Source organism: Aquimarina agarivorans, assembly GCF_000218485.1.
GTDB classification, from domain to species: domain Bacteria; phylum Bacteroidota; class Bacteroidia; order Flavobacteriales; family Flavobacteriaceae; genus Aquimarina; species Aquimarina agarivorans.
Window position 1 is genome coordinate 1 of the sequence record NZ_AFPB01000162.1, and the last position, 57,671, is coordinate 57,671.

At 32.2% G+C, this 57,671-nt stretch carries 52 protein-coding genes and 2 pseudogenes (1 of these 54 running past the window's edge); 13 read left to right on the top strand and 41 right to left on the bottom strand.

Features of this window, described 5'->3' with window-relative positions:
- Positions 1 to 443: pseudogene (locus GMC_RS19880) on the top strand (TonB-dependent receptor); the annotation flags it as partial.
- Between the two features lie 194 nt (positions 444 to 637).
- Here the strand turns inward: GMC_RS19880 and GMC_RS0112385 are convergent.
- The 4 genes from GMC_RS0112385 to msrB (GMC_RS0112400) are packed head-to-tail and all read right to left on the bottom strand — an operon-like array spanning position 638 to position 2,627.
- Positions 638 to 1,207: a uracil-DNA glycosylase family protein gene (locus tag GMC_RS0112385; protein WP_029489754.1), complete on the bottom strand. Its 570-nt coding sequence runs from the start codon at positions 1,205 to 1,207 to the stop codon at positions 638 to 640.
- On the bottom strand, positions 1,204 to 1,749 hold the full coding sequence (locus GMC_RS20795; RefSeq protein WP_138940627.1) for a hypothetical protein: 546 nt from the start codon (positions 1,747 to 1,749) through the stop codon (positions 1,204 to 1,206). Before GMC_RS20795 ends, GMC_RS0112385 begins: the two co-directional genes overlap by 4 nt.
- 5 nt (positions 1,750 to 1,754) lie before the next feature.
- A complete protein-coding gene (gene msrB, locus GMC_RS0112395) occupies positions 1,755 to 2,147 on the bottom strand; it encodes a peptide-methionine (R)-S-oxide reductase MsrB (RefSeq protein ID WP_010522439.1) in 393 nt (130 codons plus the stop codon).
- 3 nt (positions 2,148 to 2,150) lie between these two features.
- Positions 2,151 to 2,627, bottom strand: a complete 477-nt coding sequence (gene msrB, locus GMC_RS0112400; protein ID WP_010522440.1) for a peptide-methionine (R)-S-oxide reductase MsrB — start codon at positions 2,625 to 2,627, stop codon at positions 2,151 to 2,153.
- 186 nt (positions 2,628 to 2,813) lie between these two features.
- Between msrB (GMC_RS0112400) and GMC_RS0112405 the strand changes: the two genes are divergently transcribed.
- From GMC_RS0112405 to GMC_RS0112420, 4 genes are all read left to right on the top strand, one after another.
- Positions 2,814 to 3,644 (top strand): M48 family metallopeptidase, encoded by an 831-nt coding sequence (locus GMC_RS0112405; RefSeq protein WP_010522441.1) that lies wholly within the window; start codon positions 2,814 to 2,816, stop codon positions 3,642 to 3,644.
- Positions 3,645 to 4,420: 776 nt separating this feature from the next.
- The gene (locus GMC_RS0112410) at positions 4,421 to 7,087 is read left to right on the top strand and encodes a T9SS type A sorting domain-containing protein (protein ID WP_010522442.1); all 2,667 of its coding nucleotides are present in this window, start codon (positions 4,421 to 4,423) and stop codon (positions 7,085 to 7,087) included.
- A gap of 521 nt (positions 7,088 to 7,608) precedes the next feature.
- Complete coding sequence (locus GMC_RS0112415) at positions 7,609 to 8,502, top strand: DUF1338 domain-containing protein (protein ID WP_040472538.1); 894 nt, start codon at positions 7,609 to 7,611, stop codon at positions 8,500 to 8,502.
- Between the two features lie 43 nt (positions 8,503 to 8,545).
- On the top strand, positions 8,546 to 9,613 hold the full coding sequence (locus GMC_RS0112420) for a saccharopine dehydrogenase family protein (RefSeq protein WP_010522444.1): 1,068 nt from the start codon (positions 8,546 to 8,548) through the stop codon (positions 9,611 to 9,613).
- A 12-nt stretch (positions 9,614 to 9,625) separates the two neighbouring features.
- Here GMC_RS0112420 and GMC_RS0112425 read toward each other — a convergent pair whose 3' ends face one another.
- From GMC_RS0112425 to thrS, 18 genes are all read right to left on the bottom strand, one after another.
- Positions 9,626 to 10,255: a methyltransferase domain-containing protein gene (locus GMC_RS0112425; RefSeq protein WP_040472542.1), complete on the bottom strand. Its 630-nt coding sequence runs from the start codon at positions 10,253 to 10,255 to the stop codon at positions 9,626 to 9,628.
- Positions 10,256 to 10,369: 114 nt separating this feature from the next.
- Positions 10,370 to 11,296 carry a DUF349 domain-containing protein gene (locus GMC_RS20800; protein ID WP_157998168.1) on the bottom strand — a complete coding sequence of 309 codons (927 nt, stop codon included), beginning with the start codon at positions 11,294 to 11,296 and terminating at the stop codon, positions 10,370 to 10,372.
- On the bottom strand, positions 11,271 to 12,305 hold the full coding sequence (locus GMC_RS20805) for a DUF349 domain-containing protein (RefSeq protein WP_050813315.1): 1,035 nt from the start codon (positions 12,303 to 12,305) through the stop codon (positions 11,271 to 11,273). Before GMC_RS20805 ends, GMC_RS20800 begins: the two co-directional genes overlap by 26 nt.
- Positions 12,306 to 12,388: 83 nt before the next feature.
- Positions 12,389 to 13,120 (bottom strand): shikimate dehydrogenase family protein, encoded by a 732-nt coding sequence (locus GMC_RS0112435; RefSeq protein ID WP_010522446.1) that lies wholly within the window; start codon positions 13,118 to 13,120, stop codon positions 12,389 to 12,391.
- A 255-nt stretch (positions 13,121 to 13,375) separates the two neighbouring features.
- Complete coding sequence (locus GMC_RS0112440; protein ID WP_010522447.1) at positions 13,376 to 14,392, bottom strand: DUF368 domain-containing protein; 1,017 nt, start codon at positions 14,390 to 14,392, stop codon at positions 13,376 to 13,378.
- A gap of 15 nt (positions 14,393 to 14,407) precedes the next feature.
- Complete coding sequence (locus tag GMC_RS0112445) at positions 14,408 to 15,325, bottom strand: DUF368 domain-containing protein (protein ID WP_010522448.1); 918 nt, start codon at positions 15,323 to 15,325, stop codon at positions 14,408 to 14,410.
- A gap of 84 nt (positions 15,326 to 15,409) precedes the next feature.
- Entirely contained in the window at positions 15,410 to 16,189 is a 780-nt protein-coding gene (locus tag GMC_RS0112450; protein ID WP_010522449.1) for an MOSC domain-containing protein, read from the bottom strand.
- A 79-nt stretch (positions 16,190 to 16,268) separates the two neighbouring features.
- On the bottom strand, positions 16,269 to 17,660 hold the full coding sequence (locus GMC_RS0112455) for a tetratricopeptide repeat protein (RefSeq protein ID WP_010522450.1): 1,392 nt from the start codon (positions 17,658 to 17,660) through the stop codon (positions 16,269 to 16,271).
- Positions 17,661 to 17,976: 316 nt separating this feature from the next.
- On the bottom strand, positions 17,977 to 19,155 hold the full coding sequence (locus GMC_RS0112460) for an aspartate aminotransferase family protein (RefSeq protein WP_010522451.1): 1,179 nt from the start codon (positions 19,153 to 19,155) through the stop codon (positions 17,977 to 17,979).
- Between the two features lie 391 nt (positions 19,156 to 19,546).
- Positions 19,547 to 21,214, bottom strand: a complete 1,668-nt coding sequence (locus GMC_RS0112465) for an OstA-like protein (protein ID WP_010522452.1) — start codon at positions 21,212 to 21,214, stop codon at positions 19,547 to 19,549.
- A gap of 200 nt (positions 21,215 to 21,414) precedes the next feature.
- Positions 21,415 to 22,008 carry a GNAT family N-acetyltransferase gene (locus tag GMC_RS0112470; RefSeq protein ID WP_010522453.1) on the bottom strand — a complete coding sequence of 198 codons (594 nt, stop codon included), beginning with the start codon at positions 22,006 to 22,008 and terminating at the stop codon, positions 21,415 to 21,417.
- A gap of 102 nt (positions 22,009 to 22,110) precedes the next feature.
- On the bottom strand, positions 22,111 to 22,521 hold the full coding sequence (locus tag GMC_RS0112475) for a GNAT family N-acetyltransferase (RefSeq protein ID WP_010522454.1): 411 nt from the start codon (positions 22,519 to 22,521) through the stop codon (positions 22,111 to 22,113).
- A 340-nt stretch (positions 22,522 to 22,861) separates the two neighbouring features.
- Complete coding sequence (locus GMC_RS0112480) at positions 22,862 to 24,049, bottom strand: mechanosensitive ion channel (RefSeq protein WP_010522455.1); 1,188 nt, start codon at positions 24,047 to 24,049, stop codon at positions 22,862 to 22,864.
- Positions 24,050 to 24,622: 573 nt separating this feature from the next.
- Positions 24,623 to 25,399, bottom strand: a complete 777-nt coding sequence (locus GMC_RS0112485; protein WP_010522456.1) for an HAD-IIA family hydrolase — start codon at positions 25,397 to 25,399, stop codon at positions 24,623 to 24,625.
- 301 nt (positions 25,400 to 25,700) lie between these two features.
- On the bottom strand, positions 25,701 to 26,045 hold the full coding sequence (rplT, locus tag GMC_RS0112490; protein ID WP_010522457.1) for a 50S ribosomal protein L20: 345 nt from the start codon (positions 26,043 to 26,045) through the stop codon (positions 25,701 to 25,703).
- Positions 26,046 to 26,177: 132 nt separating this feature from the next.
- Positions 26,178 to 26,375: a 50S ribosomal protein L35 gene (gene rpmI / locus GMC_RS0112495; RefSeq protein WP_010182162.1), complete on the bottom strand. Its 198-nt coding sequence runs from the start codon at positions 26,373 to 26,375 to the stop codon at positions 26,178 to 26,180.
- A 103-nt stretch (positions 26,376 to 26,478) separates the two neighbouring features.
- Positions 26,479 to 27,003: a translation initiation factor IF-3 gene (infC, locus tag GMC_RS0112500; protein WP_094766294.1), complete on the bottom strand. Its 525-nt coding sequence runs from the start codon at positions 27,001 to 27,003 to the stop codon at positions 26,479 to 26,481.
- A 61-nt stretch (positions 27,004 to 27,064) separates the two neighbouring features.
- Positions 27,065 to 29,014: a threonine--tRNA ligase gene (gene thrS, locus GMC_RS0112505; protein ID WP_010522459.1), complete on the bottom strand. Its 1,950-nt coding sequence runs from the start codon at positions 29,012 to 29,014 to the stop codon at positions 27,065 to 27,067.
- Between the two features lie 556 nt (positions 29,015 to 29,570).
- Here thrS and GMC_RS0112510 point away from each other — a divergent pair.
- Complete coding sequence (locus tag GMC_RS0112510; RefSeq protein ID WP_010522460.1) at positions 29,571 to 30,830, top strand: NAD(P)/FAD-dependent oxidoreductase; 1,260 nt, start codon at positions 29,571 to 29,573, stop codon at positions 30,828 to 30,830.
- On the opposite strand, the gene GMC_RS0112515 is transcribed toward GMC_RS0112510, so the two are convergent.
- Both GMC_RS0112515 and GMC_RS0112520 read right to left on the bottom strand, forming a co-directional pair.
- On the bottom strand, positions 30,827 to 31,372 hold the full coding sequence (locus tag GMC_RS0112515; RefSeq protein ID WP_010522461.1) for a hypothetical protein: 546 nt from the start codon (positions 31,370 to 31,372) through the stop codon (positions 30,827 to 30,829). The genes GMC_RS0112510 and GMC_RS0112515 overlap by 4 nt on opposite strands.
- Positions 31,373 to 31,592: 220 nt before the next feature.
- Positions 31,593 to 32,480 (bottom strand): AraC family transcriptional regulator, encoded by an 888-nt coding sequence (locus GMC_RS0112520; RefSeq protein ID WP_010522462.1) that lies wholly within the window; start codon positions 32,478 to 32,480, stop codon positions 31,593 to 31,595.
- Positions 32,481 to 32,569: 89 nt separating this feature from the next.
- Between GMC_RS0112520 and GMC_RS0112525 the strand changes: the two genes are divergently transcribed.
- Together GMC_RS0112525 and GMC_RS19895 are read left to right on the top strand one after the other, a co-directional pair.
- On the top strand, positions 32,570 to 33,418 hold the full coding sequence (locus GMC_RS0112525) for a sugar-binding domain-containing protein (RefSeq protein ID WP_010522463.1): 849 nt from the start codon (positions 32,570 to 32,572) through the stop codon (positions 33,416 to 33,418).
- A 61-nt stretch (positions 33,419 to 33,479) separates the two neighbouring features.
- A pseudogene (locus GMC_RS19895) lies at positions 33,480 to 34,442 on the top strand (prolyl oligopeptidase family serine peptidase); the annotation flags it as partial.
- A 28-nt stretch (positions 34,443 to 34,470) separates the two neighbouring features.
- Here the strand turns inward: GMC_RS19895 and GMC_RS0112540 are convergent.
- Positions 34,471 to 35,370 (bottom strand): EamA family transporter, encoded by a 900-nt coding sequence (locus GMC_RS0112540; protein WP_010522466.1) that lies wholly within the window; start codon positions 35,368 to 35,370, stop codon positions 34,471 to 34,473.
- 297 nt (positions 35,371 to 35,667) lie between these two features.
- Between GMC_RS0112540 and GMC_RS0112545 the strand changes: the two genes are divergently transcribed.
- Positions 35,668 to 36,351, top strand: a complete 684-nt coding sequence (locus GMC_RS0112545) for a TetR/AcrR family transcriptional regulator (RefSeq protein ID WP_010522467.1) — start codon at positions 35,668 to 35,670, stop codon at positions 36,349 to 36,351.
- A gap of 58 nt (positions 36,352 to 36,409) precedes the next feature.
- Here the strand turns inward: GMC_RS0112545 and GMC_RS0112550 are convergent, their stop codons facing one another.
- The 4 genes from GMC_RS0112550 to GMC_RS0112565 all read right to left on the bottom strand — a co-directional run bounded on the left by GMC_RS0112550 (position 36,410) and on the right by GMC_RS0112565 (position 39,100).
- Positions 36,410 to 37,051, bottom strand: a complete 642-nt coding sequence (locus tag GMC_RS0112550) for a response regulator transcription factor (RefSeq protein WP_010522468.1) — start codon at positions 37,049 to 37,051, stop codon at positions 36,410 to 36,412.
- The gene (locus GMC_RS0112555) at positions 37,048 to 37,800 is read right to left on the bottom strand and encodes a sensor histidine kinase (protein WP_010522469.1); all 753 of its coding nucleotides are present in this window, start codon (positions 37,798 to 37,800) and stop codon (positions 37,048 to 37,050) included. Before GMC_RS0112555 ends, GMC_RS0112550 begins: the two co-directional genes overlap by 4 nt.
- Positions 37,782 to 38,411 carry a hypothetical protein gene (locus GMC_RS0112560; protein ID WP_010522470.1) on the bottom strand — a complete coding sequence of 210 codons (630 nt, stop codon included), beginning with the start codon at positions 38,409 to 38,411 and terminating at the stop codon, positions 37,782 to 37,784. Before GMC_RS0112560 ends, GMC_RS0112555 begins: the two co-directional genes overlap by 19 nt.
- A gap of 158 nt (positions 38,412 to 38,569) precedes the next feature.
- Positions 38,570 to 39,100 (bottom strand): hypothetical protein, encoded by a 531-nt coding sequence (locus GMC_RS0112565; protein WP_010522471.1) that lies wholly within the window; start codon positions 39,098 to 39,100, stop codon positions 38,570 to 38,572.
- Between the two features lie 315 nt (positions 39,101 to 39,415).
- On the opposite strand from GMC_RS0112565, the gene GMC_RS0112570 reads away from it, so the two are divergent.
- Positions 39,416 to 41,524, top strand: coding sequence for a hypothetical protein (locus GMC_RS0112570; protein ID WP_010522472.1), 2,109 nt, complete (start codon positions 39,416 to 39,418; stop codon positions 41,522 to 41,524).
- Between the two features lie 41 nt (positions 41,525 to 41,565).
- Here GMC_RS0112570 and GMC_RS21335 read toward each other — a convergent pair whose 3' ends face one another.
- The 6 genes from GMC_RS21335 to GMC_RS0112600 form a co-directional block, all read right to left on the bottom strand.
- Positions 41,566 to 41,751 carry a T9SS type A sorting domain-containing protein gene (locus tag GMC_RS21335; RefSeq protein WP_498365825.1) on the bottom strand — a complete coding sequence of 62 codons (186 nt, stop codon included), beginning with the start codon at positions 41,749 to 41,751 and terminating at the stop codon, positions 41,566 to 41,568.
- Between the two features lie 152 nt (positions 41,752 to 41,903).
- Entirely contained in the window at positions 41,904 to 42,473 is a 570-nt protein-coding gene (locus tag GMC_RS0112580) for an L-threonylcarbamoyladenylate synthase (protein WP_010522474.1), read from the bottom strand.
- A gap of 228 nt (positions 42,474 to 42,701) precedes the next feature.
- Complete coding sequence (locus GMC_RS0112585) at positions 42,702 to 43,691, bottom strand: Gfo/Idh/MocA family protein (RefSeq protein ID WP_040472545.1); 990 nt, start codon at positions 43,689 to 43,691, stop codon at positions 42,702 to 42,704.
- 1 nt (position 43,692) lies between these two features.
- Positions 43,693 to 45,357: a sodium:solute symporter family protein gene (locus GMC_RS0112590; protein ID WP_010522476.1), complete on the bottom strand. Its 1,665-nt coding sequence runs from the start codon at positions 45,355 to 45,357 to the stop codon at positions 43,693 to 43,695.
- 104 nt (positions 45,358 to 45,461) lie between these two features.
- Entirely contained in the window at positions 45,462 to 47,933 is a 2,472-nt protein-coding gene (locus GMC_RS0112595) for a PIG-L family deacetylase (protein ID WP_029489760.1), read from the bottom strand.
- A gap of 25 nt (positions 47,934 to 47,958) precedes the next feature.
- Positions 47,959 to 48,510, bottom strand: a complete 552-nt coding sequence (locus tag GMC_RS0112600; RefSeq protein ID WP_010522478.1) for a thioredoxin family protein — start codon at positions 48,508 to 48,510, stop codon at positions 47,959 to 47,961.
- A 229-nt stretch (positions 48,511 to 48,739) separates the two neighbouring features.
- Between GMC_RS0112600 and GMC_RS0112605 the strand changes: the two genes are divergently transcribed.
- Positions 48,740 to 50,245 carry a DEAD/DEAH box helicase gene (locus tag GMC_RS0112605; protein WP_010522479.1) on the top strand — a complete coding sequence of 502 codons (1,506 nt, stop codon included), beginning with the start codon at positions 48,740 to 48,742 and terminating at the stop codon, positions 50,243 to 50,245.
- Positions 50,246 to 50,549: 304 nt separating this feature from the next.
- Complete coding sequence (locus GMC_RS0112610; RefSeq protein ID WP_010522480.1) at positions 50,550 to 51,413, top strand: SDR family oxidoreductase; 864 nt, start codon at positions 50,550 to 50,552, stop codon at positions 51,411 to 51,413.
- 73 nt (positions 51,414 to 51,486) lie between these two features.
- Here the strand turns inward: GMC_RS0112610 and GMC_RS0112615 are convergent, their stop codons facing one another.
- From GMC_RS0112615 to nhaC, 3 genes are all read right to left on the bottom strand, one after another.
- Positions 51,487 to 51,924, bottom strand: a complete 438-nt coding sequence (locus GMC_RS0112615; RefSeq protein WP_010522481.1) for a thioredoxin family protein — start codon at positions 51,922 to 51,924, stop codon at positions 51,487 to 51,489.
- A 56-nt stretch (positions 51,925 to 51,980) separates the two neighbouring features.
- Complete coding sequence (locus GMC_RS0112620; RefSeq protein WP_010522482.1) at positions 51,981 to 52,613, bottom strand: NAD(P)H-dependent oxidoreductase; 633 nt, start codon at positions 52,611 to 52,613, stop codon at positions 51,981 to 51,983.
- A 64-nt stretch (positions 52,614 to 52,677) separates the two neighbouring features.
- Positions 52,678 to 54,135, bottom strand: a complete 1,458-nt coding sequence (nhaC, locus tag GMC_RS0112625) for a Na+/H+ antiporter NhaC (RefSeq protein WP_010522483.1) — start codon at positions 54,133 to 54,135, stop codon at positions 52,678 to 52,680.
- Positions 54,136 to 54,441: 306 nt separating this feature from the next.
- Between nhaC and GMC_RS19900 the strand changes: the two genes are divergently transcribed.
- The gene (locus tag GMC_RS19900) at positions 54,442 to 54,855 is read left to right on the top strand and encodes a CPBP family glutamic-type intramembrane protease (protein WP_238527994.1); all 414 of its coding nucleotides are present in this window, start codon (positions 54,442 to 54,444) and stop codon (positions 54,853 to 54,855) included.
- 44 nt (positions 54,856 to 54,899) lie between these two features.
- Here the strand turns inward: GMC_RS19900 and GMC_RS0112635 are convergent, their stop codons facing one another.
- The 3 genes from GMC_RS0112635 to GMC_RS0112645 form a co-directional block, all read right to left on the bottom strand.
- Entirely contained in the window at positions 54,900 to 55,718 is an 819-nt protein-coding gene (locus GMC_RS0112635) for a mechanosensitive ion channel family protein (RefSeq protein WP_010522485.1), read from the bottom strand.
- Between the two features lie 191 nt (positions 55,719 to 55,909).
- Positions 55,910 to 57,211: a cryptochrome/photolyase family protein gene (locus GMC_RS0112640; RefSeq protein ID WP_010522486.1), complete on the bottom strand. Its 1,302-nt coding sequence runs from the start codon at positions 57,209 to 57,211 to the stop codon at positions 55,910 to 55,912.
- A 6-nt stretch (positions 57,212 to 57,217) separates the two neighbouring features.
- Positions 57,218 to 57,671: the 3' portion of an SDR family NAD(P)-dependent oxidoreductase gene (locus GMC_RS0112645; protein ID WP_010522487.1), read on the bottom strand. 239 nt of this gene lie beyond the right edge of the window; only the last 454 of its 693 coding nucleotides appear in the window; its start codon lies off the right edge, out of view; the stop codon is at positions 57,218 to 57,220.

Genomic DNA, 57,671 nt, shown 5'->3' on the forward strand with positions numbered 1-57,671 from the left:
ATAATAAAACTTTTAATGCCAATAATGATATAAGGCATTCATTAACTTGGTCTCATTTTTTGCAGTGGAAAAAATTGCAACTTTCTTTAGGCTGGAAGCACAGAACGGGACCCCCTTTTACTATAGTAAAAAAGTTACCTGATCGAAGAGGGAATTTACCTCCCGACGCTATTGATTCTTTTAATGGCGAAAGAACACCCGATTATCACCGTTTAGATTTTTCGATAGCTTACGGAGCTAAACTATCAAAACGAGAAGATTATAAAAATTTTAAAATTGGGTTATCAATTCAAAATTTGTATAACAGGAAAAATATATTAAACACAAGGTTCAGTAATTTTATAGCTTCAACCGATATTGATTTAACTTCAAATTTCCCAGTACGGCTTGATAGTGAGTCATTAGGAATTACCCCTAATGTTTATATCAGGTTAAATTTATAATTAGTCTCAAATTTAAATTATTTAAACGAGTATGTTTTTTGAATTATTTGATTTGTTTAATAGCTTTTTTTCAAGTCAAGCAACTATTCCGTAAATTTTGAGAATTTTAAATTTGAAGAAACATCAAACTTGAAATATAGTTATCATTAGTAGTATAAGAACAACAAGATAAATCATAAGCAAAAGTATTTAACTCACTCATTAAGTACAGATTGTATATTTTGCTGAATGATAGTCAACATATTAGTTTCAAACCACGGATTTTTAGCTTTCCAAAATCTGTTTGTTGGTGAAGGGTGGGGTAAAGGCAAATATTCAGGGAGGTATTTTTCCAATTGTCGGACTCTTTGGGTAAGGTTTAATTGATCTTTTAAATAATAATCTTGTGCATATTTGCCAATAAGAATATTTAAATTCGGGCGTTCTAATTCAGTTAAAACCTTTTGGTGCCAAGTTGGTGCACATATTTTTAAAGGAGGGATGTCGCCAGTTTTTGCTTTGCCAGGATAACAGAATGACATAGGCAGGATAGCAAAATTGTTAGGATTGTAAAACGTAGCATTACTTACCCCAAGCCACTCCCGTAATTTATTGCCGCTAGCGTCCTGCCATGCTATTGATTTGTTGTGCGCAATACGACCAGGAGCCTGACTAATTAAAATGATTTTAGATTTTTTTGAACCCGCCACAATAGGATTTGCCCCAAGAGGTAACTCATTGAGGCAAATAGTACATTTTTTGATATGTTTTAGTAATTCTTTTATTCTGTAAAATTTAAAAGTTTTGCTCCTTGAGATACTGTTGTATAATCGGCAAATTTTGCTCCGTTTTGAGCATTAAAATCTACAGAGTTTATTACTGCTATCCTAAATTTTTGATTTGTTAAAAAGTCGCTAATATCTTGATCTGTTAGCATATTTAATTCAAAATTAGTGTCTAAAACAATATCAACATCTAAGCTTGTATGATTAAAACTATACTGTAGTGTTCCTGCTTCTAAAAAAAAATTAGTTGGTAACAGTTCCCAAACTTCTCCATTAGTTGAGTTCAATCTGCTTCTTCTGTACACAAAAATAAGATCACCGTCAGTAATAGCTATATTATCAGGAATATCAGTAGTTACAACAAATTGATTTTCTTCAATAAAATTTTGACCTTCAATTTCAAAAATTACTGTTGAGCTAAAGTCATCGCCGCTAGCACCGTTAGTGCCATTTCTTCCTGGTGGTCCGGTAGGTCCTTCGCACGAAACCATCAAAAAGCTCATGCTTAAAAGACCAATTAATAAATTTTTAATGTTTTTCATAATTTTCATTTTTCAAAATTAATACTTGCCGAGTTTACGCAGTAGCGTTGTCCCGTTTCAGTAGGGCCATCATTAAACACGTGGCCTAAGTGTCCACCACAATTAGCACATAGTATTTCGGTTCTTATTCTGCCAAGACTGGTATCTCTTTCATAAATGACTGTTCCTTCTTCAGAGGCATCAAAACTAGGCCAACCACAACCACTATCAAATTTATGCTCGCTAGTAAAAAGTTTTGTACCACACCCTTTACATGTGTAAGTACCTTCTTCATAGTGCGTATCTAATGCTCCACTAAAAGCACGTTCGGTTCCCTTTTCTCTAAGAATGAAATAAGACTCTTCTCCAAGTTGTTCTTTCCATTCTTGATCAGTTTTTTCTACATTAAATTTTTTCATGGTTTATTCAGTTGGTTTAAATTGTAATGAAACGCTATTAATACAATGTCTTTTTCCTGTGGGTTGCGGCCCGTCTCCAAAAACGTGTCCTAAATGACTACCACAATTACCACAAAGCAACTCCTTACGTGCGTAACCTAATTTATAGTCCACGCTAGTATCTACATTTTTTTCAATTGCTTTGTAAAAACTTGGCCATCCAGTGCCGCTATCAAATTTATGCTCACTACTGTACAATGGAATACTACAACCTTTACACTCGTAGATTCCTTTTTTATAATGTTTATTGTATTCACCGGTAAAGGCTCTTTCTGTACCAGCTTGCCTCAGTACGTAATATTCAAAATCAGATAATTCTGATTTCCATTCAGCTTCAGTTTTGTTTATGGCATAAGATTTGGTATCATTATTATGATTTTCTTGTCCTTTACAGGAGAATAAAATGCTACAAATGCTTATAAAGGCGATTAATTTTTTCATTGTATTAAATCGAATTTTAAATACTGTTAAACGAATATCTCAAAAAGTTAGCCAAACTTTGTTTTTTTAATAAAAATTTAAAAATTAATTTTGGCGTCCTTAAGAGTTAGTTGGAAAAATGAAATCATCTTAACATAATTATTCAAAAAATTGTAATTTTAATATTCAAATTTAAATATGACTATTATGAAATTTAAAAATCAAATAATATTAGCACTTTCGTCAGTTTTATTATTGGGGTGTGCAACAAACCCTTTTACAGGAAAAAAAACATTGGCTTTAGTAAGTAATAGTCAGATATTTCCTATGGCTTTTCAACAGTATGACCAGTTTTTAAGTGAAAATAAAGTAGTTAAGGGAACATCAGATGCTGAAATGATCAAGCGTATTGGTCAAAAAATATCGAAGGCAGCAGAGCGTTGGTTTAATGCCAATGGTCATCCAGAGTACTTAAATGGTTATAAATGGGAATATAATTTAGTGGATGATGCTACTGTAAACGCATGGTGTATGCCTGGCGGTAAAATTGTTTTTTACACTGGTATTTTACCAATTGCTGCCAATGAGGCAGGAATTGCTGCAATTATGGGGCATGAAGTAGCACACGCCTTAGCAAATCACGGACAACAGCGTATGAGTGCAGGTCAAATACAGCAAGTTGCAGGGGTGGCGGGCTCAATAGCTATGAGTGGTAAAAGTGCTGCCGCTCAGCAAATTTTTGCACAAGCTTTCGGAATAGGGACTCAAGTTGGTGTAATGTTACCTTTTAGTAGAAGTCATGAAACAGAAGCTGACAAAATTGGGATAAATTTAATGGCAATTGCAGGATACAACCCTGAGGAGGCAGCAAAACTATGGGTGCGAATGAAATCAAATTCGGCAAAAAGCGGAAACGGCGCACCTCCTGAAATGTTAAGTACGCATCCATCTAATGATACCCGTATTGCTAACTTAACTAAATGGGCACCAGAAGCTAGAAGTGAAGCTAAAAAATTTGGTGTGACCACATTTAAATAGGCTTTAAATTTTACATTGTAATTTAAGAGCACATTGCTCAATAGGTTAAATCATAATAAACACCCCAAATTGCTAGTCAGCAATTTGGGGTGTTTTAATATAGCTCAATTGATTGTTATAATTTTAGTTAAATTATGACTTATTCAATTATCAATAATAAAGTTACCGTTCAAAATGGTTGTTTTTTTGCATAAAACTTCAAGTTAAAAAATGCCGTAGCAAGGGTTACTACATATTTTCTTACTTTAAAAAAAAACTAACTTTTATTTAATTAATTTGAAATCGTTACAATAAGAGCATATTTTATGCATTGTAAATGTTGTATTGAAATAATTATAACGTTAATTAAATTTTATATACGCAAATTTCAATAAATATTTATTTAAAATTGTTGTCTTTTGTAAGCTTAGCGTTACTTTAACGATATATTAATCGAATAGATTTTTCTAATAAATTAAGGCAATCGTAACTAAACTGACTTAATTTACTATTTGGTAAATTAAGTTATAGTATTAATCAATATAGTGTCTTTATTTTTCGAATTTGATGTTCATATTTAAATTTGAACATCAATTTTTTTCATACATACAAAGAACGCTTTTTTTATACGAGTTAATTATTACTAACACATTGATTATGAATTTAAAAATCTTTTTTTTTTAATATTCTTCAACCTTTGCATAGGAGCTTTTGCTCAAGTAGAAGTTGATATTAACTTTGATGTTCGTCATACTGTTGGCGGACAAGATACTTTTGACCGAGAAAAGTATATTGTTATGCATGCGGATCAGTCCGACGGTGATTACAACAGAGAATTAGGAAAACTAGACAGTTTACTAGTGCGCTACCGTGCAAATTACGGAAGGGGTACAGGATTAATGCGTTTCATTTCGAGCCAAGTAACAGAAGATCCTACCAGACCAGGTTTTGCTGATCCGACAAGTATTGAATTTTTTGGAAATAGATCAACTGTAAATTATGCAAATTTTCAAACAGGAAAACATGCTACTCAAACTAGAGGCGGTGTTATAACTGCGGCGCAAGATCGTCCATTTTTTCCTGATGGTACTTTAACAGATTCTGGAAATTTTGCTTTTTCTACTGCTGATGGTCCAGCTGATGATGATTTTGGTACTGCTACAGGGGAATTTATGGGACGATTTTTAAGAGCAGCTTATGGGAACGATCCAAATAGCGGTATGGATGGACCTCCTAGGCCTATTTGGGTGGAAGCCATTAATGAGCCATTTTTTCCTTTATTTGATTTTGCAAATGATAATCCAGCTACAGCTGAAGAAATTTTTGAATTTCACCGTAGTGTAGCCAGAGAGGTTAAAAGATTCAATCCCGATGCTAAAGTAGGTGGTTTTACTAATGCATTTCCTGACCTTCAGTTTTTTGGAGCAAAAGGTAATGATCAGCGTATTTTTGGACAATGGGATCAACGTTGGGAAGGGTTTATAAATACTTCAGGAGATCAAATGGATTTTTATTCAGTTCATTTATATGACTTTCCAAGTATTGGAGGGGGTTTGGAATTGTTGCGTAAAGGAGGAAACAATGAGGCAATTTTGGATATGATTGAACATTACAATACGATCCGTTGGGGCGAGGTAAAACCATGGGTTATTTCTGAGTATGGTACTCAGTTAAATGATTTTTTTAGTCAAAACTGGACACCTGGCAGAGATTGGTTTATTTTAAGAGCATTTTCATCAATGATGATGCAGTTTATGGAAAGACCCGATGTTATTGAAAAAACGGTGCCTTTTGTATTGGGAAGGGCCGAATTTTTATATGCTGGGGCAGCTAACCCTGGTTTTGTGTATCCTTGGCGAATGATGCGCCGAGCTGAAGAGTTCCCGTTACCATCAGGTATTGGAATTAACCAAGCAAATGCTTTTCCGCAGTTTCCTAATAATCAACCGCCAGATGATCAAAAATATGATTTTACTGAAGTAGTTAAATTTTATGAATTATGGGCAAATGTAGATGGTACTAGAGTGGACACTAAATCGTCGGACTTAGATATTATGGTAGATGCCTATGTAGATGCTTCAAATAACAAAGCTTATGTAATTTTAAACAGTCTTGAAGATGAAAATACGAGCATAAACCTAAATCAAATAGGTATTGATGCCGCAAATGTTTCTGAAGTTGAAATTCAACATTTATTTTTAGGATCAAATGGAAATCTTTCATTGACTAAAGTACAATCGGGTACAGCTCCTGAAACTGTTGTGGTTAATGAAGATGCAACTATGATTATAGAGTATACCTTTGCTACAGCACCATCTGTTTCCAACACTTCCGAAGAAAGAAAGATTTATGCCTTATCGGCAAATCCTAATCTTCCTGCGGCGGATCAAGGGACTGTTTTTCCAAGAACTATACAAGCAAATCAACCAATTACATTTATTATTCCAGGAGTAACAAAGGGTAGTTTTGGTGAAGCTACATTGCGAATAGGAATTGGTAGAACAATTAATACACCAATTATTCCAGTGGTAACCGTCAACGGTACCGAAATTGAAGTTCCTGTAGATTTTAGAGGTGATGATCAATCAGACAGAGCGCAACGTGCCGCTGGTCAGCGAATATTTTTTGGTTTATTAGAGGCGGACGTCCCTTATGACTTGTTAATAGCAGGTGATAATACGGTGGAAGTAACCTTTCCTACGGAAGGGGGAGCGATAAGTAGTTGTGCCTTGCAAACATTTGAATTTACTAGAGAAGTTACAAGAACAAATTCCAATGACCGAACAAGGTTTTTAAGTTTTAATAATCAAGCGTCATTTATTTTGTCAGGCGATGATACTCCAACGCTAGAAGTTGGTAGCGATTTTGAATTTAATATTAGTTATGCTACGGGTCTATTAAATGCAGAGGAAGAGGAGTTGCTAAATATTTCCACTGATATTTTAAGGTTAACACCAGCAGGAGCAGTCGTGGGTAGAACTGCATTTGACTTTGCAGTACCTCAAGGAAGTGAAAACGCTGATTCAGAAGTAATTTATACGTTTACCGTACCTGAATTTTTTGCTCAAGATAATTTACAAGATTTAGATACTACGAATCCTTTACCAACAACTCCAGCCGAGTTAGGGAATGATAGGTTAGTATTGCGTATTGTAATGTCAATAAATAATGACACTATTTTTGAAACGGTACAGACTGATGTTAATATTGTTAACAACGGGACATTATCAACTGAAAGTTTTACAAACGGAATTACCGATACAGTTACGGTGTACCCCAATCCAACAACATCAAAATTAACAATTTCAGAAGAAGTAAATAGCTGGAAAATTTATGATTTATCAGGAAAAATAATTTATAAAGGTGAAGCTTCAACAATTAAAGTAGATCAACTTGCTGAAGGTTTATATTATATAATTTTGGATGATAATAAAACTCAGGTATTCAAGTTTGTGAAAAATTAATTTGATTAACCATTAAGTCTAATTCTTAAAAAACACGTGTATTTGCTAAAATTTACACGTGTTTTTTATTGATCTCAGGTTTAGTTAAAATTATGCATTTTTAATGCATTTTGCTTTTAGCTTCTAAAAATATTACAAGAGCTATTGGCAATTAGTAATTAGCTGTTGGCTTTAAAATACTGTATATAGCTAAAGGCTAATAGCTAATTGCAAAAACGGATGTTTAAAAAGTAATGACTTTTAGTCATAACCGAAACTATGGTACTTTTAGTCCATAGAAATTCATTTAAGCCATTTCTAATTGTGAATTATCAAGCAAAAATAAGCCATTTTGAATGTGAAATTTAATGTTGATACAAACATAAATTGAAGTTGTAAAAGGCAATTGACTATTTACTTCCTTAAAAATAGTTTACAATAAGCTAACTAAATAGCATTTTGCGTTTTAACATAAAATTCTTAATACCAAATGGTGCTTAAAATAGAAAACCTTTAGTACCTTTAAGGTAAAGGTGATTTTTATGGATGCATTGCAAAAAATTTTTGATGGTTTAATGGAAAGGTATAAAGCAGACGTACCTGATGTATCAAAAATAACCAAAGCAATGGTTGATCAATATATAATTCAAAATCAATTTGATATTGAAAATGATCACGTTGCTTTTCGAACTATTGGAATCCCCAAATTGGGAATAAAAGCTTTCGAAAAAATTTTCTTGAATTATGGGTACAAGGCAAGAGATAGATACAATTTTGAGTCAAAAAAACTGAATGCACGTTGGTATGCCTCGCCTACAAATAAATTTCCTAGGGTGTTTATAAGTGAATTGCGTATTCATGAATTTCCTAAAAATATTCAGGAACTCATTTTAAAATATACAAATGAAATTACCAATGACCCAATCAAAGAATTAGACTTAAATAATCCTGAGCAAGTGGATGATTTTTTACATACGCCTTTGTGGAGTGTACCTTCATGGGAGGACTACCAATCGCTTTTAAAGGTGAGTGAATATGCAGCTTGGGTAATTTACAATCGGTATTATTTAAATCATTATACTATAGCAGTTTCAAGTTTACCAAAAGGATTTAATACATTGGAGTCATTTAATGATTTTTTGAATTCTTTAGGTATTTTATTGAGTGATGCAGGAGGCTATATAAAAGAAAGTCCCGATAAATTATTGTTGCAAAGTGCTACAGTATCGCAATTAAAAAAAGCTATTTTTGCTGCCGGTGATTCGCATTTAATTGCTGGGAGTTATGTGGAGTTTGCTGAGCGAAAAATACTGCCGGAATATCAACACATACCTTTAGCTGAAATTGAAAGAAAACACAGAAAAGAAGGATTTGAAGCTGCAAATGCGGATAAAATTTTTGAAAGTACATTTACGAGTCAACTAAAAAGAAAATAGTTTTTTTGAGCAATAAGAGAAGTTATAAATAGCGTATTGAACAATGAAAAAAATTTTGGTATTAGGTTTAGGTAAGGTAGGAACGCTTATTGCCACTTTACTAAGTGATACATACGAAGTTACCGGAGTAGATAGAGATACTCCTTATTATAAATTTAAACAACCATTTTTAATTGCAAAGGGCAACGTTACTGATCGTAATTTTATTACCCAATTAATAGCTGAAAATGATGCTGTAGTATCTGCCTTACCCTATTTTTTAAATAAAGAAATTGCCAATATTGCTTACGAGAGCGGAGTTCATTACTTTGATTTGACTGAAGACGTAGCAACAACAAACTATATTAGAGGATTAAGTGAAACTGCTAAGTCAGTTATGGCGCCCCAATGTGGTTTAGCGCCAGGAATTATAGGAATTATTGGTGCGGATTTAACAAAAGTATTTTCTAAAGTAAGGGACATTGAACTTAGGGTGGGTGCTTTGCCTAAGTACCCTAATGGCTTACTTGCGTATTCATTTACGTGGTCTCCAGCAGGGGTGATTAATGAATATATAAATGATGCGGAAGCCATTCATAATGGAAAACGAAAAATGGTAACTTCATTGGATGGTATTGAGCATATCAATATTGGAGGAAGGGAATTTGAAGCTTTTGCCACATCAGGTGGTTTAGGAACTATGTGCGAAACTTTTGAAGGGAAGGTGGATACGCTCAATTATAAATCAATAAGGTATCCCGGACATGGTAAATTAATGAAATTTTTAATTCATGAATTAATTTTGAAAGATGATAAAGCCCAGTTGACTCAAATTTTAGAAAATGCCAAACCACCTGTAAAAGAGGATGTTGTATATATTTATGCGGTTGTTGAAGGATGGAAAAAAAAGGGCGGAGAGTTATTTAGGAACGAATTCTACAAAGCATATTCCCCCAAAACTATTGCAGGTCATGAGTGGAGAGCTATTTCATGGACAACTGCAGCATCCATAGCGGCGGTTATTGAAATGGTTGCTAATGGAAGCCTGCCACAAAAGGGATTTATCAAGCAAGAAGAAATACCTTATAAAGATTTTATAGCCACTAAAAGTGGACAATTGTTTATTGATTAATTAAAATTTTAACTACACTTTAAAAAGTGTGTAGTCATCAAAAATTTGAAGGGTATTAAAGCCTATATGTTCTTTAATAAATGTTAAGCTTTCATGAGTATAAAAAATTACATGAGTAGGATCATTTTTATACCACCAATTACTGAAATTTATTGTGTGATCATACAAATAGGTTTTTAAAAGCAATGTTCCACCAGGGAGTAGTAATTGATGAAGCCTTTTGAATTCTTGCAAAGGAAAATAAAAATGCTCTGCGACTTCACAACAAGTTATAAAATCATAAGTGTTACTAAAAACTTCAGTTGACGGAGCATATATTGGATCAAAACCTGCTACTTGATAGCCTTTTTTTTGCAACAAATACTGTACTATAGCGGTTTTTCCACATCCATAATCTAAGCCGTGGCTTTTTACAGAATAGTTTTTTACAACAGCATTAATTAATGGAGTTACAAAATTCTGGTATCCTTCATCTTCAATATCATCACTATGTTTGTCGTATCGTTCTTTTTCGGCGGTAGTATTTAAGTAAAATTCAGGATGTAAAAAAATAACTCCACACGTTTCACATTGTGAGTACGATCTTTTTTTGGAAGAATAAAATAAGTGCGTGTTAGCACTTTTGCATAATGAGCATGTCATGGTTGGAGTATAAAAATTTAATAAAAAAAAATCCACTTGAAGTAAGTGGATTTTTTTATTGAGATTAAGAATTCCCTTTCAAGAAATTTTTCAATTATGCCTTTTCTTGCAAAATTAAAGTGATTTTATTTTTTGCCATTTTTCTTTCCAAATAGTCAAGTCATCATGAAATTTATCAATTTTTTTATACACATCTGCTACCATTGGATTGGATTTATCGGCGTGTTTAAAAAATTGTAGGTTATTTTCTAATTGCAGTATTTCACCTTTTAATTCGTCCATACGTTTGCGGATAAATGACTTTTCATCCTGTAATACTCGTTGGTCGTTTTGATCAGTAATTTCAGCTAATTTATTATCAAATTTAATAAGTTCAGCTTCCTTTTTATTCAAATTAAGTTTAGCAAACATACTATCCAAAATTTGACTAAATTCTTCCTCAATTTTACGTTTTTTGTACGGTACTGCACCAAAAACCTTCCACTCACTTATTTTTGAAGTCACTGATTCTAAATCTGTCACCTCAAATGCTTTCAGTTTTTCTAGGAAACTCGATTTTTTTTCAAAAGCTTCTTCCTGGGCAGCATTAGCCGCTTCCTTTTTATTGTTTATACGGTCAAAATAATAGTTGCAAGCATCCTTAAATTGTTTCCATACTTTATCGCTATCCTTACGGGGAACATGACCAATTGATTTCCATTCACTTTGGATACGTTTCATTAAAGGAGTAACAATTTCAAAATCATCACTATCCTTATTTGCTTCGGCAGTAGCAATTAAATCTTTTTTCTTTTTAAGATTATCTAGTTGATCGCCTTTTATTTGTTTATAAAAGTCGTTTTTTGCTTTGTTAAAACCTCGTTCAGCAGTACGAAATTCATCCCAAATACTATTTTTAAATTCATTAGGAACTCTGCCAACTTTTTTAAATTTTTCATGAAGCGCTTCAATTAGCTTCATTGCTTTTTGCCAATCCTGATGTTTATCTTTTGGAGCTTCGGTAATTGCATTTATTTCAACAAGAATATCCTTTCTTGCCACCAAGTTTTTCTTCCTGTTTAGCGTCTTGTTCCGTGTAGTGCGCCTGCCTGTTGTCATGAATTTCTCGCGTAAGCTCGCTAAATTTATCCCAAATTAAATCTTTATACTCTTTGGCAACTGGACCAATTTCTTCCTTCCAAATTTTGTGTAAAACCTGTAATTCTCTAAAGGCTCTATTGATATTAGTTTCTTGCGTAAGCTCTTTGGCACGCTCAATGATTTTTACCTTTTGCTCTAAATTGTGTTTGTAATCTAAATCACGAAATTCACGATCAAGGTGAATTATTTCGTAAAATTTATCTACATGGTGATAAAATGTATTCCAAACTACGTTATTTTGGTCTCTTGGAATAGCGCCTGCCTGATGCCAGTGTTCCTTAATATTCTTAAATAAATTGAATTTATTGTTTACTGTTTCATTGGAAGAAATAAGTGTTTTCAATTGCTCGATAAGTTCCAAACGATGCTTTAAATTCTTTTCAAGGTTGGTTTTTAAAGTTTTGTAATAATCGTTCTTTTTGTCCTTATAATTGAAATATAACTCATTGAATTTTCGTTTTAAAGGAGTTGTAAAATAGAAATCAATTTCATTTCCGCCTTCAGCAATAAATATTTCTTTACTTTTAGCCGCCTTTTCGTCAAAGTTTATATTAAAATGCTTACGAATATTTTCAACCTGATCTTTAATTAATTGCACAGGATAATTTGTAGTTAATTTTTTAAGACTATCCAGCAATTGTTCTTGCGTAAAGGAAGCGTAATCTTCAACAGGAATTTCAATAATTTTTTCCTTTTCTTTTTCGGTTTCAGCTATAGCATCATCATTTTTTACCTCATTTTCGGAAACAGAAGCTTCAGAATTCACAGGATCAATAGTAGGTTTTTCAGTTGATTCTGTTTCATTGGTAGTCGTAGCTTCTACATCATTAGTTGTTGTAAAAGTATTTTCTGCAGCAGCGTCATTATTTTGAGCTTCTAAATCGGTGTTTAAATTTTCGCTAATAGGCATTGGTAAACGATTTCAATTTTAGATTTTTGAAAGATAATAAAAATTGCTAGTAAATAAGCACAAATGGCGTATTGAAATATTGTTCAGGAATTCCAAATTTCATATGATTTTTCAGCTTGTAAAATAAGCATTTGCAAACCGTTACAAGTAATTGCATTTTTTTCAGCTCCTTTTTTTAAAAAAGTGGTTTCCGCAGGATTGTAAATTAAATCATATAAAACATGATTATTAGTAATAAACTCATAGGGAATATTTGGACAGGCATCCACGTTTGGAAACGTGCCTAAGGGCGTACAATTAATAATTAATAAGTTATTTTTAATGATCTGCTGATTCAATTCTTCGTAAGTGTACTGGTTTTCTTTTTTGTTGCGCGAAACAAAAGTGTAATCAATATCTAAACTTTTTAATGCATAAGCCACAGCTTTAGAAGCCCCTCCAGTTCCTAAGATCAGTGCTTTTTTTGGTATTTCCTTAAGTAATGGAAGTAATGAATTTTTGAAACCGTAAAAGTCACTATTATATCCAGTTAGGCTACCATCGTTTTCAAATTTTATAACATTTACTGCGCCAATTGTTTGCGCAATAGGATCCAATTGTTTTAAAAAAGGAAATACATCTTGTTTGTAAGGAATGGTTACGTTAAGCCCATGGAGCTTATTTGTTTTTAGTACCTCACGCAATTCATTAATGTTTTGCAAATCAAAATTTTGATAGCTAGCATTAATTTTTTCTTTTTCAAAACGTTCCTTAAAATAGGATGCTGAAAAAGAGTAGCTTATATTTTTTCCTAACAGGCCGTAAGTTTTTTTCATAATTATAATTTCCCTTTCGGGAAGAATTAAAACCTTCGTAATGAAAGTTATGTCATTGTTATTGGATTTAAGTTTTTAAGAAATATTTTGGATTTTGATAATTGTTATAACAGTTACATTTTTTTAACAATTAAACTATTATTGTTTCTTTAAATTTAATGTGATTGATAATAGTTTTTAAGTATCTATATGGGGCAATAACCGATTTTAGGAGTAAACTCATTTAAAAAAGATTTGTGTGATCAATGAACTTTGTTAAATTTTAGAAGTTTTATTTCCTACATAATCCAAATACAATACTACGCCAATACCTACTATAATCCAAAGTAGCGCAATAAATGTTGCCGAATTTAAAGCAGGAAGGTAACGTTCATAATGATCCAGCACCGCATTGCTATTATTGTCCATAAGTAATTGATTGGTAGTGTCTAGTTTAAAAATTTTATTTTTCCAAGGCCATACCACACCAAGTGAACCTAAAATAAATCCTATGATACTGGCAAAGGTTTGATTTTTAAATTTTTTAAGCACAAATCCCAACAAATGGGATAGACTAACCATGCCTACCAATGAACCTATACTAAAAATTATAAGCACTGTTAATAAACGCATATGTTTTGCATTGTTTAAAAAACTAAAGTCGTTATTAAATACGTAAAGAAAAGTGTCAAATAATGTATTTACTGAATCAACCAGCAACAATACGTAATTACCCAATAGAATAAGTATAAACGAGCCTGAAAGCCCAGGAAGTGTCATGCCCGAAACTCCAATTATGCCACAGAAAAACACAAAAATAAGGTTGTCATTTTGCGTACTGGGAGGTAGTAAACTAATGGCAATTCCTGCTAAAGTGCCTCCAATTAAAAAAGAGAGCGTAGTTGAATTCCAATTTTTAAAGGTACGAGCAATATAGATTACTGAGCCTATAATCATTCCAAAAAATAATGACCAAACATACAATTCATGAGTGACCAAAAAGTAATCCAGAATTTTAGAAACACTAAAATAGCTAATCAGCATTCCTGCAATGAGCAAACCCAAAAAAGAACCATTGATGTACTGAAAAAAACTAGCCCACCTAAAGTTAATAAGTAGTTTAAACGCTTTAAAATTGATTTTTTGAAGCGAGTAAATAAATTCCTCATAAAAACCAGCAACAAAAGCAACAACGCCACCAGAAACCCCAGGGACTTTATTAGCAGCACCCATAGCCAAACCTTTTAATACCAAAAGAATTTTATCGACTAAAGTACGCGTGCTTTGTGGCATAAATTGATGTAATTTCTATTTGTTTCGTTCTCCTAATTTTTCTAAAGCTAAAATACTGATAAAACCAATAATACTAAGTATAACGGCAAGTAGGATTTGCGGTTCGCCATCATAATTTGATGGTAAAACGGATTGTTCCTTTAGGGTAATTGTTTTATCGCTGACCACCATGGTTTCAAGCACCTTTTTCCATGGCCATATTTTATTTAATGAACCTAAAATAAAACCAGTAAGAATGGCTAAAGTTATATTTTTATAATGATTAAATAACCATTTCAGCAAACGTGAAAAGGATAACAATCCAATAATTGCACCTAGGGCTACAGCACCAACTTTGGCAAAATCGTGGTTGTGTACTGATTCGCTAATGGTGGCGTAAGCACCAAGCAATACTAAAATAAATGCCCCAGAAATACCAGGTAAAATCATGGCACAACTAGCTATGGCACCAGCAAAAATTAAAAAAAGTGTACTATCAGTTCCTTGCATAGTGCTTAATTGAGTAATGCTAAATGCGCCAACGGCACTAATTATAAGCAATATTATAGTAATCCCATTCCATTTGGTTATTTGTTTAGCTACATACAGTATACTAGCCAATACCAAACCAAAAAAGAATGCCCATATTTTTATAGGATGGTTTTCAAGTAAAAAATGCATTAATTTCATAATACTCAGTGCACTGATTATAACACCAAAAGCTAATGTGGTTAAAAAATTGGCATTTGCTTTTTGCCAAAATGATTGAAGTCCATTTGTTTTAATCGTATTAAAAAGTGCTAGATTTATGTTAGAAATACTTTCCACCAACTCCTGATAAATTCCAGAAATAAAAGCAATAGTTCCTCCAGAAACTCCAGGGACTACATCGGCAGCCCCCATTGCCATCCCTTTTAAAAAAATGATAAAATAATCTTTAATTGATCTTTTCATAGTTGATGTGTCCTTTTTTGCTGACGTCAAAAGTAATTAAAAATAGGAGAGTAGTGGTATTAAAAAATTGCTAAGTGGTAATAATTAATCAATAATTTCGATGGGAGCATCCATAAAAATTTCCCCTTTGTTCGTAGGAACCAGATAAATACCAAAACATACTGATTTTCCTTCTTTTTTAAAGGTGGCTAGCGTTCTTAATGGTTCTTGATTGTCGCGTTGTTTCAAGGTTATAGGGTCAATGGTGCTTAAGGAACATCGATTTGTTTTTGATACAACATTGAATATGATGTTTCCAATTTTTAGTGTTTTCCACAATTCTTCCTCGTAAGCTTGCCCACCTGTAACTATCAGATTAGGTCTAAAACTTTCTGCGGTTAAATGTGTTCCAATCCTATTATTTAAATCATTTAACGATGCTTCAGAAATTAAATGTATGGGAGCTATATCGTTAAAAGCTTTTTTACTGGTAATAGTATCGGATGAATCAAGTTTAATTAAGCGACATGATATATTTAAGTATTCAGAAAGTAACTTATTAATTTTTGTGTTTTTTAAAAGCTGGACTTTTACAATATCATCAAATAGATGTACTTCAGTTAACATTTTATCGAATTGGTCAACATTAATAGTAATCTCGGCGTTATCTAAAGTAATATGCAGCATTTGCTGATTTACCTTAATGATTAGGTGTAAAAATTTAGAGTACTCGCGTGCCGTAAGTACTTTATTATTTTGATCAATAATTGCATAATTTCTATCATTTTGAAAACCGTTAAATTCCACCTTAGTATGAGTTAATTCAATAGGTTTGGCTGATTTTAACGGGTAAACGAGTAACTTTTTTACACGATGTATATCCAATATATGCAAGTTTAAAAATTAATTACCACTCTGCCATTGAAACACAACTGAAGTATAAATTCATTTGAAAATTTGAAATTTATAAGCATCCCGCATATATATGTTGCACCTCAATTAAATTTAAACAGGTGGGAAACAATTCTTCAAAAATCACAAAATAATCTGCATCTGCTTTTAAAGCAGTTTCTAAATAATAATTGGCTTTCGTTAAATTATGTTTAATGTAATGCAATCCTGCTAAACGAATTAATAATTCATTATTTTCAGGAAAAAGCTCCAGAGCTTGATCCAAACTTATTATGGTAGCATCAATTTCACCTAATTTCCACAACAGATCTGCTCGTTGAATCCAAGTATTAATATCATAATCTCCAAATTCGAGTGCTTTACGATAGCCTCTTTCAGCTTCTTCTAAAAAACCTAAACGCAGGTTTATTTTTGCATAACGTTTCCAGTAATTAATATTTTCAAAATCAATTTCCAATGCTTTGTTAATATAGTACAATGCTTTTTGGTAATCTTTTTTTGCGTTATAAAAATCAGTAATTGCAATCCAGCCTTTATCTAGTAAAGGATCTTCATTAACAGTTTTAATGTAATAGTGTAAAGCTTTGGTTTGTTCGCCAAGTTTTTCGAAACTTTTTCCAATGTGGAGTAACGCAAAAGACGTTGGATCTTCTAGCTCCAGCGTAATCGAATAATTTTCAATGGCATCATTGTAACGCCCTAACTGCTCTAATACTTTGCCTTTTTCAATATAAGCACCAACAAACGTATCGTCACTTATTATCGCAAAATCAAATGCAGCTAATGCTTTTTTTAATTCTTTAATGTCGCAATATTGTTTGCCTAATTGGTGCCAAGCAACTTCACAGTAAGGATTTGTTTCCAGATATTCAGTTAAAAAATTAATAGCTTCTTCAGGCTGATCTAAAAAGTTAAAACAATTAATTGTATTGTATAATGAAGAATAGTCGTCAGGATCTAGTTTTAAACATGCTATAAATTCGCTTTTTGCATTTTCAAAATCATCCATAAACAAATATTCCATGCCTAATAGGGCATGAACATCGGCTTTATCTTGGGTAAGCTTTAATGCTTTTTTTAATAATTCAATAGCTTTACCATGATTGCCTCTTTTAGAAACAATTGACGCTCTTTGAATAAATACTTCATCATTTTCAGGTTCCAATGCCTGTAGCTGATTCAGTAAACGCTCAGCATTGTCCAAATTATCTTCAAAAACCATGATTTCAACATTAAGTAGTTTTAAATTAGTTGAAGAAGGATGCTGAGCAAGTCCTAATGAAATTGCTTTTTTTGCTTTAGCTAATTTACCACTGTCCAAATAAAAATGGATGATGTTTTCAAATTCGTTGGAATCAAAGAAAACAACCCTGTTTGATTTAAGCATTGCCTCATACCTGTCCAATGCAATATTTTCATTATCGTCGTGATTGCTTAAATACATATGACCGTTTTTTGAACCTTTTTACATCAGGTTTGTTTTTTGATTTTATTAAACAATGCTGATGCTCTGTTTAATAAAATCAAATTAAAATACGTTTTAAACGTTCTTTTTTCTAAGATACAATCTTATGCTGTACATTTCAATTGTATTAAATTGTCTTGTTAACATATTAATTAACAAAATTGATACCACTTATCGTTTATTGATTCCTAATCTTTACTTATGCTATGTAAAGGTTAGTACTAAAGTAGTATTTACTTTATTTAAGCATACTGAGTTATCATTATTTTAACGTATTCAATTTAAGTGAACACTTTCAAGAAAATTCATTTAAAATTTCCAGAAGTATCTGACATCCCTCTTCAATTTCTTTATCACTGATAGTGAGCGGTGGAGTGATACGTACAGCTCTTTTTTCAAATAATAAAAAGAAAAGTATCAGCCCTTTTTCTTTGCATTTCATAACAACTTCAGTAGCTAATTCTGCCGTAGGCAAAAGTATAATGAGCATTAATCCTATTCCTCTAATTTCATTAATTAATGGATGTACTAATAATTTTCTGAATAATTTTTCCTTTGCCAATGTGTCAGGAATTAGATCTGAAGAAATGACTGTTTGCAACGTAGCTAGGCAGGATGCCGCAATTATAGGATTTCCTCCAAATGTAGTAATATGTCCAAGCATGGGATTATTCATTAGTAAATCCATGTGAGCTTCCGATGCAGTAAAAGCACCAACGGGCAATCCGCCACCTAATCCTTTGCCGGTAACAACTACGTCAGGGATTACATTATAATTTTGAAAGCCAAATAATTTGCCAGTTCGACCGATACCAGGTTGAATTTCATCTAAAATTAATAAGGCTCCAACCTGGTCACAGCGTTTTTTGACTTTAGTAAGGTAGCCGTTTTTTGGTTGAATAAATCCAGCGCCCCCTTGAATGGTTTCCAAAATAACTCCGGCGGTTTGTGTTGTTATTTTGCTTAGATCATTTTCATTATTAAATTCAATAAAATGAATATCTGGAATTAAAGGTCTGAAAGCTTGTTTGCGTTCCTCATAGCCCATAACACTTAGTGACCCCATCGTATTACCGTGATAAGCCTTTTTGGCAGCAATAATTTGGCTTCGACCAGTAACCCTACGAGCTAGTTTTAGCGCCCCTTCAATAGCTTCAGTACCTGAATTGGTCAAGTATGTTTTATTGAGTGGATCGGGGAGGTTTTTGGCAATAAGTTTTGTCAGTTCAACGGCAGGTTGCTGTATGTATTCACCATAAACCATTACATGCAAGTACCGATCTACTTGAGCTTTAATAGCCTCAACTACATTTGGATGGCAATGCCCTAAACTACAAGCCGATACACCCGCTACAAAATCCAAATGTGCTTTTCCTTTGGTGTCATATATGTAGCTTCCACTTGCATGGGAAACTTCCATAGCTAAAGGAAAAGGAGTGGTTTGTGCCTGATATGTAAAGAAATCTTTTTTCATTTGCTATTATTAATGAGTTGACAGTTTTAGTTGTGAGTTGTTGGTTATTAGTTGTGAGTAGTTAGTTGTTGGTTGTATGGTATAATTTTTAATATAAAAATTTAAAGTTTGAATTGAACTAACTATTTTTTAATTTGTTTTCAAGTAATATAAACAATGAAAAGTCCAACGGAGAATGTTGATAATATTAAGCAGAATCAAAAATAAATACAATCATTGTTGATCCTGATACTTCACCATTTGAATTAAATTTTGATATTAAAAAAAGATAAACCAGATTATAAAATTAATTAAAAATGAAATAAAAAGTCAAATAATGGAATTTTTGTTAGAAATTTTTATATTTATTTAACTAGCTAACAGCTAATAACCAACAACTCACAACCGAAAACTAATCATCAGACGCTTCTTTAAGTTTGACATCTTTAAAACGAGAATGTTCTGATCGTTGCTCATTAATTCTTTTTAATGTTTCTTCATCAAAAAAGTCTTTTTCTTCTTCCGGAAGGGGCAACCCCTTAATCTTGGTAAGTTGAAAAGGGGCTTCATCCCTAAATAAATCTTTTTTACTGGAAATAAGTTCATCTCCTCGCCAATTGAGGCCTTGTAATTCTCTAGCATTTGGTGGTAATTCACTTTCCATGTAAAGTGTACCTTCCACGTTATCGTAATAATAAATATCGGTCATTTCCTGTTCCTCAAATAAAATCCGAATATTACTACAGGCTACTTTGTTAATTCCAATTAGTTCCTGTTTGTCATCACGTTGAAAATAAATGGTTTCCGTATTTTTATCAATATCAACAATATCCAACTTGTTATTTTTAAACAACCCATACAAAATAGCGCCTTTAACTTGGTTAAATCCTTCTTTTAATGTATCCTGCTGTACTAAAAAACTATTATTATACACTTTTAACGAATCTAATTTGTTTGTTTTTTGATCGGAAATTAATTGAATAGTATCCCCAGTCATTTGGTTTTTTGCAGACCATAATATGGGTTTGCCAATCATTTTGGTAAAGCCTGTGATCTGTGCCATACTTAAGGAATCGCACTTGCCGCTCATGTCGGTTTTATATATCCGAACATCATAAAAACCGCGAAGTAGTCTTTTTTCAGGTTTTCCCGTAACCATTATTGTATCGCTGTGGATAAAAATGGAATCATTTTCTTGTTTTGAAATGGCTAATGCTCGCTTTGTAATAAAAACAGAATCTTTATTTTTAAAAACTTCGGCATAATGACCTTTTATTAAACTGTGATTTGCGGTGTCAATAACGCGAATGTTGTTGGTTGCAGAAGCAAAATTAATGTTATTATCCACGTAAATACTGTCGCCAAGTACACGTCGGTTGTCATAATCAATTCGGGCGTTTTTGATGGCATATCCGATATCAGTTTTTGTATCGTAAAAACCACGTTCACAATACAAGATACTTTCAGGGCTTACTACTGTTGAAGGTCCGTATAAATAAACTTTTCCCGTTTCGTTAAAATAATCAAGTCTGTCAGAATTTAAAGTATTTTCATTGTTTACCACTACCACTTCTTTTGTGAAAGTTGAAAATTTACGATCCATATAATACCTTCCGATACGACTTGTCAATGTCATGCTAGAGTCGATTACCGTTCCTCCACTGCGGTAATATGCTTGCTGGCGTAATCTGTCAAAAAACAAGGTATCTGTTTTAAGTGTATTTTGTTCGGTTTCCAAAACAACATTGGTACTGGCATAAGCAAATTCGGTATTTCCGTTATATTCAGCATATTTGCTATTCATTGTCAATGTGTCACCTTGTTTCATTTGAACATTTCCATAAGCTTTAACAAAGCGGTCTTGGCCATAATGCACAGCTTGATCGCACCAAATTTCAATTCCTTTATGTTTTAAATAAACTTGATTGTCAATTTTACTGAGTAGGGTAGCACCAGGATATTTTTTTTCATCTATTTCCAATCGGTCAGATACCACGTCGATTACCTTAGATTCTTGCGCAAGCAAACTACTTGTAAAAAGAAGAATGAAAAGCGTTATGTTTAAATGAGATTGTTTCAATATACAATTTTTGACAAATTTATTTATTTAATTCAACAATGTATAAATTAATTATACATAGTACATTTTGATGTAGTACATCTCAATTATAAATTAAACCGATTTATACTTTTGCAGAACATAAATCGGTTTAAAAACTATAAAAGTGCTATGCCAATAACTAATTTAAAGTAGTCAAAGGGAAAACTATCAACTTCTTTTTACAAAGAAACTAGATTGTTTTGCAGTTCATAGTTGTCAATTTCAGTAGCTTTAAGTGAATTTATCCAATCCTCTTTTGTAATACTGTAATACACATCATGCCTACTTATGCCCGCAGCATCTACATAATGATTACGACGAATTCCCTCTTTTGTTGCACCTAATTTTTCGATTGCTTTTTGCGAACGGATATTTCGAGTATCCGCCCCAAATTGGATTCGGTTTAAGCGTAAATTAGTAAAACCAAAATCTAATAATAATGCTTTGGTGGCAGTATTAAGCCCAGTACCCCAAAAATGAGTGCCATACCAAGTCCAGCCAATTTCGGCTCTTTTATTTGTAGTATCAATTTTTCCAAAGCGTGTGCAGCCGGCTAAAGCTCCAAAATCTTTATCTACTACTAAAAAGGGAATAGCGGTATTGTTCTTTTTTGCTTGTAAGGTACTGTTTATGTAATCTTTTAAATCATTTGTATTTTTAATATAATGGCCCATAAATTCCCAAATGTCATTATTGAAAATTATTTCATTTAAGCCTTGTGCTGTTTGAATATTAAAGGGAATAAGTCTGACTCTTTCGTTTTCTAAAATCATGATATAATGAACCTCATTACTGAGGAGTTTTTTTAAGTTATAATTTACGCTATTTGAGATTTGAATACTTTAGGACAAGCCTTAAAGCCTTAAAGTTTTAATTTAGCAATGTTCCGTTCCGTTATAAATCCACATGGGCATGGTGGTGCCTGCAGTTACAAAATTCAATTTTTTGTAAAACGAAATGCTATTACCATCAGCAGTTAGCATTTGCATATGAAACTGCATATAATTTTTTTGTAGCTTTTGCATTACTAACTTACCAATGCCTTTATTTTGATATTCGGGCAAAACAAGCAAATGGGGGTAATAAACTACTAAATAGCCATCTGAAATAGCGTTTCCTAAGCCGATTAGTTTATCATTATCCCAAGCAGTAACTAATGAATGTGAATTCATTAGGGCCTTTTGTAACATTTCAGGTTTATCCGCAGCGCTCCATTTATTAGCTTTGTACAAATGAACAATTTGTGCTAAATCAATTTTTTTTGAAGTTGAAACTTTGATATTCATGATAAATAATTAAAAATTAGATAAAAAAAACCTCGTAGCTGAGCTACGAGGTCTATTAGATTTTATGCAATACTAATCATCCGTAACTCATTCGTAGAATGTACGTTTCATAGTTTTTTTCATTGTATTTAAAAATGCTGTTGTGATCATATAAAAACAAATATATAAATTTTTAATTTACTTGCATTAAAAAAAGCCAATAAATTAATTTATTGGCTTTTACTAAATTTGTCTAAATATTCTAGCCGAGATTTATTAAAGGTACGATACACACCCAAATTTTAAAGATAACTTTGTGTCAACTTTAATTTATTGCAGCTTAATAGTATAATAAAAGATATTAGTCTTTTTTTCTGAATTTTGCTAAAATTTCTTTCATGTGTTCGCCAGCAGCCTCGCGACCACCTAAACCATATGATAAAGCTACTGCCACAGCCACAGCACCTAAAACAAGCCCAAAAGCAAGTTCCACAATACTATTAGCAATACCCATTGTACGTAGTGAGATTGCTAAAAATAATGCTATAATAGCGCCTCGTGCAATAGAAGCTATAAATGTGTTATTTTCTGACTTGGATAATATGTTATAAAATAGTGTAGCAATAAAATTACCAATAATAAGAATAAGCAAGCCAAATAATATTTGCCCTGATAAATCAAGAATTGTTCGTAAAATATCATTTAGTTGTGATAATTCAAGAATTTCCACTCCTGTGATAATTCCGAAAAACACAATAAAGAAATATAACAACCCGCTCACTATTTTTGCAACAGATTGATCTTTTCCTATAACACTACTTAATTGTAATTTTTCAGCAAGGTTATCAATACCTAGACTTTTTAAAAGATCACCTACAAAATCAGTTAAATATTTACCTCCAATTACAAATAGTGCAATAATTATAAAGGAAGCTAGTATTTTTGGAAGCAATCCTAATACAGTATGTAAAATACCATTGGCAGGTTCACTTATGGCATTAATATTAAGTGCATTTAAAGCCTGTATAATAAAAGGAATAATAATTACAGCAAATACAATTTTTTGTAAAATATTGACAAATTTTGCAGTATCGCTAATTTTTAATTTACTAGCCAAGCTGCTTAGTAAGGTTGAACCCATACTGATTAAATTGGACACTACCTTGGCAATAATGTATCCAACAAAAGCTATTACGCCGGCTGCAATTAAATTAGGTAAAAATGCCAAAATTTCATTAAGCATATTTTTAATAGGATCTAACACGCTATCAAGTCCCAATTTGCTTAATACTAATAGTAATACAAAAATTAGTATTACGTAATAAAAAAGATTCGCAATAAAAACATTGATATTGGTGTTGCCAACTTTGTTTCCTAAAAGCTTATTGTCCCATTTTGATTTTTTTAAAACTTTGCGAATCAAATTTCGAATCACCTTAGCTACAATTAGCCCTATAATTAAAATAAGAATTGCAGCAACTAGGTTGGAAATTTTTCCAAGACCTATTGCGGCAAATGTTTCATTAAATGTTGTTGTAATTTTATCCATGATTTAAATAATTGATTATTAGACAATTAAATTTACTTAGAAAAAACTACTTAATCCTAATTATTTAAATATTTCGCAAGTTTATTTCCATAATCCGCAAAAATTATGGTTAAAGAGTTTATGAGGAATTGAAATATAAATTTTGCGTAACTTAAAAGAGAAATACCAGTCAAGCGATGGAAACTTATTTTTTTAGGGTGTATTGACTTGAATTTTGCTTAGTCAGAAATAGAAAATACCGATTCCAATTTTGCATTATTCCAATAGAATTTAGGAATTCTTATTTTTAAGTATAAAGGGATAAAGAACCATTTTTAATTTGCCGAATTAAAATGAGCCTTTAAAAATTCTACGTCAACATAAAAAAGAACCGTAGCACATGCGATACTTATTTTTTCTGATTTGTACAATTCCCAAACTCATCATTTTTATTTAAGATAAATTCATACAGGAAATGGTATTATTTTACTACAACAGATGTATTCTAAATAGAAAAACCTAATATGATTGTATTAGGTTTTTTTGTATCGTACGAATTTTAGAATAAGCTTGATTGGATAGGGAAGAGGTGTACTATTCTTTAAGTAACTCCTCCAGATTGACATCAGCTAATGAATTTACCACCATGTCGGGCTCAAAAGCGTATTTAATTAATGACTCTTTTTTGGTAATTCCTGAAAGTGTTAGGATGGTTTTATAACCCATTTGTATGGATCCTAATATATCAGTATCCATGGTGTCTCCTATAACAATAGTTTCATCGGTTGATAAGCCTAATTTTTTTCTTGCTGCACGCATCATCACAGGGCTAGGTTTTCCAACGGAAAAAGCTTTAATACCTGTAGCTTCTTCAATCATTCTTACAATAGCTGTAATTCCTAAATTATCCCAACCTTTTTTCTTTGGAGAAGGATCTAGATTTGTAGCAACCAATTTGGCACCTGAAAGAATCATATCTACAGCTTTATTTGCCATTTCCAGAGTAAAATTTCTACCCTCACCAATTACTACATAATCTGGGTCTTGAGTCACCATTGAATATCCATTTTCGTGCAGACTGGATATCAATCCACCTTCGCCTAAAACGTAGGCGGTACCATTTGGTTTCATAAAAGATAAAAACCAAGCAGTTGCCATGGCGCTAGTATACACGTTTTCCTCCTGTACGTGAATATCCATTGGTTTTAGTTTGTTTACTACATCAATGGCTGCTCTTTGGCTATTGTTAGTCATAAAAAGAAAAGGGATATTTTCTTCTTGTAATTTTGTAATGAATTCTTTTGCTCCAGGGATGGCGTTATTTCCGCTGTAAATAACTCCGTCCATATCAATTAAAAATCCTTTGCTCATTATTTTTACCTATTTGATAGATTTATAAAAGTAATACGAATATTATAAAGTAGAATGAAATTCATATTAATTATTCGTTTTGCACTTGCTTATTACGCTTTTGAACGACTTTTTGTTTGATCAATAGTAAGCGTTTATTAAAAATAATTATTTCAAATTGTAAATATAGTAATGGCGCTTATAGAAAGCTAAAAAAGTAAAAAGAGATTTATTGTAATTTCTTAGATCATTAATTAAAAAAAGGCTACCAAATTAATGATAGCCTTTTAATATATCGAGATTTCTATGGTTTAGAAATAAATTATTTTACTTGTGCAACAATAGCTTTGAACGCCTCTGGGTTGTTCATAGCTAAATCAGCTAATACTTTACGGTTAAGCTCAATATTATTGGCTTTCAATTTCCCCATAAACTGAGAGTAAGACAATCCTTCTTGTCTTGCTCCTGCATTTATACGGGTAATCCATAAAGCACGGAAAGTTCTTTTCTTATTTCTACGGTCTCTGTAAGCATAAGACATTGCTTTGTCCACCGCGTTTTTAGCTACTGTCCAAACGTTTTTACGACGTCCGAAGTATCCTTTTGCTTGTTTAAGCACCTTTTTTCTACGAGCTCTTTTGGCTACAGAATTTACTGATCTAGGCATAATTTTAAATTTTTTAGTAGCAGGCGATCTTTTGATACTTTCTTAAATAAATAACACTTTGACAGTTTAATTTATTTAGCCCGACTCCTGGGTTTATAATAATTTTAACCGATTGGCTAACTTAAAATTGAATTACTTTAAACGTAATTGTGTTAATATGTTAGCTTCATCATTTTTGTGCACTAATCCATCATGGGTTAATGCAAGCTTACGTTTTTTAGACTTTTTTGTTAAAATATGACTTTTAAACGCGTGCTTTCTTTTAATTTTACCAGTACCAGTAAGCTTAAAACGCTTTTTAGCACTAGATTTTGTCTTCATTTTAGGCATAATATCCTGTTTTTATATAAAAATCTCGCTATATCTATATACAATTATTTCGGACTGACAAAAATGCCAATCCAAAATAGATGGTGATAATTCTTTATCAGAATTATTTTGATTTTTTTGGAGCAATAAACATAATCATACGCTTACCTTCCAACTTTGGCATTTGCTCTACTTTACCTAATTCTTCCAGCTCCTGTGCTAACTTTAACAAAAGGATTTGTCCTTGATCTTTATAGATGATTGAACGTCCTTTAAAAAATACATAAGCTTTTAGTTTTGCACCTTCTTGAAGGAATTTTTCAGCATGTTTCTTTTTAAAGGCATAATCATGTTCATCCGTATTAGGTCCAAATCTAATTTCCTTAACAACAACTTTGGTTGCTTTTGATTTTAAGGCTTTATCCCTTTTCTTTTGTTCATAAAGGAACTTTTTATAGTCCATTATTTTACAAACAGGAGGAACTGCTTTAGGTGAAATTTCAACAAGATCAAGTTCTTGTTCTTCGGCCATACGTAAAGCTTTGCGTGTATCATATACACCAATTTCTACATTATCACCAACAAGACGTACTTGTTCTGCTCTTATGTATCGGTTAATCTTATGAGGATCTTCCTTTATTTCCCTAATAGGTCTTTTAGATCTTTTTCTTCGAATTGCTATGGCTAAAAATGTTTTAGTTAATATTAATTTATCCGTTAAAAACGACTAGTGTTTTTTCAATTTCTTTAGTGACAACTTCTGCGAAAGCTTCAATAGAAATACTTCCTAAGTCATCTTTACTACCATGTTGACGTACAGAAACTGTGCCATTTTTCTCTTCATTTTCTCCAATAATAAGCATAAATGGATATTTTTTCATTTCTGCTTCACGAATTTTTTTACCAATGGTCTCGTTTCTATTATCTACAAGTGCGCGAATTTCGTAATTTTCTAGTACATTTAAAACTTTTTCCGCATATTTTTCATATTTTTCACTTAATGATAATATAATTGCTTGTTCTGGCATAAGCCAAAGTGGGAAATTACCCCCAGTATGTTCTAAAAGAATTGCAATAAAGCGCTCCATACTTCCAAATGGTGCTCTGTGAATCATTATAGGTTGATGTAATTCATTGTCAGAGCCTTTGTATGTTAATTCAAAACGCTCAGGAAGGTTGTAATCCACTTGTATAGTTCCCAACTGCCAACTACGTCCTAATGCGTCTTTTACCATAAAATCAAGCTTAGGACCGTAAAAAGCAGCTTCGCCACTTTCAATAACGTAATCTAATCCTTTTTCTTGGGCTGCGTTAATAATTGCATTTTCAGCTTTTTCCCAGTTCTCAACACTTCCAATATATTTTTCAGGTTTTTTGAGATCTCTGACTGATACCTGAGCCGTAAAATTATCAAAACCAAGCGATCCAAATACGTAAAGTACTAAGTCAATTACTTTTTTAAACTCATTATCCAATTGGTCTGGAGTACAAAAAATATGTGCATCGTCCTGAGTAAAACCTCGAACACGCGTTAATCCATGGAGTTCGCCACTTTGCTCGTATCGGTAAACGGTGCCAAATTCGGCATATCGCTTAGGTAAATCACGATAAGACCAAGGACCACTTTTATAAATTTCACAGTGGTGTGGACAGTTCATGGGTTTTAACAAAAACTCTTCGTCGTCGGCAGGCGTTGTAATAGGTTGAAAGCTATCTTCGCCATATTTTGCGTAATGACCGCTAGTTTCATAGAGTTCTTTTTGACCAATATGTGGTGTTACTACCATTTCATAGCCCGCCTTTTTTTGTGCTTTTTTTAAGAAGTTTTCTAAACGTTCGCGTAAAGCAGCTCCTTTTGGTAACCATAACGGTAAGCCTTGGCCTACCCGTTTAGAAAAAGTAAATAACTCCAACTCCTTGCCTAATTTTCTGTGATCCCTACGTTTAGCTTCTTCTAATAATTCTAAATAAGCTTTTAAATCCTTTTGTTTAGGGAACGAAGTTCCGTATACACGTGTTAACTGTTTATTATTTTCATCACCACGCCAATAAGCGCCAGCAATGCTCATTAATTTAACGGCTTTTATGTAACCTGTATGAGGTAAGTGTCCGCCTCGGCATAAATCGGTAAACGTATCATGTTGTACAAATGTAATTGTACCATCTTCCAGGTTTTCAATCAATTCAACTTTGTATTCGTTGCCTTGTTCTTTATATTTTGCTAATGCCTCGTCTTTAGATACTGAGGTTAATTCAAAAGTGTGTTTTCCACGAGCTATTTCAAGCATTCGTTTTTCAATGGCGGCAAAATCTTTATCCGAAATTGTTTGATCCCCCAAATCAACGTCATAATAAAAGCCATTATCAATTGCGGGACCTATGCTTAATTTTACGCCAGGGTACAGTTGTTCTAAAGCTTGCGCCAAAACGTGGGCTGATGAATGTCTGAAAGCAGTTTTACCAGCTTCGTCATTCCAGGTATAAAGTGTTAAGTTACCATCGGTGGTTAATTGGGTGCTTGTTTCAATGGTTGATTCATTAAAGCTTGCTGAAAGCACATTGCGGGCAAATCCCTCACTAATATCTTTAGCAACATCCATGGCGGTGATACCGCTTTCGTAATTTCTTACCGATCCGTCTGGTAAAGTTATATTGATCATAAAATAATTAAGTTAATGGTAGCAAATATAATTACTATTTTTTTACTGTTTGTTGTGGTGAGAAGAAGATTTGCAGAATGATTTGAACTAATCGTATGATAAGATAAATACAGTCTATAAAAAACAGTTAGGCATAAAGAAATTTCATGAATCCATAAATAGTAATACAGGTTTTGCTAAATTTTCTACAAAAACAATGAAAACTCAAATGAACCATTATATGTTATCAATAATAGCCTACACAAAATTTGAATGGTTAAAGCAATAAACCATTAAAATTATTTAGCCACGAAAGCTCATATATATTTAGCAGCACAGCAAGTAGCGTATCAGGAGCTACAAATTTTATCAACACCTGGAGTAGCACAATAACAATTTCAAAATATAATAATGTGTAAGGTGAGCTAATAATTTAAAACCATCTCGTCAGTAAGTTCAAAATTTTTATTAAAAGAACGCCAGAAAAATCCTTTTGTAAAAAATATATAGTTTCCAAATTAGTATTTTTACAAGATAAGTTTCCAACCCATTTATTAAGATAAGTTTCGTTTTTAATATGACTAATAAACAAATTGTAATTATTGGAGCAGGTTTTGCTGGAATTTCAATGGCTAAATATTTGAAAAACAAAAAAGTGGATGTGCTTGTGCTGGACGAAAATAATTTTCACAATTTTCAGCCACTATTATACCAAATAGCCACAGGAGGATTGGAGCCATATAGTATTGCATACCCAGTAAGGCGTATTTTACGAGGATGCCGAAACATACGTTTTCGCATGGCGAAAGTAAATAGTATTGAAGCTAAAGACAATACTTTACATACCTCATTAGGAGTAATAAAATACGATCAATTAATTATTGCTACAGGGAGTAAAACAAATTTTTTTAATTTTAGTGAGGAAACAAAAAAACATTTACTGTCTTTAAAGAGTGTCCCAGAGGCTTTAGATATTCGAAGCTTTATTTTTCAAAATTTAGAACGCGCTCTTGTAAAATGGGAAGGTGAAACTGTCGATGAAATTATAAGTATCGCAATAGTTGGTGGTGGCCCAGCAGGTATTGAAGTTGCTGGTGCTATTGCTGAAATGAAAAAACATGTGATTCCGCGAGATTTTCCTGATTTAGATGTGTCTAAAATGAAAATACATTTGTATCAATCTTCTCCAAGGTTACTTAAATCAATGTCCGAAGAAGCCTCGTCAAAAAGTTTGGAGTTTTTAGAAGCCATGGGGGTGGATGTTAAATTAAATTCGCGTGTTACGGATTACGATGGTGATTTGTTAGTTTTAAAAACGGGCGAAAAGTTTAAAACAGATACTGTTATATGGGCAGCAGGAGTAAAAGGAACGCTAATTGAAGGATTGCCTGAAGATGTAATAATGCGAGGTGACCGTATAAAAGTGGATGAATTTAATAGGGTTGTTGGGAGTACTAATATATACGCTATTGGTGATGTAGCCAGCCACGTTACTGACACGAATGCTTACGGTTTACCCATGCTAGCGCCTGTTGCCCAACAGCAAGGCGAATTGTTAGCTAAAAATATGTTACTATCCTTAAAGGGAAAACAAATGACCCCTTTTAATTACCATGACAAAGGTTGTATGGCAACTATTGGAAGAAATAAAGCAGTGGTAGATTTGCCTAAATTTAAGTTTCAAGGAGCTTTTGCTTGGTATGTTTGGATGTTTGTACACATATTCTCACTTGTTGGATTTAGAAACAAATTGGTTGCTTTAATCGATTGGATGTCCAATTATTTCACCTATGATAGACCTTTAGGGTTAATTATCAGGCGCTTTGATAAAGATTAGTAAAAAAGTACCGCCTCATCAAATGTACGCCCTTTTATTTTTACATCGTAACGAGCTATAGGTACAATCAGATCATTAATTTCATTTTTCAAACCCTTATAAACTGACTTTCCTGAGCGGTCAAAGATCCAGATTTCGGGATTGCCAGTAATTTTTTTTAGGTATTTTACTTTTTGCAGGTTCACATGTTTTAAGTTAGACCTTTGAATGATATTTTTTGAAGTAATTCCTTCAGCGTACTTACAAAAAATATAACTATCCAATATTTTTGGATACACATGACTTTCAGCCTCAACAATTAAGCCGCCTGATAGCTGAATTATGACGTTATTGAATACAAAACCAGATTTGTCTTGTACTATCATATTTTTTCCAGTAATAATTATTTCTTCTCGTGTGTCGTATTCTTTTTTTAAGATATTTCCGTCGATAACTAAGTTACCTTCAATATTAGATAATTGCGCAGTCATATCAATGTATTTTTGAGCAAATACAAATGAACTTAGAAAAATCATGTAAACGCTTAAGGTAGTTTTTTGCATGTGGGGGTTCAATGTTTTAATAACAAAGTAAAAGTATTAAACAAAAAACAGGGTTCAAATTATTATGCACGCCTAACAAAAAACATAATATATATTTAATGTAAATTTAAATTTGTAGCCATTTTCAATGGTTTTTTTTCTTAAAAACAGATTTTTGAATTTGCCTTGTGTTACAATCTTTTGCCAGCATTGCTTACGGTAATTAATTTAAAATAGATTGCTAAGATAATTTTAAATGAGTTTTACGATATTGAAAAGGGGTACACCCAACAATTTTTTTGAATTGCTTATTAAAATAAGGAGTGGAATTGTAACCACATTCATAACCAATTTCTTTAATTGCGTAATCAGTATTTGCTAATAATTTTTTGGCTACATCAATACGTATTATATTTAGGTAATTTGAAAAGGTAGTGTGTGTTTCATTTTTAAAAAACCTACAAAAAGAAGAAATCGTCATATTTGCAATATCGGCACAGGTTTGAATATGAATTTCACGTTTGTAATTTTCCATTAAAAATTCGTGAATCTTTAACATCCTATTGGATTTAAAATAAAAGCTTTTTTTCAAATAATTTTCAGAAACTAAAGGTTGGTAGTCTGAAATACTTACTAAATTTAAAATTTTCAATAATTGTAATAATTGTTCAAACGGATTTAATTCTGGAATTTTACGTAATAAAAAATTAATTTCTTTTTTGTGTTTTCCCGTAATTTTAAGTCCACGTTCGGAATAATTAAGTGCTTTTCTTACACCTTTTAATTCAGGGACACTAACAAAAAAAGACCCGAAAATCTTTTTATTAAATTGCACATAAATCGATTCGCAATACTTGGTGGAATCTTCTTTTAAATAAATTTCATCCGGAATCCAAGCATGAGGTAACAAACCACCCAAAAGCACTAAATCGTCTTGTTCAAATTGACCCACATGATCTCCAACCAACAATTTACCAAAACCGCTAGTAATGGATAGTAATTCAATTTCAGGATGATAATGCCATGATCCACTAAAGTAAGGTTGTTTGTATATACCTGTGTGAAATGATGAATGTATTGGTTTTTCTATTTTTTCTAATGAAACAGAAATTTTATCAAACTGGCTCATGCTAAAGGTTAATTTAATATAATTTACAGCAAATTTAGTATAATTTTCTGCTACTATATTGTTATAGTTTTGTACTATATTATCAATTTATGAAAATTATTTTTCACTGTTTACTTTTATTTTTTTCGGGTATCCTTGCAAAAAATTTACCTGTTCGTAATGTTATCAATTTTAATGCAAATTGGAAATTTCATCTGGGGGATGTTGAGAATGCGCAGTCAACTGAATTTAATGACAATATGTGGCAAGTACTTAACCTGCCACATGATTGGAGTATTGAAAATGGATATCAAAAAGAAGGCAAAACGGCGTGTAGTACTGGTTTTGTAATAGGAGGAATAGGGTGGTATCGGAAAACATTCTCACTTTCTGAAAAAGATAAAAAAAAGAAAATACAAATTATGTTTGATGGGGTTTACAATAACTCCAGCGTGTGGATTAATGGTCATTTATTGGGTACTCGTCCTAATGGATACAGTACTTTTTCATATAATTTAACTCCTTATTTAAATTTTAAAAACAAGCAAAATATAATAGCAGTAAAGGTCAATCATGATGCCTATACAGATTCGCGTTGGTATACTGGATCGGGTATTTATCGAAAAGTAAGATTAATTAAAACTAACCCTTGTCATTTTAAATTGAATGGAATACATATACTAGCTAATAAAGTAGAAGAAAATATTGCAACTATAGTTGTAAACACAGATTTGGAAATTAAACCAGCTTCACCTAAAGCTAAATTTGATATTGAATACCAAATTTTTGATAGGTTAGGAAAATTAGTATTCACAAAACATCAATTAACAAATAAGAGTTTAAATACAAGTGTATTGGAACTGAATGATCCGATTTTATGGTCAGTCCAAGCACCTAATTTATATCATTTAAAAGTTAAATTAATTAATGTATATCCGCTTAGTGTCCATTTGCTGTAATGCTAGCTATTACTAGCCTGTCAAAGATTTTCTCTCCAAAATACCTTCTATTAAGTTTGTATACGCTTCAACAAATAGAGATTTTGACACGAGTAATTTGCGCTACACTTATACCTCTTTAACTGCTCCGTTTAGTACTATTGAGTATGACATGAATACTAAAACACAAAAAGTTTTAAAAGAACAGGAAGTGGTTGATCCAAATTTTGATAAAAGTAATTACGTTTCCGAAAGAAAATTTGCCACAGCCAGCGATGGCACAAAAATTCCAATATCACTTGTTTATAAAAAAGGCTTAAAAGTAAATAGTGAAACACCGTTGTTATTATATTCTTAAGGATCTTATGGTAGTAGTGCCGAACCTTATTTTAGTTCCACAAGACTCAGTTTATTGGACAGAGGATTTGTTTATGCTTTAGCTCATATAAGAGGTGGACAAGAAATGGGACGGTACTGGTACAAGGATGGCAAACTGTTAAAAAAGAAAAATACGTTTACTGATTTTATTGCGGCTGCAGAGCTATTAATTGAGCAAAAATATACAAGTCCTAAACATTTGTATGCAGAAGGTGGAAGCGCCGGAGGTTTATTGATGGGAGCCATTTTGAATATGAAACCTGAATTATGGAATGGCGTATTAGCTGCAGTTCCTTTTGTTGATGTGGTTTCTACAATGATGGATGAAACCATTCCGCTAACTACATTTGAATTTGATGAGTGGGGTAACCCTAAGGATAAAACATATTATAAATACATGCTTTCTTATTCACCTTATGATAATGTTACCGCAAAAGATTATCCTAATATTTTAATTACTACGGGGTATTGGGATAGCCAAGTACAATATTGGGAACCCGCTAAGTGGGCTGCCAAATTACGTGAATTAAAAACTGATGATAATTTACTTATTTTAGATACTAATATGGAAACAGGTCACGGTGGAGCTTCAGGTCGATTTGCTAGGTATAAACGTACCGCTCTTGAATATGCCTTTATGTTTGATTTGGAAGGGATATCGGAATAATAAATTAGAAAAAAGTACCGTTTAAAATTTAAGCGTATAAAATTAAACCTACGCCTAGCATAATGCCAAGCAAGGGGACTAATTTTTTACGCTTATTTTTTTCTTTAAAAATGATACCTCCAATGATTACTGAAATTAATATTTGGCTTCTTTTAATGGCAGAAAGTAGCATAATTAATGCTTCTGGATCTTGTAGTGCCTTAAAATAAAAATAATCTGCCATTTGCAATAAAATTCCAACGGCTGGTATGGACCAGCGCCATTTAAATTGTTGCCTTTTTTCTCCGTAAGGAAACCATGTAAACGATAAAAGTAATACAAGTATCAAAGTAGTGTAAAAACAAAACCAGAACTGCAAAGTTTGCGGATTTAAATGTAAGCTTTGTACTAAAAATTTGTCATATAATCCGCTTGAAGCACCTAAAAAGGTAGCAGCTATTATGGCAAAAATCCATTTGTTTTTCTTAAAAATAATGCCTTCTTTTTTCCCTAATTGAGAATAAATTACAACCGAAATTAAAATCAAAAAAAAGCCAATCCATTGCCATGAATTTGGATTTTCATTGTAAATAAAAAGTGCACCTAAAAAAGTAAAAAAAGGACCTGCGGATCTAATAGGAGTTACAATGGTTATAGGCAAATGTTTTAGCGCTTGGTAAGCTAAAATCCATGAGCTAGCCATGATTAATGACTTTATAAAAATAAAGCCATGAATTTTCCATAAAATAGGAGTAATGTAAAATCCTATTTCCTTGGCGTAATTTACGTTGTAAAACGATAGTATAGCCAAAGGGAGTAGTAACAAAAAACCGGCACTTATTGTTCCTAAAAGTACGGGGAAAACTTCATTGTTTTTTACTGCATGTTTTTTACACAAGTTGTGAAGCCCCAAAAATAAAGAAGCCAAAAGTCCTAAATACATCCACATGGGCGCGAAGATACTTTTAAAAATTTTTAAGCAAAATTTTTAAAGCTTTTTACGGGATTATAGCCTTATAATTTATGGTCTATTTTATAAAAAAATAAATTTAATAGGATTGAACAACACCATTTTATAGGTGTAAGAATTTATTATTTAGAAATTTTTGGTGTAGGAAAACAATAAAAAACGATGTAGCTAGCGGCAAAAATTATAATATACGTATTTTTAGTCAGACTTTTAAAGTATTATTTGCGTTAGACTTAAACATACAGTAATTTTAGGATATAATTAAGTTAACCAACAATGAAACAACTGATAAAAAACGAAGCAATTTGTTTATTCAATTGCCATGGAATTTCCTCCGTTTCCATGAAACAAATTGCAGATTCTTTAGATGTTAGTGAAGAGAATTTATGTGTTCACTATAAAACAAAAGAACTGTTACTAGCGTGTATTTATGAAGATATGTACGCCGAATCCCTACAATTTTCTGTTCCTCAGTATAGTCAAATTACACTACATCATTTGTATAATATATTATTGAGATACGAAAATTTACAGTGTAAATACACATTCTTTTTTAAGGAAATTGTTTATGCTGTTAAAAATTACCCCCTACTTGCTAAATTACATAACAAATCCAGCATACAAAGATTTGAAGAGGCTTATAGTCTAATCAACTATTACGTAGAGACAGAAAGGTTTATACCTCAAAATAGAATGTCTTGCTATAAAAAGTTGATTCATTCCATATGGATGATAGGTACTTTTTGGCAGTCACAACAACAAATTATTGATAGTGTTGATTATGTCGAAAATAAATATCATTTTGTAGATTTTTTATGGAATCTTTTATTACCATACCTAACGGAAAAAGGATTAGAAGAATATTACGAAATCAAAAATGCTTTTATTAGGTCTTACGACAATACTTATATTAATCAAAACGAAATAATTAATAGCTTGGTTGAAAAAAAAGAAGGGTAGCCATTATTAAAACTCGATCCAACTTTATGTATTTAAAACAATAACCAAATATTGATTATTATAAGATATCGAAAATTTTATGCTTAATAGCATAAATAACTAAACCAATGCGGTTTCGGGTATGTAATTTTTCGAAGAGAACATCCCTGTAACCGTCTATGGTTTTTGGACTTAAAAACATTTTTTCAGCTATTTGTTTGTAAGTCATTTCAGTACAAACCAATTTTAAAAATTCAATTTCTCTATCTTTTAATTGAATTTTTTTTGTATTACCATTTAACGAATTAACTAATAAATTTGACACATCTTTTGTGTAATAAAAACCACTGTTCATAAGCTCATGCAATCCTTTTTCTAGAATGGTTTTTTGAACGTCCTTTAATAAATATCCTTTAGCTCCTGCTTTAAGCATTTTTATTATAGTATCCTCATCATCTTCAACAGATAAAGCCAATACTTTTATAGAAGGGTATAATTGAGTAAGTTGTTTAGTGGTTTCTATTCCATTTAAAATGGGCATATTTACATCCATAAGTACAATATCTGGTAGTAATTTTTCGGATGCTATACGGTCTAGTAGTTCCTGACCGTTACTACACAGGTATTTAGTAGTAAATTGGTTAAAGGAATTTACCAAACTACTTATAGCTTGTGCAAGCAAAATGTAATCATCTACAACTACAACACTAATAGTTTTCATGAGTTATAAAAATAAGTTATAGTCAATTTTGTTCCTTCATTTAATAATGAGGTGATTTCGGATTTAGCTCCAATAAGTTGTGCTCGTTTATCAATATTACTTAATCCAATACCCCGATTATCAGTTTTTTCACTATTAAATCCGATACCATTATCACTAATACAAATTTGTAATTGATTATTGGTATAATTTAAAGTTAAGGATAATTCAGTTGCTTTTGCATGTTTTATAGTGTTTGAAAAAAACTCTTGTAAAATTCTAAATAAAACAGTTTCTACCTTTGAATCTAATACGTTTACCTTTCCTTCAATTTTTATGTTGGCTTTTAAATAATTTAAGCGATTAAATCTATTAATTTCTTGTTCCAATGCATCAACAAATGAAATGGCTTTTAAAGCTTCGGGATTAGCTAATTTAGACAGCACACGTAACTCGGTCAATGCTTTTGTGAGTGTTTTATCAACTAATTGTTTATCATCATCATTTTGAATTTGCAATTTAGCCAGCGTAATTAACTGTCCAATATTATCATGCAATTCCCAACTAATATTTCTAAAAGCTTCTTCTCTTATTTCAATTTTGGACGAGTTAATTTCTTTCTCGTAATGTTTCTCTGCTTCTTTTTGTTGGAGTAGTAATTTATTTTTTCGTTTTTGAAAAACAATAAATAAAGTAACTAAAACAATTGCAATTAAAATTGCAACTATTGAAAACATTAAAAACAGCTCATTTATTTGTTTTTCATCCATGTAAAACCTAAAATGTAACAAGTATAAGTCACCCAGTTCAATAAAGTTAAAATAATTGAATAACTTAACAGGCTTATATTTAGATATTTTTGAAAAAGAACTAATGGAAGCAAACCAACAAAGTAAATGATGTTCCCCATTGTAATCCAAAAGGGCAAATTGGTTTTTAATCCTAAAATTTTTTCGCTATTTAGCAATTGAAAGTAGTAAGAAACAGCATAAGTAATGACAGCCAAACAGGTTCCAAAATAACTTATAGTTTGTAGTGTTTCAGTAAATCCTTCTTTTACGAAAGAGATTCCCAACAAAATTAGATAAATAACCAATACTATGGCCAAAAGCTGATTTTTGTTTTTTAATACTGATTTATACCAAATAGTAAAAAACACAAAATAAAAAATTAATAAACTATTGTAAATAAATTGATTATTAATTTTAGTGATATAAGCCATGGTAGTTCCTAAAGTATCTACAAAAAAAACAATCCAAAAAAAATAGATAAATTTTCGCTCTGTAGTATGCTTGTACTTATTCCAAACTAAACTGATAGTAATAGCTGTTACTAATTCGACAAAATGAATACTGAGCAAAAAAAATTGGGGACTTTTCATGAATTGAATGTTTACTGTGTTTCTCTATTAAATCCTTAGGTATTTTAATTGAAAGAAAAATATCTAAGCAAGGGTTTCATTAATCATTTTTAATTAGTATTCATTAGTTTATTATTTAATTTTTTTTCTACGAACTTTAAAAGTAAAATTATATGCGTTTATTGAGCAAGCACGTTTTTAGGAGGGTGTCCTGATCCACCTAAGTTTAAAGCCTTAGCATTCTGCATATTTTCGCTTTTTTCATGATCTGATGTAGGAACTAAATTTGATTGTATATGACTTTTGCCACCAGGTATACTTGTAGTAGTTGGTACTGCAAATAAGGTAGTATACCCTATATTTTCGTTAGTATCAGGGTATACTCCAAAGTAAAAGCGTAAGCCTAATTCTTTATAACCTTCTTTATCCGCAGTTGCCTCAACATATTTAATATATTCTTTCATTCTCTCCAACGAAAACCAAACTTCTCTGGAGTCTTGCATTTTATAACCATCAAAACCAAGTGCTTTATTAATTATTGAATGGCGCGTTTTAATATAACGTTGTTCAAGTTGATGTGCTTCTTTCAAGGTAATTGTTCCCTCTGGAGCTTTAATTTCTCTAGCTTTATCTTCGCATGAGTTAAATGCCACCGCATTAATAAAAATTGCTATTAAAATTGTTCCATTAATTACTTTTTTAATTTTCATGATATTTAAGTTTATGGTTTTTGATAGGTGCAATGTATTTGCTTTTAGCAAGTTATAAAAGGGTGTTTTCCCCCTTTATGCATAGGAGAATCGCCATTGGATCTCCAAAAAGCACTTCGTTATATAAAGAAAAATTTAAATTATTTGGTAATAATTACCGTTCATTAGGCAGCAATACTTCTGATTTGTATAGTGTTTTCAAGAAAAAAAACAGAAGTATAACACTATTGATTATCAGTTTTTAAACTATTATAAATCATGACTTAACAAGCTAATTTTACTTCATTCAAATAATATAATTTAAAACTTAAAATTATGGAGATTAAGGAATTAAAATTAGATGACAGATCGGGGTATAAATTAAATTTACTTTCAAACTTAAATTATTATGGAAATTTAGATCCAAATATTTTTGGTAAACCAGTAAAAACTATCGTTTTTTCAAATACTTATGAGGAATTAAAATGTATTAGCTATCACCCAGAAAATAAGGAGTTAAGAGCTTCGGTGTTTATAAAAAATCAATCGGGCTATTTGGGAAGTCATTGTAAATCAGGAAGTACTGAATATGTAAGATTCTATATTGATTATAATAATGACAATAGCTGGGAAGATTTGGGACTTAGTAGCTTTAAAATTCATGACATTGAGGACCACAAAGGATTATGTTATGGCTTAAAATTAAAAATTAACCCAAAAATTACAAACAGTTGTGCACAAACTCCTGTGTTACCTAATGTAAGAGCTATTTTATCATGGAATATTGATCCTCCTGCTGAAACACCTAATTTTACTCCAGTTTGGGGATCTGTAATAGAAGCTAGGATTCAAATAGCGCCTAAAGCAAAGTTTCAAATTGATCCAATTTTAAAAAATCCAATTAGCATTAATAATACTTTAATTCCTACTGGACTCCCACCATTATCGTTTAGTAAGTTTAATAAAAAAATTGATTTAGCCAGTTTAAAAAAGGTATACAAAGATGTTGATGAGTCTAGATTGGCATCCATGGCATTAAAAAGTACAGTGCTTAATTACAAAGATATTATCTTAAGTAAAAAATTGATCAATGCTGCCAAAATTGACATTTCAAAAAAAGCGTTAACTATTTTAAAAACCCCAAAGTTCAATACCAATTATGAAGAGCTAAAATGCGTAAGTTTAAATAGAAAACTTAATGAATTGCATGCCGATATACATATTAAGAAAGCGTCAGGATACTCAGGCGATTTATGCAGCCAAGGGAGTAATGAATATGTTGCTTTTTATATGGACTTCGGAAAAGGGTGGAAGTTTATGGGAACTTCATCAGTTACGGTGTATGATATTAAAGATATTCCAAAAACAGGTCTTTGGTATAACACTTATTTGCCAATTGACCTTACTCCATGGCAAAAAGCGTATTGTAAAGAAGGTCGCGCAAAAGTGAAAGGCATCCTTTCATGGAATACACCTCCAACTGCCAATGATCCCAATTTTGTAGCTACCTATGGAGATTGGGAAATTTGTACCGTCGAAATTAAGCCTTTTTCTAAAAATATAGATGGTATTAAAAATCAACCATGGATTGAAAGCTTAGGTGGTGTAGATACTGATATTATTTTTCCAACTTCGGGATTGGCTGAAGGTGCTAGTGGTATGGGAAATAATATTCAAGCTAATTACAGCCCTTTTGATGGCAAAATTTACATTACTGGAGAAATTTTAAATCCATCTACCAATGCCAAATATAAAGTATTTTTAAAAGAGCCAGGGCAGTCACCATTGCCACTAAATAAAAACTTTAAAGTAGTACTTACCACTTGGGATACAGTAAACGGAACCAGAACCAGATCAACTGTTGCACAACAACCCGTGGGAGGCTATTATAATTATTTGCCAAAAACTACAGGAAATCTAATTAAACGTGTCAATGATGATATTTTAGCGGTTATCAATCCTACTAGTTATGGAATTCATGAAATTTATATTGAAAGTGAAACCGGAACTAAAAGTGACGCCATTTCATTTTTTGTAGATAAAGACAAACCAGAAGCTTCAATTAAAATTACAAGTACCGAAACTATACTACCTGGCGGTTGTAAATCATTTTCTGGTAAACAGCCTATTGAAGGGGGGTTTAGTGTTAAAAACGACCGACATTTGGGAGCTATTTCTTTAAAATTAGTACCCAATGGACAAAATCATGTAACGGCAACGCTTACATCATCATCTGATGCTGTTACCGTAAATGGAATAAGTATAAAATTTGATGATCAAGATAGTAATCGGGACTATTTTAATGGCACATTTTCTATAGATGCTACTAAATTAAAGCCATGTGGCTATGTTATTCACGTTATTGCAACTGATCGAACCATTGTAAATAGTAGTATTGTTGGGAAAAGGGCAATAAGTGAACATGTAGGTTTTATAATAAAATAAAATTTTCAAGTTTTCATAAAAAAGTGATGGAAGCTAATCCATCACTTTTTTATTAATTGTTTTACCAAGGTGCCTCCTTTTTTCATAATTTTTATGATATACTTTCCTGATGAAAGTTTGGAGATATCAATCCGTTTTCGTTTTCGTGAAAGTTCTTTTGCTTCAATAACTTCACCATTGGGGCCTAATACACTTATATTTTCTAAAATCATGACTAAAAGGTTTATTGTTTGCTTATTAGTCTATAATTTATGTAAAAACTTAAATTATTTTAACTTTTTTAACGAAGTTTGTTTTTTGTATAATTATTCCTACTTTTAAAAACTCAATATATTTATAAATAATTAGTAATTAGTTAATTAAGTATTATTGAGTGAAATTATTTCCTAATGATTTTAACAGTTGAATCTGAGCCAATTTTTATTATTGCAGAAGGTTTTTTATGTTTACTATTTAAAGGAGTTTTACACACATAATCCACCAATTTTATAAGTTCTGGATTAATATCTTCAAAAGTTTTAGGTGTAGGGTTTCCGCTAAAATTGGCTGAAGTTGAAACTAAAGGCTTTTTAAATTTTCGAATTAGTTTTCCAACAAAAGGATCTCTAACTACTCGGATTCCTAAAGAATTATCTGAAGCAATGATGTTTTCGGCAACTCTTATCGGATTATCATAGATAATAGTTGTTGGTTTTTTGGCATATTTCAACACGTCGTAAGCTACTTCAGGAACTTCTTCCACGTATTGTTGTAGCATTTTAAAGTCGCTGACTAAACAAATTAATGACTTGTCTGCACCACGTTGTTTTATTTTATTTAATTTATCAATGGCATCACTATTTACAGCGTCGCAACCTAATCCCCATACGGTATCAGTAGGATATAAAATAATTCCTCCGCGTTTTAAGTGAGTAATAATGGTTTCCGTTTCTAGTTTAAGATCAATCATGCACAAAAAATTAATGAGCTACAAAAATACTTAAAAGTCTACATTTTTGACCTATATTTCAAAAGAAGGGAAGGTACTGTAGTGTAATTGTTCGTTAAGTATGCTTAAACTAATTTTACACATATTGTTACTAAAAAGGAAATTCTATTAGATCCAATTCAAGCATCAGGGGATAAAGAACTTTTTTTTACTAGAAATAAAATTTTAGAAATGGATTAAACGTCTTGACTAAGTAATTTTATAATCAGTACCAATTTTTTTTATAACCGCTTCTATATGCTCAGCCAATTCAATGCTTTTAGCATGTGTCATCACAGGACTTTCTAACTTTTTTTCATTAATTAAAGATTGCATGTGCATTGCTTCAAATTGATACCCATTTCCTTGCTCATACTTTGGGTAAGTAGTTTCATTGCCGTTTTTATCTACAATTTTTAATTCAGTAGGGCCATAAAATTGAGGACCTAAAATTGCTGATCCATTTTCAAATTGAATTTCCACTGAGGTGGGTGTATTCTCGCGTAAGCTACTAAATAGATGCGCCTCAACTGAATTGTGGTAAGTAAATTTCATGGTACAGCTTTCATCAACCCCAGTAGTTCCTATGACTGCGTTTGTAGAAATTGAATCAGGTTTTCCTAGTAGTGTCAAACAAGCATAAATAGGATAAATTCCAATATCAAAAATACTTCCACCACCTAGTTTTTTATCAAATAACCGACTCATAGGATCAAAGTCAGATTTAAATCCGAAATCAGCCTTTAATTGTGTAATTTTCCCCAAGCTCTCGGAAACGACAAGCTCCTTTAAACGGGTAAAATTAGGTAAAAAAGTAGTCCACATTGCTTCCATGAGCAAGCAATTATTATCAATAGCAATTTGACATAGCGTTTTAACTTGGGCGACACTCATGGTCATGGGTTTTTCACATAAAACAGCTTTTCCATTTTCAAGACATAATTTTGCGTTTTCAAAATGAAAAACATGTGGCGTAGCCACGTAAATAATATCAATTTCAGGATCTTCTGCCAAAGCTTGATAGTTATTATAAGCTTTTTGAGCTCCGTATTTTTCTTTAAAAGCTGCAGCTTTTTCGTGGTTTCGACTAGCAACTGCTAACAATTTTGCATTAGTTACAAACTGTAAATCGCTAGCAAAAGTGTTGGCAATATTTCCTAAACCTAATATTCCCCAATGTATTTGTCTTGTAGTACTCAACTTATTTTTTTTTAAAATTTGATAGTATTGCAGCAAGTAAAATTACCAATACACATCCTAATAAATTTAACCATAAAAACGGCAATATATCCGAAAAGTAAACACCCATAACAATGAATTGTGTGAGTAATGCCCCAATAAAAACTGCATTAGAGGTTATTTTTTTAAAGAAAAAAGCAATGAGAAAAATGCCCAAAATGTTTCCGTAAAAAATTGATCCTATAATATTGACTAACTGAATTAAATTATCAAATAATGGTGCAATACAAGCTACAGCTATGGCGATTATCCCCCAAATTAAAGTAGTTAACTTGGTTAAATTCATTAATTGCGTCCCTTTTTTAGGCTGTGAAACATTTGGTTGATACAAATCCACAACTGTAGTAGTAGCAAGGGCATTTAATTCCGATGCAGTGGAGGACATAGCTGCTGAAAGGATCACTGCAAGTAATAACCCAATGAGTCCCTTAGGTAAATGATGCAAAATAAAGTGTATAAACACGTAATCTTTATCGTTAGATTCCACTTCAGGAGCAACCATATCAATTAAAGTAATAGAGGCTTCTTTATTTTTTTGTAATTTAAAATTTAATGCCTGTAATTGATCTGCTAAACCCTCATTATCATCATAATTATGATACGATTTATAAATTTTCTGTTTTGCCAACTCTAAACTCTCTTTTTCATTTTTTAGGGTAACGTAAGCAGCTGCTTGGCTGGAATCCATCACCGCTTTTTCGGCCTGCGGATTAAAACTTAAAGGCGCAGTATTAAATTGATAAAAAACAAATACCATTACACCAACAAATAGTATAAAAAACTGCATTGGTACTTTTAATAGCGCGTTGAATAATAATCCCAACTGACTTTCCCTGATAGATTTACTTGATAAATAACGCTGCACCTGACTTTGATCGGTTCCAAAATAGGAAAGCATTAAAAAAGTTCCTCCAATTAGTCCAGTCCAAATAGTATACCTGTTTTTTAAATCAAAAGAGGTATTGATTAAATTGATTTTATCATTTGCTTTAGCCAAACAGAAGGCTTTATACAAATTCATATCATTGGGCAGGGAAGTATAAATAATAAAAAAGGCAGCAAACATACCGGCAAAAATTACTGCCATTTGTTGTTTTTGGGTTACAGTAACAGCTTTTGTACCGCCACTTACCGTATAAATAATAACCAATACTCCAACGCATATGTTTAACCACACTAAAGGCCAACCTAAAACAACTGAAAGTACTATTGAAGGAGCATAAATGGTAATCCCAGTGGCTAAACCACGCTGAATTAAAAATAAAACGGCAGTTAGTACTCGTGTTTTTTTATCAAAACGAGACTCTAAATATTCATAAGCTGTGTAAACCTTTAATTTTTTATAAAGTGGAATAAAAATTAAACAAATAATTACAATGGCTAATGGCAATCCAAAATAAAATTGAACAAAGCCCATGCCCGAAAAATAGGCTTGTCCCGGTGTGGATAAAAAAGTAATTGCACTGGCTTGGGTTGCCATTACCGAAAGTCCGATTGCCCACCAAGGCGTTTTTTCATCCCCTTTAATATATTCATGTGCTGTAGTCACCGCTCTGGTTTTCCAAACTCCGTAACCAACAATAAATCCAAGGGTAAGTAAAAGTATTAACCAATCAATTCCACTCATAAAACTGTGACTATTTTGATAACCAAAAAAAGAAAATAATGTATACTAGATTAGCAATTAAAACCCACGTATACCATTTTTCCCACTTAAAATTAGACTTCATTTTACAAGTTAATTATGTTAACTAACAATTTGTAGGCTCCAGTAACTCCTTTGGGTAATTCTCTAAAAAAACTGATTCCAGTGTATACAAAATGCCCATTGCCATAGTCTCCAATCAATAAACTCCCTTTGGTTAATGGCTCATCGACATCATTCATACCCAAAATTGGCGTAAATTCCTTACCCCATTGATCAGGGAAATACAAACCACGCTCTTGTACCCAATCATTAAAATCAGTATTGGAAATTTTGTTAGGATTATTAAGTACCTGATGTTTGGGAGCTAAAAATGTTACTTTGGCTGTTTCGTCGGTGACCCGCTTTCGCGAAAGCGTAAATTGAAAAGGGAAAAAATTATTTATTGAACTTGGAGCTGCCCGGTATGATTTTGTGGTGTATTGAACAATTACAGTGCCGCCAGCTTTTACAAACTTTTCAAATTTAGTTTTATTATTTAACAAATGTGGGAATTTGTTTAAAGCGCGTATTCCTAAAATAATGACATCAAAATTACTAATATTAGTAGCATAAAAATTTGAAGCATCAATCGGGGTTATTTGTAATCCTAATTCACTCAAATTAGCATCAACACTATCCCCAGCTCCTTGTATGTATGCTATTTTTTTATTTCCTGTTTCTATAGAAAAATTAACTAAACGAATTTCTGCCTTATGGATAATTTGCTGTTTAGGAATATGGTCATAGTTAATATGCTCAGCATAACTACTATATTGTTTATCATTTACGGTAGCAGTAACTTTAGCGGTTGCAATAGCAGCATCTAAAGGAGGGATTACTTTAAATGAAAATGAAGTTTCGTTGCCTTTGGTAATATTAAAATCTATTTTTTCGGGCTGAACAATCCACTCATCTGGTACATCAATGCGCAGCGTACCTTTTTGATCTTTAGTAGCTGCCAATAATGATACGGTTACTTGTTTTTCGTTTTGTTTTGGGAACAAAATTAACTCCTTGGTTGGTTTTACATTAATTTCAGGAATGACAAATAAAGGCTCATATACCTCGCCAGCCACTCGATCCCTATATTTAAATACTATTGGTTGTTGACGGCTAATTAAATATCCGTCCACATCTAACTTAAAATCTACCATAAACGGGGTAGGAGTTTCGGGTAATCCAATATTCAGTTTGTTGTTAACTGTATACATTCCTGATGAATATTCTTCTTTCAAATAATAAGGTGTGGTGTAATTTTTATGGGGCGAAAGCACCGTTGTTTTTTTTATGAAGGCGCTATTGTTTTCTAATTTTTGAACTCCATTTAATTGTTTGTTATTAAAATGTACGCTGTTCAATGTCACAGGATAATTGCTTCTGTTTACTGCTTCAATTGAAATTTGCAATGAGTCTGCAGGAGTAATTTTCCCTGTATTGGTATAGGCCTTTAAATAAATACCCAAACAATCCGTAATTATAGTTTCTAATAGCGGTAATTTTTCTGTTTTCCAGTGAGAATCTTTTAATTGACTAATTTTTTTATGAATTTTTAATAAATCCGTAACATTTGCACTTGGGTTGTTAAAATTAAAATCGGCTAGTAAAGCACTTACCATTTCTGCAACAACAGCGCCACCATCGGTACGATTCCAAGTGGTATCAATCCCTTCAAAAAAATTAGTTGCTTTTTTCCCTTTAATAAGTTCAAAATATTCTTTTCGCTTTCCGCGAGAAGATAGCATTCCAAACCCTTGTGATTTATGTTGACTTCTACTTAAAGCAGCAATCTCAGTGTTGGATTTTCCAATGTTGGGATAATAAGTACCCACGTCAACTGAAATATCTTTGGTTACCGAAGCTTCAAAGTCGGATTTATTTTTGAAAAACCACGAAGATTTATTTAAGTACACAGCATTGGGTTGGTGTATACTCGTATGTTGCAATTGCTCAGGAAATTTTGATGCATCACCAACGGCATCAAAAGCTTCTACACTAATCATTGCCGAAGTAGTGTGGTGACCGTGTGTAGTACCAGGAGTACGGTGATCAAACCGATTAATAATTACGTCAGGCTTAAATTTTCGGAAAGCCCAAACTACATCATGTAGTAATTGTTCTTTTTCCCAAAAGGTGAACGTTTCTTTAGGATTTTTTGAATAGCCAAAATCATTTGCACGTGTAAACCATTGCCCCCCACCATCAATAGAACGTGCTGCTAGCAATTCATGTGTTCTTATAACACCTAATGCTTCACGCAACTGTGGACCAATTAAATTTTGTCCACCATCACCACGTGTAAGCGATAAATAAGCTGTAGTAGCGTGTACTTTGTTAGCAAAATGCGAAATTACATTGGTATTTTCGTCATCTGGGTGTGCGGCTACATACATCACTTTACCCAAAAATGCGAATTTTTGAAGTTTTTGATATATACCTACACTGTTTGGTTGATTTTGTTGTGCGTTTGATGTAAAACTAAGACTAACTAATAGCCCAATGAGTATCTTTTTTTTCATAAACAATTTTTCCGCTAAGGGATATTTATTTCCATTTAATTCCACAGCCAATACTAGGAACCTGAGCTCCTTCGTAACTGTTGTTCTCTAAAATACTATCTAGTGCCATTGCCAAATCCTTACCTGTTGCAACACCCATGTTAGGTGTTGTAGCATCAAACCTTCCGCGGTAAGCAAGCTTTAAGTCTTTATCATAAACAAAAATATCGGGTGTACATTCTGCACCGTAAGCTTTTGCCACACTTTGATCTTCGTCGTACAAATAAGGAAAACAATACTGATTTTTTTTAGCAAATTCAGTCATTAATTCTGGCGCATCAGCCGGATAATTTTCAATGTCATTACTGCTAATGGCTATAAATTTTGCACCCATTGCCTGATACTTATTAGCTAAAGTTGCAAGTGCTTTATTGATATGAATTACAAAAGGACAGTGATTGCATATAAATAAAACTACAGTAGCTTTATCCGATTTCAGTTCGTTTAAGCTTGCCTTTGAATTAGTTAATGTATCTAATAAATTGAAGTTAGGAGCTTGTGTGCCTAATGAAATCATTTGCGATTCGGTTGCTGCCATTGTATACTATTTTATATTGCTAGAAATTTACGAATTCTGATAATTTTTTTGTTGAAATTAACGGATATTTAATAATCAAACGGATTTTAATTTGTAAATTTTTATCATAACGGGTAAAATACTTTCAATCATATAATTATGGTTAAAAATTTTAAATGTTTGTTTTTTTTGGCTTCGGTAACTAAAATAAAGTGGTATTTTTGTATTCCCAATTTTTAAACTTGGCTACTTGCAATCAATACAAAAAACATCTGGTATCAAAGAATTATATCCTTATCAAAAGGATGATATAAATAAAATTTTTGAACGAATTAATAGCAAACCCGATGGCTATAATTTGTGCTATCAATTACCAACTGGTGGAGGAAAAACTGTAGTTTTTTCTGAAATTGTTCGTAGGTATATTGAAGAACAACAAAAAAAGGTACTCATCCTTACACACCGTATTGAGTTGTGTAACCAAACTTCGAAAATGCTTGAAGGCTTTGGTGTGACCAGTAAGGTAATTAACAGTAAGGTTAAAGAAATACCTAATGAGGAAGATTACATGTGTTTTGTTGCCATGGTTGAAACGCTTAATAATCGTTTGAACGAGGAAAAGGTTGAGTTTAAAAACCTTGGTATGGTTATTATTGATGAAGCGCATTACAATTCATTCAGAAAATTATTTAGACATTTTGAAAATTGCTTCATTTTAGGGGTAACAGCAACTCCCTTAAGTTCCAATATTAAAATGCCAATGAAAGATAGCTACCGCGAACTTATATGTGGGCAGCCAATTTCAAACTTAATCGAACAAGGCTTTTTAGCAAATGCAGTAACTTATTCATTTGATGTAGGTTTAAGTACTTTAAAAGTAGGTATTAACGGGGATTATACCGTTAAATCATCGGAAGATTTGTATTCTAATGCTTTTATGCAAGAAAAGCTATTGTATGCTTATCACCAAAAGGCCAAAGGTAAAAAAACCCTGATTTTTAATAATGGAATTAATACCTCCGTTCAGGTATATGAAACTTTTAGAATGGCAGGCTTGGATGTTCGCCATTTAGATAATACACATAGCAAGCAGGAACGTAGAGATATCTTACGCTGGTTTAAGGAAACACCTGATGCTATTTTAAGTTCAGTCGGAATTTTAACTACTGGATTTGATGAACCCACTATTGAGGTAATCATACTCAATAGAGCAACAAAATCGTTGACTTTATATTTTCAAATGATAGGTAGAGGATCACGTTCTTTACCAGGTAAAAAAGAATTTAACGTCATTGATTTAGGAAATAATGCGGCGCGTTTGGGATTATGGAACGCTGATGTTGATTGGCAAAAAATATTTCGTTTACCTGATTATTACCTAGAAAATCTAGTAAGTGATGATGAAATAGAGCGGCAGTTTAAATACGTAATGCCTCCTGAAGTTAGAGCAGAGTTTGCGAATTCCGAAGATATTTCTTTTGATGTAAAACAGGAATACGATGCTGTAGTTAACAATGGTGAAAAGTCTAAAATGGTTTTAGAACGTTCTATTGAACAACACGCAAAAATTTGCGTTGAAAATAGCGAAGATGTTTTTGATGCCCGTATTTTGGCAAAACTATTGGATGAAGAAATTGAATACCGTATTCGAATGTACTCTTACTGTATTAGTAACAGTACCAAAAATTACCGCAGTTGGTTGGAGGAAGATTACAAACGTAAATTGCGTTTACGAATTAATCAATTGATCGATTAGTTTTGATTTTCATAAATAAAAGCAAAAGCCTTTTAAAATTTAGAATTTAAAAGGGCTTTTTGCTATAATTATACCAGTTTTTGAAATTAAATTACTCTAATAAAAAATTACTAGTTTTTGCTTGAGCAAGAGGCAAAATATAAACGTATACTCAGTTTCGGCGTGAAGTATCAAGCAAAAAAGAACAATTTTGAATCAAAATTTAATCTCGGAAACGGTATTAAAATCTAATTGCAAATTGATGCCTACTTGTCAAAACAATTAAAAAGACATAGGATCAGTCTAAAATTTTTATAAATTAACTATGAAAAAAAACATATTAATAACAGGAACATCATCGGGTGTAGGATTGGCAGCATCTATTTTACTTGCCAAAAATAATTATAAAGTATACGCCACCATGCGTAACTTAAAAAAATCAACGGTTTTAAAAGAGGCTATAGCAAAAGACAATCTTGATATTGAAATACTAGAACTGGATGTAACCAAATACGATACCATTGAACATGCCGTAAATATGATTGTTGAAAAAGACGGTAAAATTGATGTTTTATTGAATAATGCTGGAGCAGGTTTTGCAAAAACATTAGAACAAACCTCCTTGGATCAAATCGACTGGATAACTGATGTTAATTATAAAGGGGTAGTTATAACTACAAAAGCCGTATTGCCTATAATGCGTAAAATGAATTCAGGGCATATCATTAATATTACTTCTATAGGAGGATTGGTAGGACAGCCTTTTAATGAGCTTTATTGCGGAGCAAAGTTTGCTGTAGAAGGCTTTACAGAAGCATTGGCTACCTATGTTGCTAAACCGTTCAACATTAATTTTTCTTTAATCGAACCAGGTGGAATTGCTACTGAATTTATGAATAATGCAATTACAAAAACCGTTGATGAAAAAGGGGAGATGGTAACAGGTGAATACGCGCCTATTTTTACAAAATACTTAGAAGGAGCTAAAAGCAGAGCAGGATCAGGGACTGCTTCGCCCTACCAAACACCTGAGGAAATTGCAGCCATAATTTTAGATACAATCAATGCAAAAAATCCGCCTTTAAGAGTAAGAACATCAGAATGGGCAGAAAATATGACGGCACTTAAAGTAAAAGCAGATCCAGATGGAACAAAACTTGTAAATCAGGTAATAGACTATTTTTTATAGACTTTTAAAGAAATGAAATAAAAACACCCAAATCTTTGAGCAAAGATTTGGGTGTTTTTATTTGAAGCGTTTATTATAAAATACTTTCTAAAAAACGAAAGTGACCTGTAGTGTCTCTAAGTGAACTGTAAGCAGAAATAGTATTTAATAACTTACCTGAACTATCTAATCCAATTAAAGTAGGAAATGATTTCCCTGGATTGTATTTTTTAATTAATTTTTCGTTTTTTTTACGTTGTTCAGGAGTTATAATATCTTGTCGGAACGGCATGTCTACCATTAGTAAAACCACTTTATCTGCTTTTTCAATAAACTTTTCAGAATGAAAAAAATCAGCTTTTAATTGCTTGCAAGGCGCACACCAATCGCTTCCTGTAAAATAAACAAGAATATTTTTGTTTTGATCTTTGGCTAAATCTTTTGCCGTTGTAAAATCAGTTTCCCATTTCAAATCCTGAGCAAAACTTGCTGTTGAAATAAGAATGAAAAGACTAAAAAAAAGTTTCTTCATGGTAATTAAAATTTATCTTAAATGATTAGCAAATTCCTTGCCAATATAAAAATTATTTACGGAATAATTTTTACAATATCATTTAACGGTCTACGTACCTTGTTTATTTTTGCAGATACATCATTTTTTGCTCTGTAACCAATTGGCAGTAATAATACTGCGGATAATTGCTCTTGTTCTAAGCCTAAAATAACATCAATTTCAGCAGGAATGAACCCTTCCATTGGACAGGAATCTATTTTTTCAATTGCGCAAACGGTAAGTAAATTTCCAAGTGCCAAATATACTTGTTTGGTAGCCCAAAGTTTAATATCAGCTTTTGATTTAAGTTTAAAACGATCAATTAATACATCGCCGTAAGCATCAATTTCACTATGTGCTTCAGGACGTAATTGTTTTGAATTATTTGAAAATGCTTTTATAAAATCTGCATCTACATTTTTTTCAGCACAAAGCACTAAAACATGCGATGCTGTAGCTACTTGTTCCTGATGAAATGAAGCAGCCTTCATTTTTTTTTGAATAGATTTATTTTTAACAATAATCATTTTTATGGGCTGTAACCCATAGGAAGTTGCTGTTAAATTAAAAGCCTTTGAAATACGCTCAATTTTTTCATCTTCAATAAATGCATTATTATCAAATTTTTTTGTTGCGTATCGCCATTCCAGGCTTTCAATAATATCCATAGCTGTTTTTTACGCAAATATAGGGCTATTGTAAGATTTTATTAAAGATTTCCGATAACAATAACTATGATTTAGGAGCAATTAATTGCCTGATTTTAATTTTGAAAACAGCAAAAATTAAAGTCATAAATGGACTCAGCCAATTAAAAATAGCAAAAAAGGCATAATCAGCAACGTCTACTCCAAGCGTTTTGGAATGAAACGCCCCGCAAGTGTTCCAAGGAATTAGAGCAGATGTTACTGTACCCGAATCTTCTAGTGTTCGGCTCAAATTTTCAGGAGCTAATTTTTGATCTTTATAAGCATTTTTAAACATTTTTCCTGGTACTACAATTGACAAGTATTGATCACTAGCCGTAACGTTTGTTAAAATTGTAATTCCAGTAGTACTTGCTATTAATCCAGTAGCACCTTTAGCTATTTTAAGAATCGCACTACTTAAAGTACTTAAAGCTCCAATTGCTTGCAGTGTACCCCCCAAAACCATTGCACAAATAATTAACCAAATAGTGCCAAGCATTCCTTGCATACCCCCAGCGCTAAAAAGATCTTGTAATAATGGATTTTCTGTTGGAATAGTAATATCATTTGTAAGCGCGGTTAAAACGGTTTGATACGCCGAAACTAAATTGATTGAAGTAGCTTGAGTTACCTGAAGTATTACTTGAGGTTGGGCTATGCAAGTAACTATACCACCTAATAAAGAACCAGCTAATAAACTTACTATTGCAGGTACTTTTTTTACGATAAGAAAGAAAACAAATAACGGGACGAGTAATAACCAGCCAGAAACGTTAAAAGCACTTTTAATATCCGCTTCAAACGCATTTGAAGTTATACTTTCGGGCGTTTCTAAAGTAAGTCCGAGAATTATAAAAAATAAAATACTTATTACTATGGAAGGAATGGTGGTCCACAACATGTATTTAATATGAGTATATAAATCTGTTCCTGCAATTGAGGCCGCCAAATTAGTAGTATCTGATAAAGGTGAAAGTTTATCACCAAAGTAAGCTCCTGATAAAATAGCTCCGGCTGTCATTCCAATAGGAATCCCCAATGTTTTAGAAATTCCAATTAAAGCCACACCAATAGTAGCACTAGTAGTCCAAGAACTTCCAGTAGCCAAAGACACTATAATTGAAATAAAAACACAAGCTACCAAAAATATTTTAGCATTCAGTAACTCTAAACCGTAGTATACCATAGTTGGTATCACACCACTTGATAGCCAAGTACCTGTTAGGGCACCCACCATTAGTAATATTAGCAAGGCTTCCGAGGTTATACTAATTTGCTTTTTTACTTGATCAATAATTTCGGAATAGCTTACTTTTTCAGTAATTCCAATAATTGCAGCAATAGCAGCAACAAATAATAAAATAAATTGATTACTTCCGCTTAAAGCATCATCACCAAAAACAAATACTACGTTAAAAAAAAGAAGTACAATTAAAAGAATCATTGGAAAAAGTGCCTTCCATAAAGGTAAATTGCGTTTGGGAATCGTATTATTTGGCATATGTCAATATAAATGTTGAAATTAGGTCATTAAAAATCCGACGTAATAGTTGTATAAAAGTAAATGTAACATTTTAGTTGAAAATAATAATGCCCAACAAAACACTTAAATTTTTAGAATTATTTTTGTTATTTTTTTGCGCTACCTATTTTGTTAGCCCTACCTGTTCCCAAAATACTAAAATTAGTAATGATAGGTGTAGCCCTACTACATGTTGGTTTTCTGTTATTTAAAACTTATAAACTCAGGTTTAAACTTCCCCAAAAACCAAAAAAGACTTTTGTAATCAGAGTATTAATTACGAGTTTGCTTTTACTTGTTTCTGGAATAATTTTAATAAAACTTTATGATAAAAGCCTACTATTTCAAGTAGTCAAACAAAAACCAGGGTTATGGGTTACCATTTTGTTTGTATACACTTTTTTTTCAGTGTTTCCTCAAGAAGTGGTATATCGAAAGTTTTTTTATGAAAGATATCAGCCTTTATTTGACAACAAAAGGTTCTTTTTTTTACTGAATGTAAGTTGTTTTATGCTCTGCCATCTATTTTTAAAGAGTATACTTGTATTAATTATAACCTTTTTAGGAGGATGTTTTTTTGCTTACACTTACGAAAAAGAAAAAAGTATTACCTGGGTTAGTTTGGAGCATGCTTTGTATGGAAATTTAGTTTTCACCTTAGGGCTAGGGGAAATGTTGGCATTTCCTGGAGCGGCTTAAGCATTTTTAAATTTAGCGCTTAAAAAAAATCGAAAACCAAATTCCTATTTCCCAATTAAACCAAGTTCAATACCTTCAGAGTAAGCTACCTTAATTTTATTTTCGCTAAATATACGTTTGACAGCTTCGTGCGTATCAAAAGTAGCTATCCAATAATCGTTAGGAAGCACAAAAGGACGTATAGCTAATTGCACGTTGTGCGAATCAAAGGTTTCAATTCCAATTTCAGGTGCAGGATCGTTTAGTACCGTGGGTATTAAACGCAGTTCATTTTCAATGATACTTTTTACTTTTGGAAAATCTTCGCTATACGGAATATGAACATTCAATTCCAACCGGACAACCCCTTTTTTAGAAAAATTAGTTACAATACCATCTGTAATTTTTGAATTAGGAACAATGAGAGTTTTACTACCAGGAGTGGTAATTATGGTACTGAAAATTCCTATTTCCTCTACTTTACCAAATTTGTCATCAACTTCAATCCAATCGTTAGCTTTGTATGGTTTTAAAAATAAAATAAGTATACCTGAGGCAAAATTACCCAGACTACCCTGTAATGATAATCCTATGGCAAATCCCATGGCTGCAACAATGGTAGCAACACCTGATAATTCAGCACCTAAAATTGATACGGCAATAAGTAACAAAGCAATTTTTAAAACCGTAGTAAGGAGTGAAATTATAAACGGTCGCATCGTATCCGATACTTGCATTTTTATTAAGCTTTTGCTAACTATTTTGTCTACTTTTTTAATTAGTTTAAAGCCAATCCATAATAAAAGTGCTGCAACAATTATTTTTGGAGCAAAAAAAACAATTTTATCGATAGCAATTTCTAAGTACTCATTTACTTTATCCATTCTTTTTTATATAAAACAATCCCTTGTATTTTTTAATTACAAGGGAAAATAATCAATAGTATAAAGGTATAAAAAAACTTAGATTTTATGTGGTGGGATCAGTTATTTCTAGCGATTCTAAAATTTGTTGGTAAATAACACACCTTTATTTTTTAAAAAAATATTAAACCAGCATTCAAGTAATTATTCTACTAAGCTAACGCCTTTTTATAAGTTTCCAAACAGCGTTCACGAGCCATTTTGTGTTCTACCATTGGTTTTGGATAAGTAAGTTCATTTAAATCAGTAACCCAGCGATTAATATATTCGTGTTGCTTATCAAATTTTTGAATTTGTGTGGTTGGATTAAATATTCGAAAATAAGGTGCAGCATCCACTCCAGTTCCTGCTACCCATTGCCAGTTTCCTATGTTTGAAGACATTTCATAATCCAATAATTTTTCAGCAAAATAGGCTTCGCCCCAGCGCCAATCAATGAGTAAGTGTTTACACAAAAAACTACCCACTAACATACGTACTCGGTTGTGCATATATCCAGTCGCATTCAATTCGCGCATACCTGCGTCAACAAATGGATAGCCTGTTTCGCCATTTTTCCATTTTTCAAATTCAGCTTCGTTATTTCGCCACTCGATACGGTCGTATTTGGGTTTAAAACTCGCATTTTTAGTATGCGGGAAGTGCCATAGGATTTGCATAAAAAATTCGCGCCAAATTAATTCGGACCAAAAGACTTCATTTTTTTCTGCAATAGCTTTTTTTAATATTTCGCGTACACTAACGGTTCCAAATCGCAAATGCGGCCCTAGTTTTGAGGTGCCTTCTTCGTTTCCAGGAATGTTTCTGGTATCTTCATAACTTTCGATTAAACCAGGTGTTGCCATATAAGGAGCAACTTTAATTTTTGATTTTTTAAATCCCAAATCCTTTAAATTACAACTTTCATAGGAGCTAAATTCAATTATAGATTTTAAATGATCTTGACTAGGATATTGCTTTAGTTCCTTAGTTTTAAAAACTTCTTTCCATTTGTTTTTATAAGGAGTATACACCATATACGGATCACCATCAGCCTTTACAATTTCATCTTTTTCAAAATAAACTTGATCCTTATAAGTTTCAAATTTAATTGCTTTTTCCTCAAAAAAAGCTGTTAAAATCTTGTCACGTTCCAGTGCATAAGGTTCGTAATCATGATTGGTATATACTTTAGTTACTTTGTATTTTTTTTCAATTTCTTGAAATATCGCAATAGGTTCACCATGAAATATGGAGATTCCTTTATTCATTTCTTTTAACTTGGAGTGCATATCAGCTAAAGAATCATGTATAAAGCTGACTCGGGCATCGTTTTCAGGAAGCTTACCCAAAATTTCAGTATCAAAAATAAAAATAGGCAGTACATTTTTATTTTCGCTTAACGCGAAGAAAAAACCAGTGTTATCGTGTAGTCGTAAATCTCTTCTAAACCAAAAAATAGTTAATTCCTGCATAGTAACTTAGTTTAAATTTAACGCACCAATACCACCATCAACTCCCATAACCTGACCCGTTACCCATGACGCTTTTTCCGAAAGTAGAAAACAGGCCATGTTAGCAATATCCTCGCTTTCACCAATACGTTTCAGGGGATGACGCTCGTTCATTTTTTCAATTTTAGCATCATTGGAAACTAAGCGCTTTGCTAAAGGTGTATTTGTTAATGAAGGAGCAATAGCATTTACTCTGATATTTGGAGCCCATTCCGCAGCAAGTGATTTTGAAAAACCTTCCAAAGCTCCTTTAGCCGCCGCAACAGAGGTATGGAAAGGCATACCTACTTTTACCGCAACAGTACTAAAAACAACAATACTGGCTTGTTCAGCAGCTTTCAATTTGGGATGTACCTCTTTTAAAATTTTTACTAGAGACATAAAATTTAAATTCAAATCTTTTTCAAAAACTTCAGGCTTA

Bases quoted from the DNA above. Each gene is read 5' to 3' on its own strand.
- thrS (WP_010522459.1), bottom strand. From the start codon at position 29,014: ATGATCAATATAACTTTACCAGACGGATCGGTAAGAAATTACGAAAGC.
- GMC_RS0112570 (WP_010522472.1), top strand. From the start codon at position 39,416: ATGGAGATTAAGGAATTAAAATTAGATGACAGATCGGGGTATAAATTA.
- GMC_RS0112445 (WP_010522448.1), bottom strand. From the start codon at position 15,325: ATGAAAAGATCAATTAAAGATTATTTTATCATTTTTTTAAAAGGGATG.
- rplT (WP_010522457.1), bottom strand. From the start codon at position 26,045: ATGCCTAGATCAGTAAATTCTGTAGCCAAAAGAGCTCGTAGAAAAAAG.
- GMC_RS20795 (WP_138940627.1), bottom strand. From the start codon at position 1,749: ATGAAAAACATTAAAAATTTATTAATTGGTCTTTTAAGCATGAGCTTT.
- GMC_RS20805 (WP_050813315.1), bottom strand. From the start codon at position 12,305: ATGCCTATTAGCGAAAATTTAAACACCGATTTAGAAGCTCAAAATAAT.
- GMC_RS0112420 (WP_010522444.1), top strand. From the start codon at position 8,546: ATGAAAAAAATTTTGGTATTAGGTTTAGGTAAGGTAGGAACGCTTATT.
- GMC_RS0112515 (WP_010522461.1), bottom strand. From the start codon at position 31,372: ATGCAAAAAACTACCTTAAGCGTTTACATGATTTTTCTAAGTTCATTT.
- GMC_RS0112600 (WP_010522478.1), bottom strand. From the start codon at position 48,510: ATGGCAGCAACCGAATCGCAAATGATTTCATTAGGCACACAAGCTCCT.
- rpmI (WP_010182162.1), bottom strand. From the start codon at position 26,375: ATGCCTAAAATGAAGACAAAATCTAGTGCTAAAAAGCGTTTTAAGCTT.
- GMC_RS0112475 (WP_010522454.1), bottom strand. From the start codon at position 22,521: ATGAATATCAAAGTTTCAACTTCAAAAAAAATTGATTTAGCACAAATT.
- GMC_RS0112550 (WP_010522468.1), bottom strand. From the start codon at position 37,051: ATGAAAACTATTAGTGTTGTAGTTGTAGATGATTACATTTTGCTTGCA.
- GMC_RS0112610 (WP_010522480.1), top strand. From the start codon at position 50,550: ATGAAAAAAAACATATTAATAACAGGAACATCATCGGGTGTAGGATTG.
- GMC_RS0112595 (WP_029489760.1), bottom strand. From the start codon at position 47,933: ATGAAAAAAAAGATACTCATTGGGCTATTAGTTAGTCTTAGTTTTACA.
- GMC_RS0112435 (WP_010522446.1), bottom strand. From the start codon at position 13,120: ATGAAAAAAACTTACGGCCTGTTAGGAAAAAATATAAGCTACTCTTTT.
- GMC_RS0112545 (WP_010522467.1), top strand. From the start codon at position 35,668: ATGAAACAACTGATAAAAAACGAAGCAATTTGTTTATTCAATTGCCAT.
- GMC_RS0112565 (WP_010522471.1), bottom strand. From the start codon at position 39,100: ATGAAAATTAAAAAAGTAATTAATGGAACAATTTTAATAGCAATTTTT.
- msrB (WP_010522440.1), bottom strand. From the start codon at position 2,627: ATGAAAAAATTAATCGCCTTTATAAGCATTTGTAGCATTTTATTCTCC.
- GMC_RS0112560 (WP_010522470.1), bottom strand. From the start codon at position 38,411: ATGAAAAGTCCCCAATTTTTTTTGCTCAGTATTCATTTTGTCGAATTA.
- GMC_RS0112525 (WP_010522463.1), top strand. From the start codon at position 32,570: ATGAAAATTATTTTTCACTGTTTACTTTTATTTTTTTCGGGTATCCTT.
- GMC_RS0112590 (WP_010522476.1), bottom strand. From the start codon at position 45,357: ATGAGTGGAATTGATTGGTTAATACTTTTACTTACCCTTGGATTTATT.
- GMC_RS0112510 (WP_010522460.1), top strand. From the start codon at position 29,571: ATGACTAATAAACAAATTGTAATTATTGGAGCAGGTTTTGCTGGAATT.
- msrB (WP_010522439.1), bottom strand. From the start codon at position 2,147: ATGAAAAAATTTAATGTAGAAAAAACTGATCAAGAATGGAAAGAACAA.
- GMC_RS0112640 (WP_010522486.1), bottom strand. From the start codon at position 57,211: ATGCAGGAATTAACTATTTTTTGGTTTAGAAGAGATTTACGACTACAC.
- GMC_RS0112540 (WP_010522466.1), bottom strand. From the start codon at position 35,370: ATGTGGATGTATTTAGGACTTTTGGCTTCTTTATTTTTGGGGCTTCAC.
- GMC_RS0112580 (WP_010522474.1), bottom strand. From the start codon at position 42,473: ATGATTGATCTTAAACTAGAAACGGAAACCATTATTACTCACTTAAAA.
- GMC_RS0112620 (WP_010522482.1), bottom strand. From the start codon at position 52,613: ATGGATATTATTGAAAGCCTGGAATGGCGATACGCAACAAAAAAATTT.
- GMC_RS0112425 (WP_040472542.1), bottom strand. From the start codon at position 10,255: ATGACATGCTCATTATGCAAAAGTGCTAACACGCACTTATTTTATTCT.
- GMC_RS0112415 (WP_040472538.1), top strand. From the start codon at position 7,609: ATGGATGCATTGCAAAAAATTTTTGATGGTTTAATGGAAAGGTATAAA.
- GMC_RS0112485 (WP_010522456.1), bottom strand. From the start codon at position 25,399: ATGAGCAAAGGATTTTTAATTGATATGGACGGAGTTATTTACAGCGGA.
- GMC_RS0112555 (WP_010522469.1), bottom strand. From the start codon at position 37,800: ATGGATGAAAAACAAATAAATGAGCTGTTTTTAATGTTTTCAATAGTT.
- GMC_RS0112410 (WP_010522442.1), top strand. From the start codon at position 4,421: ATGCATGCGGATCAGTCCGACGGTGATTACAACAGAGAATTAGGAAAA.
- GMC_RS0112635 (WP_010522485.1), bottom strand. From the start codon at position 55,718: ATGGATAAAGTAAATGAGTACTTAGAAATTGCTATCGATAAAATTGTT.
- GMC_RS0112520 (WP_010522462.1), bottom strand. From the start codon at position 32,480: ATGAGCCAGTTTGATAAAATTTCTGTTTCATTAGAAAAAATAGAAAAA.
- GMC_RS0112405 (WP_010522441.1), top strand. From the start codon at position 2,814: ATGAAATTTAAAAATCAAATAATATTAGCACTTTCGTCAGTTTTATTA.
- GMC_RS0112480 (WP_010522455.1), bottom strand. From the start codon at position 24,049: ATGGATAAAATTACAACAACATTTAATGAAACATTTGCCGCAATAGGT.
- GMC_RS0112615 (WP_010522481.1), bottom strand. From the start codon at position 51,924: ATGAAGAAACTTTTTTTTAGTCTTTTCATTCTTATTTCAACAGCAAGT.
- GMC_RS0112470 (WP_010522453.1), bottom strand. From the start codon at position 22,008: ATGATTTTAGAAAACGAAAGAGTCAGACTTATTCCCTTTAATATTCAA.
- nhaC (WP_010522483.1), bottom strand. From the start codon at position 54,135: ATGCCAAATAATACGATTCCCAAACGCAATTTACCTTTATGGAAGGCA.
- GMC_RS0112440 (WP_010522447.1), bottom strand. From the start codon at position 14,392: ATGCCACAAAGCACGCGTACTTTAGTCGATAAAATTCTTTTGGTATTA.
- GMC_RS0112455 (WP_010522450.1), bottom strand. From the start codon at position 17,660: ATGTATTTAAGCAATCACGACGATAATGAAAATATTGCATTGGACAGG.
- GMC_RS0112460 (WP_010522451.1), bottom strand. From the start codon at position 19,155: ATGAAAAAAGATTTCTTTACATATCAGGCACAAACCACTCCTTTTCCT.